General features: G+C 61.5%; 48 protein-coding genes and 4 pseudogenes. 20 read left to right on the top strand and 32 right to left on the bottom strand.

Going from position 1 to position 51,123, the window contains the following annotated elements; translation table 11 throughout:
- Positions 1-76: 76 nt before the first annotated feature.
- Both EET67_RS07005 and EET67_RS07000 read right to left on the bottom strand, forming a co-directional pair.
- Positions 77-508, bottom strand: coding sequence for a hypothetical protein (locus EET67_RS07005; RefSeq protein ID WP_128625501.1), 432 nt, complete (start codon positions 506-508; stop codon positions 77-79).
- A 2-nt stretch (positions 509-510) separates the two neighbouring features.
- Complete coding sequence (locus EET67_RS07000; protein ID WP_342634653.1) at positions 511-1,374, bottom strand: YaiO family outer membrane beta-barrel protein; 864 nt, start codon at positions 1,372-1,374, stop codon at positions 511-513.
- Positions 1,375-1,386: 12 nt separating this feature from the next.
- Between EET67_RS07000 and EET67_RS26490 the strand changes: the two genes are divergently transcribed.
- Positions 1,387-1,545, top strand: coding sequence for a hypothetical protein (locus EET67_RS26490; RefSeq protein WP_342634654.1), 159 nt, complete (start codon positions 1,387-1,389; stop codon positions 1,543-1,545).
- A gap of 89 nt (positions 1,546-1,634) precedes the next feature.
- Here EET67_RS26490 and EET67_RS06995 read toward each other — a convergent pair whose 3' ends face one another.
- From EET67_RS06995 to EET67_RS06970, 6 genes are all read right to left on the bottom strand, one after another.
- Entirely contained in the window at positions 1,635-2,027 is a 393-nt protein-coding gene (locus EET67_RS06995; protein WP_128625499.1) for a response regulator transcription factor, read from the bottom strand.
- A gap of 325 nt (positions 2,028-2,352) precedes the next feature.
- Positions 2,353-2,904 (bottom strand): hypothetical protein, encoded by a 552-nt coding sequence (locus EET67_RS06990; RefSeq protein ID WP_128625498.1) that lies wholly within the window; start codon positions 2,902-2,904, stop codon positions 2,353-2,355.
- Between the two features lie 17 nt (positions 2,905-2,921).
- Positions 2,922-3,314: a response regulator gene (locus EET67_RS06985; protein WP_128625497.1), complete on the bottom strand. Its 393-nt coding sequence runs from the start codon at positions 3,312-3,314 to the stop codon at positions 2,922-2,924.
- Between the two features lie 11 nt (positions 3,315-3,325).
- Positions 3,326-5,767, bottom strand: coding sequence for a hybrid sensor histidine kinase/response regulator (locus EET67_RS06980; RefSeq protein ID WP_128625496.1), 2,442 nt, complete (start codon positions 5,765-5,767; stop codon positions 3,326-3,328).
- 247 nt (positions 5,768-6,014) lie between these two features.
- Positions 6,015-6,458 carry a type II toxin-antitoxin system VapC family toxin gene (locus EET67_RS06975; protein WP_128625495.1) on the bottom strand — a complete coding sequence of 148 codons (444 nt, stop codon included), beginning with the start codon at positions 6,456-6,458 and terminating at the stop codon, positions 6,015-6,017.
- 2 nt (positions 6,459-6,460) lie between these two features.
- Positions 6,461-6,712, bottom strand: coding sequence for a type II toxin-antitoxin system Phd/YefM family antitoxin (locus EET67_RS06970; protein WP_128625494.1), 252 nt, complete (start codon positions 6,710-6,712; stop codon positions 6,461-6,463).
- 92 nt (positions 6,713-6,804) lie between these two features.
- Between EET67_RS06970 and EET67_RS26030 the strand changes: the two are divergent.
- Positions 6,805-7,097: pseudogene (locus tag EET67_RS26030) on the top strand (ankyrin repeat domain-containing protein); the annotation flags it as partial.
- 46 nt (positions 7,098-7,143) lie between these two features.
- Here the strand turns inward: EET67_RS26030 and EET67_RS06960 are convergent.
- The 9 genes from EET67_RS06960 to metC form a co-directional block, all read right to left on the bottom strand.
- Entirely contained in the window at positions 7,144-9,531 is a 2,388-nt protein-coding gene (locus tag EET67_RS06960) for a transketolase-like TK C-terminal-containing protein (RefSeq protein WP_128625493.1), read from the bottom strand.
- Between the two features lie 45 nt (positions 9,532-9,576).
- Positions 9,577-9,972, bottom strand: coding sequence for a carboxymuconolactone decarboxylase family protein (locus EET67_RS06955; protein ID WP_128625492.1), 396 nt, complete (start codon positions 9,970-9,972; stop codon positions 9,577-9,579).
- Complete coding sequence (locus EET67_RS06950) at positions 9,969-11,369, bottom strand: FAD/NAD(P)-dependent oxidoreductase (RefSeq protein ID WP_128625491.1); 1,401 nt, start codon at positions 11,367-11,369, stop codon at positions 9,969-9,971. The genes EET67_RS06955 and EET67_RS06950 overlap by 4 nt, the downstream gene beginning before the upstream one ends.
- Positions 11,366-11,680 (bottom strand): (2Fe-2S)-binding protein, encoded by a 315-nt coding sequence (locus EET67_RS06945; RefSeq protein ID WP_128625490.1) that lies wholly within the window; start codon positions 11,678-11,680, stop codon positions 11,366-11,368. The genes EET67_RS06950 and EET67_RS06945 overlap by 4 nt, the downstream gene beginning before the upstream one ends.
- Entirely contained in the window at positions 11,664-12,785 is a 1,122-nt protein-coding gene (locus EET67_RS06940) for an NAD(P)/FAD-dependent oxidoreductase (protein WP_128625489.1), read from the bottom strand. The genes EET67_RS06945 and EET67_RS06940 overlap by 17 nt, the downstream gene beginning before the upstream one ends.
- 6 nt (positions 12,786-12,791) lie before the next feature.
- Positions 12,792-13,505, bottom strand: coding sequence for an aspartate/glutamate racemase family protein (locus tag EET67_RS06935; RefSeq protein WP_128625488.1), 714 nt, complete (start codon positions 13,503-13,505; stop codon positions 12,792-12,794).
- A 9-nt stretch (positions 13,506-13,514) separates the two neighbouring features.
- A complete protein-coding gene (locus tag EET67_RS06930) occupies positions 13,515-15,434 on the bottom strand; it encodes a TRAP transporter permease (protein WP_128625487.1) in 1,920 nt (639 codons plus the stop codon).
- A 144-nt stretch (positions 15,435-15,578) separates the two neighbouring features.
- Positions 15,579-16,574 (bottom strand): TAXI family TRAP transporter solute-binding subunit, encoded by a 996-nt coding sequence (locus EET67_RS06925; protein ID WP_128625486.1) that lies wholly within the window; start codon positions 16,572-16,574, stop codon positions 15,579-15,581.
- A 32-nt stretch (positions 16,575-16,606) separates the two neighbouring features.
- Positions 16,607-17,824 (bottom strand): cystathionine beta-lyase, encoded by a 1,218-nt coding sequence (metC, locus tag EET67_RS06920; protein ID WP_128625485.1) that lies wholly within the window; start codon positions 17,822-17,824, stop codon positions 16,607-16,609.
- On the opposite strand from metC, the gene EET67_RS06915 reads away from it, so the two are divergent.
- From EET67_RS06915 to EET67_RS06895, 5 genes are read left to right on the top strand one after another with little or no spacing between them, the layout of a single operon-like run.
- Positions 17,814-18,695: a GntR family transcriptional regulator gene (locus EET67_RS06915; RefSeq protein WP_128625484.1), complete on the top strand. Its 882-nt coding sequence runs from the start codon at positions 17,814-17,816 to the stop codon at positions 18,693-18,695. The genes metC and EET67_RS06915 overlap by 11 nt on opposite strands.
- Positions 18,696-18,746: 51 nt before the next feature.
- Positions 18,747-19,721, top strand: coding sequence for a quinone oxidoreductase family protein (locus EET67_RS06910; RefSeq protein WP_128625483.1), 975 nt, complete (start codon positions 18,747-18,749; stop codon positions 19,719-19,721).
- Positions 19,722-19,774: 53 nt separating this feature from the next.
- Positions 19,775-22,108: a molybdopterin-dependent oxidoreductase gene (locus EET67_RS06905; RefSeq protein WP_128625482.1), complete on the top strand. Its 2,334-nt coding sequence runs from the start codon at positions 19,775-19,777 to the stop codon at positions 22,106-22,108.
- 17 nt (positions 22,109-22,125) lie between these two features.
- Positions 22,126-22,467 carry a RidA family protein gene (locus tag EET67_RS06900; RefSeq protein ID WP_425359512.1) on the top strand — a complete coding sequence of 114 codons (342 nt, stop codon included), beginning with the start codon at positions 22,126-22,128 and terminating at the stop codon, positions 22,465-22,467.
- Positions 22,468-22,477: 10 nt separating this feature from the next.
- On the top strand, positions 22,478-23,398 hold the full coding sequence (locus tag EET67_RS06895; protein ID WP_165899817.1) for a 2-hydroxyacid dehydrogenase: 921 nt from the start codon (positions 22,478-22,480) through the stop codon (positions 23,396-23,398).
- A 318-nt stretch (positions 23,399-23,716) separates the two neighbouring features.
- On the opposite strand, the gene EET67_RS06890 is transcribed toward EET67_RS06895, so the two are convergent.
- The 7 genes from EET67_RS06890 to EET67_RS06860 form a co-directional block, all read right to left on the bottom strand.
- The gene (locus tag EET67_RS06890; protein ID WP_210211100.1) at positions 23,717-24,088 is read right to left on the bottom strand and encodes a cupin domain-containing protein; all 372 of its coding nucleotides are present in this window, start codon (positions 24,086-24,088) and stop codon (positions 23,717-23,719) included.
- A gap of 136 nt (positions 24,089-24,224) precedes the next feature.
- Positions 24,225-25,661 (bottom strand): aldehyde dehydrogenase, encoded by a 1,437-nt coding sequence (aldA, locus tag EET67_RS06885; protein WP_128625479.1) that lies wholly within the window; start codon positions 25,659-25,661, stop codon positions 24,225-24,227.
- 115 nt (positions 25,662-25,776) lie between these two features.
- Positions 25,777-26,817 carry an extracellular solute-binding protein gene (locus EET67_RS06880; RefSeq protein ID WP_128625478.1) on the bottom strand — a complete coding sequence of 347 codons (1,041 nt, stop codon included), beginning with the start codon at positions 26,815-26,817 and terminating at the stop codon, positions 25,777-25,779.
- Positions 26,818-26,863: 46 nt separating this feature from the next.
- On the bottom strand, positions 26,864-27,745 hold the full coding sequence (locus tag EET67_RS06875; protein ID WP_245450767.1) for an ABC transporter permease: 882 nt from the start codon (positions 27,743-27,745) through the stop codon (positions 26,864-26,866).
- A 7-nt stretch (positions 27,746-27,752) separates the two neighbouring features.
- Positions 27,753-28,649: an ABC transporter permease gene (locus EET67_RS06870; RefSeq protein WP_128625477.1), complete on the bottom strand. Its 897-nt coding sequence runs from the start codon at positions 28,647-28,649 to the stop codon at positions 27,753-27,755.
- Positions 28,646-29,791, bottom strand: a complete 1,146-nt coding sequence (locus tag EET67_RS06865; RefSeq protein WP_128625476.1) for an ABC transporter ATP-binding protein — start codon at positions 29,789-29,791, stop codon at positions 28,646-28,648. The genes EET67_RS06870 and EET67_RS06865 overlap by 4 nt, the downstream gene beginning before the upstream one ends.
- Positions 29,791-31,122 carry an NAD(P)/FAD-dependent oxidoreductase gene (locus EET67_RS06860; RefSeq protein WP_128625475.1) on the bottom strand — a complete coding sequence of 444 codons (1,332 nt, stop codon included), beginning with the start codon at positions 31,120-31,122 and terminating at the stop codon, positions 29,791-29,793. The genes EET67_RS06865 and EET67_RS06860 overlap by 1 nt, the downstream gene beginning before the upstream one ends.
- 376 nt (positions 31,123-31,498) lie before the next feature.
- On the opposite strand from EET67_RS06860, the gene EET67_RS06855 reads away from it, so the two are divergent.
- On the top strand, positions 31,499-32,365 hold the full coding sequence (locus tag EET67_RS06855) for a helix-turn-helix domain-containing protein (protein WP_128625474.1): 867 nt from the start codon (positions 31,499-31,501) through the stop codon (positions 32,363-32,365).
- 98 nt (positions 32,366-32,463) lie between these two features.
- Here EET67_RS06855 and EET67_RS06850 read toward each other — a convergent pair whose 3' ends face one another.
- The 7 genes and pseudogenes from EET67_RS06850 to EET67_RS06825 all read right to left on the bottom strand — a co-directional run bounded on the left by EET67_RS06850 (position 32,464) and on the right by EET67_RS06825 (position 36,776).
- Positions 32,464-33,123: a 2-dehydro-3-deoxy-6-phosphogalactonate aldolase gene (locus tag EET67_RS06850; RefSeq protein ID WP_128625473.1), complete on the bottom strand. Its 660-nt coding sequence runs from the start codon at positions 33,121-33,123 to the stop codon at positions 32,464-32,466.
- Positions 33,120-33,404, bottom strand: a complete 285-nt coding sequence (locus EET67_RS26390; RefSeq protein WP_281011012.1) for a 2-dehydro-3-deoxygalactonokinase — start codon at positions 33,402-33,404, stop codon at positions 33,120-33,122. Before EET67_RS26390 ends, EET67_RS06850 begins: the two co-directional genes overlap by 4 nt.
- 70 nt (positions 33,405-33,474) lie before the next feature.
- Positions 33,475-34,170, bottom strand: a pseudogene (locus EET67_RS06845) (2-dehydro-3-deoxygalactonokinase); the annotation flags it as partial.
- Complete coding sequence (locus tag EET67_RS06840; RefSeq protein ID WP_128625472.1) at positions 34,088-34,549, bottom strand: RidA family protein; 462 nt, start codon at positions 34,547-34,549, stop codon at positions 34,088-34,090. The gene EET67_RS06840 and the pseudogene EET67_RS06845, both read right to left, overlap by 83 nt.
- Positions 34,550-34,561: 12 nt before the next feature.
- Positions 34,562-35,056 (bottom strand): annotated as a pseudogene (locus EET67_RS06835) (oligopeptide/dipeptide ABC transporter ATP-binding protein); the annotation flags it as partial.
- A 56-nt stretch (positions 35,057-35,112) separates the two neighbouring features.
- A complete protein-coding gene (locus EET67_RS06830) occupies positions 35,113-35,553 on the bottom strand; it encodes a GNAT family N-acetyltransferase (RefSeq protein WP_128625471.1) in 441 nt (146 codons plus the stop codon).
- Positions 35,554-35,630: 77 nt separating this feature from the next.
- Complete coding sequence (locus tag EET67_RS06825) at positions 35,631-36,776, bottom strand: M20/M25/M40 family metallo-hydrolase (RefSeq protein WP_128625470.1); 1,146 nt, start codon at positions 36,774-36,776, stop codon at positions 35,631-35,633.
- 116 nt (positions 36,777-36,892) lie between these two features.
- Between EET67_RS06825 and EET67_RS06820 the strand changes: the two genes are divergently transcribed.
- From EET67_RS06820 to EET67_RS06765, 12 genes are all read left to right on the top strand, one after another.
- A complete protein-coding gene (locus EET67_RS06820) occupies positions 36,893-37,708 on the top strand; it encodes an IclR family transcriptional regulator (protein WP_128625469.1) in 816 nt (271 codons plus the stop codon).
- A gap of 185 nt (positions 37,709-37,893) precedes the next feature.
- A complete protein-coding gene (locus tag EET67_RS06815) occupies positions 37,894-38,649 on the top strand; it encodes an ABC transporter ATP-binding protein (RefSeq protein WP_128625468.1) in 756 nt (251 codons plus the stop codon).
- A gap of 33 nt (positions 38,650-38,682) precedes the next feature.
- Complete coding sequence (locus tag EET67_RS06810) at positions 38,683-39,906, top strand: amino acid ABC transporter substrate-binding protein (RefSeq protein ID WP_128625467.1); 1,224 nt, start codon at positions 38,683-38,685, stop codon at positions 39,904-39,906.
- A gap of 93 nt (positions 39,907-39,999) precedes the next feature.
- Positions 40,000-41,145, top strand: coding sequence for a C45 family autoproteolytic acyltransferase/hydrolase (locus EET67_RS06805; RefSeq protein ID WP_128625466.1), 1,146 nt, complete (start codon positions 40,000-40,002; stop codon positions 41,143-41,145).
- Positions 41,146-41,157: 12 nt separating this feature from the next.
- Positions 41,158-41,991, top strand: coding sequence for a polysaccharide deacetylase family protein (locus EET67_RS06800; RefSeq protein WP_128625465.1), 834 nt, complete (start codon positions 41,158-41,160; stop codon positions 41,989-41,991).
- Between the two features lie 13 nt (positions 41,992-42,004).
- Entirely contained in the window at positions 42,005-42,880 is an 876-nt protein-coding gene (locus tag EET67_RS06795) for a branched-chain amino acid ABC transporter permease (RefSeq protein WP_165899816.1), read from the top strand.
- A complete protein-coding gene (locus tag EET67_RS06790; protein WP_128625463.1) occupies positions 42,877-43,848 on the top strand; it encodes a branched-chain amino acid ABC transporter permease in 972 nt (323 codons plus the stop codon). Before EET67_RS06795 ends, EET67_RS06790 begins: the two co-directional genes overlap by 4 nt.
- Before the next feature lie 3 nt (positions 43,849-43,851).
- Positions 43,852-44,589 (top strand): ABC transporter ATP-binding protein, encoded by a 738-nt coding sequence (locus tag EET67_RS06785; protein WP_128625502.1) that lies wholly within the window; start codon positions 43,852-43,854, stop codon positions 44,587-44,589.
- A gap of 49 nt (positions 44,590-44,638) precedes the next feature.
- Complete coding sequence (locus EET67_RS06780) at positions 44,639-46,660, top strand: hydantoinase/oxoprolinase family protein (RefSeq protein WP_128625462.1); 2,022 nt, start codon at positions 44,639-44,641, stop codon at positions 46,658-46,660.
- The gene (locus EET67_RS06775) at positions 46,657-48,339 is read left to right on the top strand and encodes a hydantoinase B/oxoprolinase family protein (RefSeq protein ID WP_128625461.1); all 1,683 of its coding nucleotides are present in this window, start codon (positions 46,657-46,659) and stop codon (positions 48,337-48,339) included. The genes EET67_RS06780 and EET67_RS06775 overlap by 4 nt, the downstream gene beginning before the upstream one ends.
- Before the next feature lie 45 nt (positions 48,340-48,384).
- Positions 48,385-49,566, top strand: coding sequence for a M20 family metallopeptidase (locus EET67_RS06770; protein ID WP_128625460.1), 1,182 nt, complete (start codon positions 48,385-48,387; stop codon positions 49,564-49,566).
- A 117-nt stretch (positions 49,567-49,683) separates the two neighbouring features.
- Positions 49,684-49,986: a cupin domain-containing protein gene (locus EET67_RS06765; RefSeq protein WP_128625459.1), complete on the top strand. Its 303-nt coding sequence runs from the start codon at positions 49,684-49,686 to the stop codon at positions 49,984-49,986.
- 858 nt (positions 49,987-50,844) lie between these two features.
- On the opposite strand, the pseudogene EET67_RS26025 reads toward EET67_RS06765, so the two are convergent.
- Positions 50,845-51,123, bottom strand: a pseudogene (locus EET67_RS26025) (transposase); the annotation flags it as partial.

The following is a 51,123-nucleotide window of genomic DNA, read 5'->3' as shown; positions in this document are numbered from 1 at the left end:
TGTGCAACCCCGACCAGCTTCGCCTGATCGGGCGCTCACCGCCGTGCCCTTCATCAACCCAAGCAGGGGGTCCCTTTTACGCGAAAATACGGGGTCCCGATTCCATGGTCATTGACACCATGGCCGATCCGAAGGCTGCAAGCATTTCAGCGGCGTGGATGCGTTCAGCTTCGTTGCCTCTTTCGAGCTGGGCGCCTGCGTGATTGTGAAGGCCGCATTCCAGGAGCGTGGCTACAACTTCTTTGAATTCCTCGCCGCGCAACAGCGAGAGGAACTCAAAGCTGGCCTCGAGTGCAACGTGGACAGGCACCGACAACAATATCGGCCGCAAATCCTCCCGGTTCCGGTGCTGGGAGAAAGCGATAAGCGCCTTCAAAACGGACCGGCGTGCTTCGGTGTCGACGCGCGAACGCCGCTGTCGCAAGACGCGGCGCAAGATCAGAAACAACATGACCGCAAGCGAGACGGCGCTGAGGAGGAGGGACATGGACCAGATCAGCCACAGCATGGTCAGAACCGCGCAGTCAGGCTGAAACCGAACGTATCCCGATCGAACGTAGGACGCTGCTCATGGGCAAAGCTGCCGTGCAGGGTCAGAGTGTCGGAAATATCATAGGAAGCTCCTGCAAAAACCGAGCGGGTCGGCACCAGTGTGCCATCCGAGATTTCCGGAGCGTCTGCGTAACCGCCAAAGACATTCAATCGAGGCGTCACCACGAAATCGGCGCGCAGGACGTAGCCATCCGCACGGGTTCCCTCATCGTCCTGCGCATGAACCCACCGGGCAGAGATGCCCAGTCTTTCCTCAAACATGTAGGCTTGCACCCAAGGCATGATCGTAGCAACGTCGGGGCCTGCAAACCGATCGTATCGGGCATCAAGGTTGAGGAAGACGGGACCGTAGGCGTCCGCACGAGGAAGCGCCCGCCAGGACGCGCCCGCGCCGATCGAAAACCGTGCGAGGAAAGCAGCTTGCGGGGTTGCGGCAACGAGTCCGTAGCCGGAAAGCAAAGGCGAAAAGGCCTGATCAATACGGCCTTCGATCTGAAGGTCGGTTTGACCATAACGGCTTGCTACACGCGAGCGAACCCCCACGGTCGTATCCGGCGTGACCCGATAGGAAAGGCTGGCTGAACTGTCGGTCCATGCGCTGCGACCGCCCGAGAGATCGCTTATCTCGCTTCCCAGATCGAGCCGCCACCTGCGCTGCCCCTTGCGGATGCTGGCAAGGAGGCCGCCAAAGTCGCTGTTACCTGGATGTTCACGCACCAGCGGTTCGGCCAGCGCCTGCGCGGCATCCAGCTTCCCGGACCGAAATTCGATCATCGCCATTCCGAATTTCGCATCCGCATAATTCGGCGCAAGAGCCAGCACCTTGGAAAAGGCATGGCGCGCGGCAGCGAGATCGTTACGCCCAAGTTCGGAAAAGCCAATCTGCACCAGCGTATCCGCATTGTCCGGCCGGAGCGCGAGTGCGCGTTTCAGCAGCGTGACAGCCTCGTCGAAACGCTGCTCCTGTCGCGCCTTGACGCCGGAGCTGTATAACTCGTCCGCAGTCTGCGCACCGGCATCGAAAGTCGATGCGAGGGTGAAAACCAAACAGACGATGATTGCGGCGCATCTGCCTGGTCGCATCACCGCTTTCCGTTTTTGCGTGCGATCAAGCGGCCAAGCCTGGCCAAAAGCTCCTCAGGGATAAATGGCTTCACAAGATAGTCGTCCGCGCCCTTCTCAAGAGCCGAAACAATATCCCTCTCGGATTTTCGGGCCGTCAGCATGATGACAGGGGTTTCTGCCAAGACCGGGTCGTTCTTGATGTGGGTGAGTACCTCGAAGCCATCCGACTTCGGCATCATCGCATCGAGCACGACAATATCCGGCGTCTCCGTTTCTGCCTTGGAAAGCGCCTCCGCCCCATCTATCGCTCTGACCACTTCGTAGCCTTTGGCCCGCAGCCTGAATTCCATCAGTTCCAGCAGCAGGTCATCGTCATCGCAAATCAGAACTTTAGCTTTAACTCCGTCCACCAGTTCCGCTCCGGTTCACACCCTTCGATGTAATTGGCCCCCCCGGAGTGATCAGTTCATGGACCAACACCCCACCAAAAGCGGCCCATGCGCCCAAATTTCTTTCAAGTCTCACTTGTGCCGCCTCAATCGCCTCGCGGTTTCCTAAAAAGCTGATTCGTGAGGGATCCACTTCGACTTCACTAGCCGAGTATGTCGGCTTGGTACAGGTGTCCGCAACCGGGTTTACCGTTACGAGCGGCCGCGTATGCAACGGGCCGTTTTCCAAGGCAACGGCAACCGGAAGGCCCTGCTTCGCACCCCACTCCAGCCAATGTCGCGCGATCTACTCCACCTGGTCCATGTCGGTGCGGTAAGCCATCACGACGATGTCGGAGATCGAACCCGCTGCTTTGAGCAGTGCCCCCTCGCCGAAGAGGTCGTCCAGCATCCGGAACGGCACCGCCACCGAAACCTTGGCGCCGAGGCACGCCGCCAATTGCCCGATCGTCTTTGTCCATTCCCGCCAGGCAGCAGCCGGATCATGCTTGTGGCCCGCCATCAAATACGGCTCGATATCATATTGGACGGAATGCAATCCGGCGCCCGCTTGCCGGAAACGGCGAATTATGCGAGCGCGCTCCAGCGCATTGGCTCGGCCTTCTGCGCTGGCCATCTCGGGGTCACCCTCCACGGCGCGTACCACAATGCCGGCGGCGGCGAGGACGTCGATAAGGCGTTGCACTTTCGCCAGGTCGGCAATTTCGCCACCTTCGATGGGCAATTGAAGAAGAAGGGAGCCGACGCCGTGCTGTCGTGCGCGGGTTATAAGCTGCTCGGGCTGGCCCAGCCATGGCCGCAGGTCCCAGATCCAGCTCCCCACGCCTTGCGCCTGCATCGGCTGCGCCCGCACTATCAGCCTGGCCGTTCTCGCTGATGCGCTTCGAGCAACTTTCTTACGTCTCCGGCAAGCGTCATTGGATCGAAGGGCTTGGCGATGATACCGACCGCCCCCATCGCAAGGTAGCGCTCCACCTCGTGTGTCTGCGTGCGCGCTGTGATGAACACGACTGGAATGGATGATGTATGGGACGCTTCGGCCAACCGCCGCAACGTTTCCGGTCCGTCCATCTCCGGCATCATCACATCAAGAAGGATGAGGTCGGGCTGCCACTCGGCCGCCTCCTCCAAGGCCGTTGCACCTGACGAGCAGGTGCGTATGCTAAACCTCGATTCCAGTTCAAGCGACATCTTCGCGATTTCCCGGATGTCGTCCTCATCATCCACATAGAGGATCTTCGCCGCCATCATCTTCACCCTTAGTCCGAGTGGCTCGTATGCGCCCTGTTGCAGACGCGCGGCAGAAAGCTTGCGACCAACCTGGCCACGTCCAGTTCCGATACTTTGGTTTTCGTCATAACACTCATGACGCGATCGCTTAGCGTCTGGTCGAATTCGGCAGCCGAGAAGACGATCACTCCCGTTTCAAGCGGCAACTCCGACAGCAGATCGAGGCCGGATCCGTCCGGGAGCGTGATATCGAGGATCAGGAGATCGAAATGCTGGCTGGAAATCTCCTGCTTCGCTTCCTTTAGCGTCCGCGCGTAAGTGATCGCTACATCCGATCCCAGCCCCTCCGACATCACCGCCAGGATGCCCTCGTCGTCTTCGACGTGAAGTATCCTGGGTTTCCGGTCAACTTTGCGCGCAACGATCTTGCCAAGCGCCGTGTGGAGCCGCTCCGGATCGACGGGCTTTTCCAGCCAGTCGATGATGCCAACAGCCGACCCGTTGAGCACACGCCTTGCCTCGTCGGCAACAGCGGAAATCACGATGATTGAAATGTCCCGGTTAGCTGGTGAATCACGAATGTCGCGGAAGAGCTTGATGCCGGATTCCCCCGCCAGCTTTATGTCTAGGGTCAGCGCCTCGTAGTCGCGTGATTGCAGCAAGGCCTTTGCCGAAGTGACATCAGGTGCCACGTCGCTCGAAAAGCCCTCCGCATCGAGAAGTGCCGCTATCACCGTAGAAACATCGGGCTCATCCTCGACGATCAGGACGCGCATGCGCCGATCAGCCGTTACCTCTTGCTCCTCAATCCCAACCTGCTGTGGCGGCTCCTTCCTAAGAGCTTCGGGCAGGTCCATGTGAAACGACGTGCCGGTGCCTTCCTTGCTTTCGAATGAAATCGTGCCGCCGAGCCTCTCGACAATGCTTTTGGCGATGCTAAGCCCAAGACCGGTGCCGCCTTTCTCGCGTGTATTCGACGCATCCGCCTGTTCGAACTTCCCGAAGATACGGTTGCGGAAGGCTTCGGGTATGCCGCTGCCGCGATCGACCACCGATATCCGTAGCATCCCGCCGGCCTGACGCTGGACCTTCAAGGTGACGGTTTCGCCCGCCGGCGAGTATTTGATGGCGTTGGAAAGAAGATTTGCCAGGACCTGGTGCAGGCGGTCCGGATCGATTGCGGACTCGGCGCGCGGTGCATCGTCCACCAGGACAATCCTCACCTGCCGCTCGGTCATGTAATTCGCGCTGCCGGCGATGGCCTGCTCCAAAACGGGCCGGATCGGCATGCGCGCGATCTCGAAGGTCATCTTGCCCGACTCGATGCTTTCCATGTCGAGGATGTCGTTTATGAGATGAACGAGCCTCTCACTATTGGCATGGGCGATCTTCACCAGGTTCGCTGCCTTGGGCGGCAGGTCGCCGGCCACGCCGGCCGCAATCAGCCCCAGCGAGCCCCGGATGGAGGTCAGAGGTGTGCGCAACTCGTGGCTGACCGTGGAAATAAACTCGTTCTTGAGTTGCGCGTTCCGCTTCTGCTCGGTCACATCCCGATTGTGCGTTATCACGCCGACGATCTGATTGCTTTCGTCCCTGAAAGGCGCCTTCAGTGAGGAAAGCCAACCTTGCCGGCCGTCGGCAAGCAGCGTCGGCTGGTCGATCCGCAAGGTCTCCCCGCTGCGAATCATTGCCAACTCGTCTTCCCTGAACCGTTCCGCCACGTCTCGGGGGTAGAAGTCGAAATCGGTCTTGCCAATGAGGTTCTCGACCGATCCCGCGCGCATCAATGCAGCCGTTGCCGGGTTCGCGGCAATGAATCTACCTTCAAGATCCTTGACGTTCAGGCAGTCGGGTAGCTCCAGTACCATCGCGCTGTAGATCATATTGGCTTCCGACAGTTCACGCCGGCGCAATTGCCGATCCAGAAGCACTCCAACGACGATTGAACTGAGGAAACCAAATAATGTTAGCGGTAATGCGGCTTGTTGTAGGAAACCGGCCCTTGCCAAGGAAGGAAACGCCAGCAGGCTGCCGATAGTCCCCAATGCAACGGCAACCCCGAAGCCGAAAATATCCAGCATCGTCCTCTGGCGCGCCCGCACGATACCGTGACAGACAAGTCCGACGATGGCGGCCACAAGAATGCCCGCGGAACCGGGGACCGCGCCCTCCCCGCCGATGTAAAGCCGATATACTATGGCTCCCGTCGTAGCCACCACCATTGCCGGAACTCCCCCGAAGAAGGCAGCGGCCGCTATGAAGGCAGAACGCAGATCTAGGATGAAGCCGGAAACGATTGGGCGCGCGATTGCCATCGACGTGACTGCGCCGATACCCATCACCAGGCCCAGCAGCAGCGACTGCATTCGCTTCGACAAGCGTCCGGTGGCATCCGAGAGTAGATCCCAGGCAACCAGGAGAATCGAAACAAGGGCAAGATTCGCCAGAAGTGACTGCCAGACCGACATCATGCCGCTTTTGACCTCCGTTTGCGCCATGGATACGGGGTAAATCTATCCTTTCCCTAAAGACTTCGTAGCGTTGTCACGGAAATGCGGCGATTGCGTCCGGGTGCCGGATGCTTTCACGACGATATAGGGCCAACCCATGGGCGGTCTTTTTGAAAGCGATCGAGTTGGACTTAATTCAACCGAGTAGCGCAGCGGCGGCGGCGGCAAATCGAACCCGCCGCTGCCGGACGGCGCTCCATTCGTCAGCCTACCCGGGCAAACCAGCAAAAGGATTTTGGTACGTTATGCCCAACGGTTGGAAATCTTTTTCATTTTCTGTGAGCACGATCAAATCATGCTGACGGCCCGTGGCCGCAATAGCGATATCTTCGAAACCTGGTGAGATGCCTGCCGCCCGCGCGGTCGTCATCAATTGCCCGGTGATGGTCGCCGTTTCGAGATCGAGCGACAAGATGCGGCTCCCGTAGTAATGACGGATTTCTCCCCACCACTCCGAGAGTGCGGCCGCTTTCCTGGTCGCACCCATCCGCTTGGCGTTCGCAATCCCATCCTCGATTTCAGCCGCGGTGATTACCGACAGCCATAGATCGGATGACCTCTCTATGATCCACGCTGCCAATTCCTCATCAGCCGGTGTCCGACGTTTTGAAGGCGCAAGCATGCTCACGACATTCGTATCAAGAAGATACAATGTTAAAATGCCGGATCACGAAGGGCACGCGCAGGCTTTCGGCTTCGCGCAGGCAGATCGCCGTCTTCCAGTGGTGAATTCGTCAATAGCCAACCGAGTGATGGCACTCGAGATAGACGTTCATAGTCTGCATATCCGATGACGACGGCTTCTCTTTTTCCATGACGAGTTACGACCGTCGGCTCTCCCGCGACGGCTTTGTCGATGACATGGGAGAAAGTCGCTTTTACATCTTTGAGCTGAGCTTCTTTCATCGCTGGAAACTCCCAATGACTAAAGTGGTCATATATAGAATGAAGCCCGTTCTGACAAGGGCCAGGATGACGGCATTGGGCGAACTTGCGGCAGTGGAGCGACTGCGATTCTAGTTGCTACCCATGGCAACAGGATCCAGGCCGGAGCCGACGTCAATGCCAAGGATAATATCGGGAATAGCCCTATCTTTGCAGGCGCACGCGGGCACCTTGAAATCCTGAAGATGACACTGAGGGGTGGTGCCGATCTCAAAAAGTATGAACCGTTACGGGGGGCACTGCCCTCATACCTGCCTCCGAACGCGGCCATGTTGAGACTGTACGCGCGCTGATCGAAGCGGGCGTCTATGTCGGCCATCCCGACAAGCTCGGCTGGCCTGCCATGAAGCGCTGGATCGGATGGATCCGCTCATCACCCAGATGCTGAAGCGCTATTGCGACATAGCCAAAGTACTGACCGGCCTGCCTGAAGTGAGACCTGAGACCGTCCGCACAATGCTGGCTGCGTCGATCCCGTAATGCCGGTAAAGGTCAGCGATAGATCCGGTCTGGCCGAAATGTTCCACGCCTAGCGGTATTGTCCGGTGACCGGCGACGCCTCCCAGCCACGCAAGGGTCGCTGGATGGCCATCGGTGACGGTAACGATAGCGCAGTGGCGCGGCAAATCAGCCAGCAGGGTCTCGATATGTCCGGCAGCCTTCTTGTGGCCCCGCTTGCGTGCGCGCTGCGCGGCGGTCCAGCCTGCATTCAGCCGATCCGCCGATGTTATGGCAAGGACGCCGATGTCGCGGCGATCCTCGCCCAGGCGCCCGGCAGCATCGATGACCTCCGGGGCAACGGTACCCTGATAGGCCAGAATGACATCCGCATTGGGACCCGGGCGTCGCAGCCAGTAGGCGCCGTCGATGACACCGCGGCGGAAATGGTCGTCGCTGCGGCGCATCGGCTGCTCCAGCGGCCGCGTCGACAGTCGCAGATAGACCGAACCACCCGTTTCATCGCGCAGCCAGGTGCGCTCATCAGGGTCGCCTTCGCCATCACGCTGCATGTAGTCGAAAGCCCAATCCATGATGACGGAAAGCTCGTCGAGGAACGCCGGCTCGAAGCTCGCCAATCCGTCCTGGCTGATGCCGATGAGTTGCGAGCCGATCGACTGGTGCGCCCCGCCCTCTGGCGCAAGCGTGACGCCCGAAGGCGTACCGACAATCATGAAGCGTGCATCCTGATAGCAGGCATAATTGAGCGCATCGAGACCGCGCGCGATGAACGGATCATAGACGGTGCCGATCGGCAGCACGCGTTGCCCGAACAGCGAGTGCGACAAGCCGGCCGCACCCAGCAGCAGAAACAGGTTCATCTCGGCAATGCCGAGTTCGATATGCTGGCCTTCCGGCGAAAACCGCCATTTCTGGGCCGAGGGTACGCGCTCGTCGCGAAACGTGTCGGCCTGGATATCGCGGGCAAACAGACCGCGCCGGTTGACCCACGGCCCCAGATTGGTGGATACGGTCACGTCCGGCGCGGTGGTCACGATGCGGTCGGCGATCTCACGGTCGCTTTTTGCCAGACTATCGAGGATCTTGCCGAAGCCTGTCTGGGTGGACAACACCTTATCATCGAGGAAAACAGGGCCCGGCGTCGGGACCTTTGCTGCCGCGAACCGGCGACGTCCCTTTTCGAAAAAGGGAACGGCGGCGAGGAAGTCGCGCAACTCGAGGACATCCCCGGCACAGGTCGAGAACGGCTCCCATTCGCCACCTTCGGCAACGCCCATGGCTGCCTGGAACTGTGCCATCTGCTGCACGGTCATCAGACCGGCATGGTTGTCCTTGTGGCCGGCCAGCGGCGTACCCCATCCCTTGATCGTATAGGCCAGGAAAACCGTCGGCCGGTCATGGTCCACCGCGTCAAAAGCCTCGGCCAGGCTCTCCACGCAGTGGCCGCCGAGATTGTTCATCAGGGCTGAAAGCTCCTCATCGGTGCGGTGCGTCAGCAGCGCGCTGACATCACCCTGATCGCCGATCTCGTCCATGAGCCGCTTGCGCCATGCCTCCCCGCCCTGGAAGGTCAGTGCCGAATAGAGCTGGTTGGGGCACCGGTCGATCCATTCGCGCAGCTTTTCACCACCGGGCTCCTCGAAGGCTGCTCTTTGCAATGCGCCATATTTGAGAACCACGACATCCCAGCCGAAGGCGCGAAACACCGCCTCGATGCGCTGCCACAGGCCTTCGCGCACCACGCCGTCGAGGCTCTGGCGATTATAGTCGATGACCCACCAGGTGTTGCGCAGGTCATGCTTCCAGCCCTCCTGAAGGCATTCATAGATATTGCCCTCGTCAAGCTCGGCATCGCCGACAAGCGCCACCATGCGACCCATAGGGATATCGTCGCCCCATTTCTTCGCCGCCAGATAGTCCTGCATGATGGAAGCGAACGCGGTTATCGCCACGCCAAGACCCACCGAGCCGGTGGAGAAATCCACATCGTCGACATCCTTCGTGCGGCTTGGATAGGATTGCGCACCGCCATATCCACGAAAATTCTCCAGCTTCTCGCGCGTCTGGTTTTCCATCAGATATTGTATGGCGTGGAAAACGGGCGAAGCATGCGGCTTCACCGCTACCCGGTCCTCGGCTCGCAGCGCATGAAAATAAAGTGCCGTCATGATCGACACCATCGAAGCCGACGAGGCCTGATGCCCACCCACCTTCACTTCGCCTTTTTCCCGCAGCGCATTGGCGTTGTGGATCATCCAGCAGGCAAGCCAGAGGACCTGCTTTTCGATAGCCTTGAGCTGCTTGCTGCGATCAGCGTCCATGCTGCCAATCTCCTTGTTGCGGAATACCGATATACGTGACCAGACCTATTTTTCGAAGGCAGGGTCGATCGGAACCCGGTAGCCATTGACCAGACGATTGGTTTCGTTGGCCATGCCGACAACCGCCATCAATTCACCGAATTGCTCTTGCGTCATGCCAGCCTTCGCCGCCGCCGCGCTGTGGCTGGCAATGCAGTAGCCGCAATTGTTGGTGACGCTCACCGCCAGATAGACCATTTCCTTGACGACAGGATCGAGCGCACCGGGGGCCATCACTTCCTTGACGCTCTCCCACGTCCGCTTCAACGTCTTCGGATCGTTCGCCAGATATTTCCAGAAATTGTTGACGTCCTGCAAGTTGCGCGATGTCTTGATGTCGTCGAACACAGCCTTCACTTCGGCTGGGGCATCGGCGTATTCGATGGGTTTCGGCTTGCTCATGATGGTTCTCCTTGACTGGCCGTCAATCCGGCAATCTCACCGACAGTGACAGGCTTGATAGGCATGCGAATCCGGTAGTATCCGACGTCTTGTGGCGACCGGCCCGAAAGCTGGGCGATCGTCTCGACAACGGTATGGCCGCACATGCGACCCTGGCAGGGCCCCATGCCAGCGCGCGTGAAGCTCTTGAGCTGGTTCGGGCCCGGGCACCCTTCCTGGACCGCCTTGGCGAGTTGTTCACGGCGCACCTCCTCGCATCGGCAAACGACAACCTCGTCATCGACCGGTGCCCGGAACCGTGGTGCCGGACGGTAAAGACGATCAAGAAAAGGACGTACCGCCAGGTCGCGCCGCCGCTTCGAGAGAAGCCGGCCTGAGGCGCGATCAAACGCGGAGCGGTCTATCCGGCCGAGATCATACGCGATGCCGAGCGCGGCGATCTCGCCTGAAAGTGCGGCGGACTTGGCACCGCCAATACCGCCCCCGTCGCCAGCGACAGTGAGCCAATCAAGGCTGGTACGGCCGAAGGCATCTGTCTCGGGCCGCCAGCATGTCTGCGCCTCGTCCCAGCGATGCGTGCATCGCGTCGCCATGGTTACGTTGACATTGGGAATGACACCATGATGGACGAATGCATGGTCGCATTCAATGGAATGCTCGCCCACTCGATCGCGCCAGCGGACCGCCTGCAACCTATCGGTTCCGCTAAAATCCACTTCCGTCACGCCACGGTGGATCGGGGTTTCCGACCGACGGATGGCGCTAAGCATTTTCATCCCCTTGCGCAGGTAGGACGGCTTCAGCAGCGCGGCTGGCAGGCTAGGTAGGGCGGCAATATGGCTGCTCTTGTCGGTCGTGTCGATCAGCGCCCTGATCCTCACACCCGCCTGCAGATATTGATAGGCAAGCAGGTAGAGAAGCGGCCCGCAGCCGACGAAGACGGCGTCGTCCACCACCGTCTGATCCGTTTTTAGAAGGATCTGGGCAGCACCGGCGGTCATCACCCCCGGCAGTGTCCAACCCTTCACCGGAAACGGCCGTTCCATCGCCCCGGTGGCAACCAGCACATGCAGCGCCGCGGTTTCGCCGCTGTCAGCGGCCGATATCCATGAGACGCCGCCTTCACCGATCCGCCAGACGGTCGTGCCAGCGCGGTAAATGGCACCGCTGTCGGCAAAGGCATCGGCGAGCGGGCGCCCCGCCAGATAGTCCTCGCCGAGGATCGATGCCAGCCGATCCGACCCGAGCCCGGTTATATTGCGGTAGATTTGCCCGCCGGGAGAATTCTGCTCATCGAAGATCGCAACCGAGAGTCCGTGCTTTCGCGCAGTGATCGCTGCCGACATTCCAGCCGGCCCGACTCCGATCACGGCGAGATCGACGCTTCCGCCGTTCATGGTGCGCCCTCCCCGGCCGGTTTGATCGGGCTTGCACCCAGTTGGCGCTCGATCACCATCCCTTCCCGCACAGTTTCAAGGCAGGTCTGGCAATTGGTGATACCGTCGATCGTGGCCAGACATTCGAAGCAGACACCCATCATGCAATAGGGCATGCGCGGCTCTCCGCTCACCGGCGTGGTGCGAAACGGCTGGAAACCAGCTCGCAGAAGCACGGAAGCCAGATTGGCGCCGATCTCGGCCTGCACGGTGCGGCCGTCCACCTTGATTGCGGTCATCGGCCTGCCTGTGGCCTCAAGCAGCCTGAACATGGAACCGCTCCGGTGAAAAAGGCTCGAATGTTCCGGCATCGAGGACACCGGCGCGAAGCGCTTCAACAATGGCGCCGCAGTGAAACGGAGCCAATGTCACGCCACTGTGGACGCTGAGGACAAAAGCTCCGGGGCAGGAACGCGATTGCTGGTAAACCGGCACGCCATCCCTGGTCATGATACGAAGCGCACCCCAGGCGCGAACGACGCGGGCATTGCGCAACAGCGGAAACGCGGTAATCGCGCGCCGCGCCGTCTCCTTTAGGACGGGCAAAGTCGTCGCGTCATCCATGCCGGCGTCCTCGGAGGATTCGCCGAACAGGCATCCGCCCTCGAGCGTCTGCCGTATGAAATTGGTGCCGAAATGCAGGAACGGCCTGATCTTCTCCGTCACCATGATCTGGCCACGCACCGGCCGAACCGGGGCACTCATTCCCAGTTGCGGTGCGAGTTTTTCGTTTCCAAGGCCGGCGGCCAGCACAACCTTTCCGGCATTGACGATGCCTGCCTGCGTATCGATGGCAACGCCTTGGCCGTCTGCGCGCAAGCCAAGCGCAGCCTGGCGTGGCAAATATCTTCCACCAAGCAGAATGGTCCCGGAAATCAGGGCGCGCAGCAAATGGAGGGGATTTGCGGTGCCATCGCTTGGGCAGAAAGTGGCCCCGGCCACATCCTGCCCGATTTCAGGCAGCCGTTTTGCAAGTTCGGGCCGATCGAGAACCTCGAACGGGCTTGCCACCGTGGCGCTTTTATCGATCCGGGCCATGGTCTCAGCCCGCCGCTGGAGTTCTTCCGAGGAGAAACAGATATAGAAAGCGCCCGGACGGCGAAAATGAAGGTCCTGACCGGTGCGTTCCTCCAATTCCCGTGCGAAGTCTGCCCAGTCATTCGCGGCTCGGCGGGTGAGGTCGGCATAGGCCGGTGATGTGCCACCCTTGCCCTGGACCCAGACATTGCCGAAATTGCCCCGCGCGGCGCGAAAGGCAATATCGCCCTCATCCAGCAGCAGCACTTTCTCGCCGGCCCTGGCCAGCCCATAGGAAACGGCAGCGCCGACAATGCCGCCGCCAATAACCACATAGTCGGATGAAGCAACTGCCGGCACGGCAGATCAATCGTTCTGATAGCGGCGCGGCCGCAGGCTGGCGTGGAAAAGATTGACCATCGCCACAGTATCATAAACGGGAATCCCCAGGCGCTTGGAGATGTCATAGGTGAAGGGGGCAAGATTGGTGCACTCGGAAACGATAGCGCCGACGTCGGGATGCCGCTCGATCATAGTTTCGGCAGCGGCAACGACTTCGCGCCTGAGCGTGTCGAAGGTGACGCTATTGTCACCTTCCTTGATCCAGCGCACGAAGTTGGAATCCTGCGGCACGCCGATAACCGGCGTGTCCTGGGAAATGCCGACTGCCTCAAGATAAGGCCCGTTCAACACGTCGCCATTGTAGGTCAGGATGCCAACGCGCTTGCCGGTGGGCAGCATGCGTTCGACCATCGGCACCTGGAGCAGGCTGCTCGTGGCAACCGGGACGCTGCAATGGTCCGCGAGCTCCTTCTGGTAGATGGAGAGAAAGCCACAAGTGGTGGTTATGCCGTCGACGCCGGCTGCGATCAGTTCGTCGGCAGCACGCTTGAACGGTTCCAGCAGGCTTGCATTGTGCAGATCGGTCATTCTGGTCGGCACGGCATCATGGACGATCTTGTACTGCACCGGGAAGGACCAGGTCTCGGCATTGCCGATATCGCCGAGATACCGCCTGAAGGTGCTGTTCACCATCAGGATTCCGATCGAGACACCGTAATATGTTTTCTGCGCCGGCATTGGCTTCTCCTAGAGTCCGTTATTCGCTTGAGTTTGGGGGGCCGTGTTGCGGGCGGAAGAAACCCTATAGTACCAGCGGCCAGCAAGGATGACGGCCGCAATCGCACCGAATCCTATCGCTGCGCGATAGGCGTCGGGCACTGCCTGCAGCAAAGCGCATGAGATACCGAGCAGAACCAGCGCGAAACGCAGCCAGAACGACAGGCGCCCGTCAGTATATCCGACATAACCGATGGTGATGAGGATGATGCCCGAGGCAATGGCCAGCGTGGCGCTGACGATCTCGAATAGCGTTCCGTCGAGCGTGATCGCCGGTTCGTAGATAAAAGAGATGCCGACGATGAAACCGCCGACCGCCATTCGGAATGCCTGGAAGCCGGTGGCGATCGGATTGGCCCTCGCGATGGCCGCTGCGGCGTAGGATGCGGCTGCGACAGGCGGCGTCGCATCCGCCATGACCGCGAAGTAGAGGATAAACAGGTGGATGCTGAGCAGCGAGGTCATCCCATGCTCGGCAATCAACGGCGCACCAATTGCAGCGGTGATGATATAGGCCGGCGTCGTCGGTACGCCCATGCCAAGGAAAAGGCAACTGGCGGCGACCAGAACCACCAGCAGGATCAGCGAGTCACCGGCAAGCGACTTGATGATGCCGGTAAAGGCCAGAAGCAGTCCGGTATTGGTGAGTGCTGCCGTGATGATGCCGGCTGCGGTGATGGCCACGGCAATGACGCAGATGGTCTGGCCGGCATCGACGAAGGCATCGAAGACCTTGCGCCATCCCATGCGCGAATGCGTACGCAGCCACGCCGACACGACCACAGTGACTGTCGCCCAGAACGCCGAGAAATAAGGCGAATAGCGCATCGACATTAGCGTCAGCAGCACGACCAGCGGTATGGCGAAATGGATATCGGTGAGGATATCCCTGAGCGACGCAATCTCGTTCTTGGGCAGGGACGAGATGCCGAGACGCTTTGCCTGGAAGTGCACGGCGACAAAGATACCCAGATAATAGAGCACGGCGCCGATGGCAGCTGCGGCGATGATATGGACATAGGGAACCGAGATCATCTCGGCCATGACGAAGGCTGCGGCGCCCATCACCGGAGGCATGATCAGACCGCCGACGCTCGCGGCTGTCTCGATGCCGCCGGCCATCGAGGCCGGAAATCCCATGCGCTTCATCTCGGGTATGGTGACCGATCCGGTGACGACCACATTTGCCACCGACGATCCGCTGGTCATCCCGAACAGCCCGGACTCCACCACGACGACCTTTGCCGGGCCGCCGGTGTATCTTCCCGCAAAAAAGGTGCCGACATTCATGAACAGGCGGCCCATGCCGCTGCCCTGCAGGAACGCGCCGAAAATCAGGAAAGCCGCCACGATGGTCGCCGATATCACCGTAAGCTGGCCATAGAGGCCACTGCCATTCATCAGGTAAAGGATATCGACCACCTGATTGTAGGGCAGATTCCGGTAGTACCAAACCCCCGGCAGCAGGTGACAAATGAACATGTAGAAGATCACCAGCCCTGCCAGGATCGACAAGACGATCGACAAGGCGCGCCGCACGGCTTCGAGCACAAGGATCACCAGCGCCGTGCCGAGCACCAGTTCGAGTAGCGTCGGCGGGTCGATGAACGGACTTCTGTCATAGACCCGGGACGTATTCAGATAGATATAGAGGCTGGGGAGCAAGGACGCGGCCGCAAGCACCCAATCGAGTGCTGTAGGGCGTGTCAGGGGCGAGGTCTGCCGTGCCGGATAGAGCAGGAAAACCGGCGGCACGGCCAGGATCAGGTGCAGGCTGGCAAGCTTCAACGGCTCGGGAAATCCGAATCCGTTGAAGTAGAAATGCAACGCGGCGGTTGCGGCCAGCCAAAGCGAGACACCAATCGAAACCGGCCCTTCAAGTTTTCTCATTTTTGTTCCCCAGAAACTGTCGAAGGATACCCATTCAGCGCATAAACCCGAATCCCACTGCTTCGGAAAAACGCCATGCGCCGGTTCTGGTAAGCGGCTTTGCGCGTTCGGCCAGAGCCGAAACGCGCTAACGCCACCCGGAAATCACTTCATGAAGCCTAGTTCCTTGTAGGCCTTTTCGGCTCCCGGATGCAGCGGCACCGGCTGGTTCTGCCAGGCGATGTTCGGATCGTATTTGGCCAGCACCTTGTAGATGTTGGGAAAACGCTCGCGGTTCTCGATCAGGGTTTTGGTAATGCGGTAGGCGGCATCTTCGGAGACATCCGACGAGATAAGGATGAGCGCTTCCAAAGTGGTGACCGGCACCGCGGCGCCGTCCGGCTGCAATGTTGCATAGGAACTCGCCGGAATCTCGCCCTTGCCATAGCCGAAGCCCTCAGACAGGCTCTGCATCAACGGCTCCGGGAAGGCGATCAGCTTTGCCGCTCGCCGACCGGTTTCGGTTTCGAGCGCAATACCGGTAGGCACGCTCCCGGCTCCCCAGAGGATGTCGATCTGGTCGTCCTGGAATGCCGAAATAAGCTGGGTGTAGCTGCCATTGATCAAGGTGCCGCCGCCGGCAGAGATCTTTTCGCCTGAATTGCCGTAAAATTCGAGGGCGCGCTGCAGCGTCAATTCCTCCGACGTGGCGCGCGGCGATGTGCCGATGCGGAGCTTCGGATCCGCAAGGATTTGATCAAGTGTCCTTGTCTCGTCCTGCGGAACGATGACATGGAATTCGGCCGGCGCCCAGGTCCCGCCCAGCGAGCGCAGCGTCTCATGCTTCTTCTTGTAGGGATCTTCACCCTTGCTGGCTGCCGCGGCCAGGAAATCGATGCCCATGGCGATCTGGCTGATGCCGCCATCGATCAGCGTGGGATTGTCCCGCCCGCCGCCCGGCACGATACGGATCTTGATGTCGGTATTCTTCTCCATGACGATGTTGGCCAGACCCGTCACGATCGTATACCAGCTGCCGCCCGGCGAACCGGAAGCCCATTCAAGATTCTCGTCGGCATGGCTCGGCACTGCCATCATGAGGCTGCTGCCGATAATTGCAGCCGCTATGGTTCTTCCAAGGTGTTTTATCAGTCCATCCATTGATAGTTCCCCTCTCCTTTGAAAAAACGGGATCAAACCGCTGCGGGTTTCCGATCGGCCTGGGCGAGCCTGTTGATCGCCCGTGCTAGATCGGCCTGCAAGTCATCGACATGCTCAAGTCCGGCATGAAGGCGGATCAATATTCCTTCCTCCCGCCAGTCCGTGGCGGTGCGGGCATGAGCAGGATCGCCGATCAGCACGAGGCTTTCGAAGCCACCCCATGAAAAGCCCATTCCAAACAGACGCAGGCGCTCGACAAAGGCGATTGCTTCCGCCTTCGAGGTTGCCCGAAGGATGATCGCAAACAGGCCCGATGCTCCGGAAAAATCCCGCTTCCAGATTGCGTGGTCCGGATGTGAAGGCAGTGCCGGGTGAATGACACGGCGTATCTCGGGCAATGTTTCCAGCCATTGCGCAAGCGACACGCCGGTTTCATGGTGCTGGCGCAGCCGCGCCGCCAGGCTGCGCAGGCCACGTGCTGCCAGAAACACATCATCGGGGGATACCCGGTAGCCGAGCCAGTTGGCTGCCTGCCGCAGTTCGCGATAGTGCTCTGGTCCGGCCGTGACCAGCCCCAGCATCGCATCGGAATGGCCGACGATGTATTTTGTCGCCGCCTGCACGACAATGTCGACCCCCAGCGAGATCGGGCGATGGAAAAGAGCCGTCGCCCAGGTATTATCGCAGACCGTAACGGCGCTGTGTTTCCTGGCGACAGCGGCAATGGCGGGGATATCCTGCACCTCGAATGTGAGCGAGCCCGGCGATTCCAGATAGACCATCCGGGTATTCGGCTTGAACAGGGCTTCGATGCCTTGCCCGATCCGAGGGTCGTAAAACGTAACCTCGACGCCATTGCGTTCGATGAAGGCCGACAGGCTGGTGCGTGCCGGCTCGTAGATGGAATCGGTCACCAGCACATGGTCGCCAGGCCTCAGGAAGGCTACGAGCGGCAGGACGCATGCTGCGAGACCCGACGGCACCGCGATGGTCCCATAGCCACCTTCCAGCGCAGAGATTGCTTCCTCGAAGGCAAATATGTCGGGCGTCCCGAAGCGGCCGTAAAATACCGCCCCCTTTTCGAACCGCGCGGCTTTCGCCTCCTCCAGTTCGCGAACGCTGTCGAAGAGAATCGTCGATGCGCGATGGACCGGCGCATTGACGGGCGCACCACGTCTGCCCGGCCGGCCCAAATGGCTGGCAAGCGTTTCGGGCCGCAAGGCCGCCGATTGCGCATCGATGCTGTTCATGCCTGCACCTTCCCATTCCTCCATGAAGGTTGACAGAAAGAGTTTGGCGTATTGCATGCCATCCGTCAATATTGTATGCCAAATCTATTCGCGATTTTGGAATGACCGGGGCTTGAGCTTGATAACCGACCGAAAACAAAGCGATATTCCGGTGGTTCGATCAGGGGAATCCGGCATGGGGGAGACAGTGGCACCGCTTCCGCAGCAGGTTGCGGATTATATTCGCGACCTCATCATTCATGACAGGCTGAAGCCCGGAGAGCGGATTCGCGAACGCGCGATCGCCGATACGCTGAATGTGTCGCGCACCCCGCTGCGCGACGCGCTGAAGATTCTCGCAATGGAACGCCTGGTGGATCTGACCCCGAACAAGGGGGCAGTCGTGACCAAGTCCAGTGATGCCGAAATCGCGGACATGCTGACCGTCTATACCGAGCTGGAATCGCTCGGCGGGCGCCTCGCCTGCCGGCTGGCGACCGAGGCGGACATTCTGAGGGTGGAACACTGGTGCGGCGTGATGGCCAAGGCCTTCACCGATGAGGATCGTGCTGCTTATTTCGCGGCCAACCAGGCATTCCATCTTTCGATCATCGCCGCCTCACACAATTCGACCCTGATCGAGATGCATGGCCACCTGAACATCAGGCTTTATCGCATTCGCTATCTTGCGGTCATGGCCATGCAGGAGTGGACCGCCGCCGCCGGCGAACACGGGGACCTGTTGCGAGCCCTCAAGGAGCGTGACGGCGAGCAACTTGCCCATCTCCAGAAGGAACATCTTGGCTTTGCCTGGCGCCTGATCGGCGCCTGGACACCGCCCTCCTCCACGCAGGGAATCATTCATAAATTTCAACAGCCTCAGCAGGTCTGAAAGTCGGCTGCACGTTCGGTCGCAGGCATCGAGAACACGGGAGTACAAGCCATGTCACACGCAATTATCCAGACCATCCAGGGCGGACCCGAAGTTCTGGAATGGCAGGAGCGCCCGGACACCGCACCGGGTGAAGGGGAAGTTGCCGTGCGCCATACCGCGATCGGCGTGAACTTTATCGACATCTATGTCCGCAAGGGCGCCTACCCGATGATGACCCTGCCCGGCACGCCGGGAATGGAGGCCGCAGGCATTGTCGAGGAAGTTGGGCCGGGGGTCACAGGCCTCGCCGTCGGCCAGCGTGTCGCCTATGTGATGACCGCACCTGGCGCTTATAGCGAAAGGCGCAACGTGCCGGCCGAGCGCATGGTGCCACTACCCGACGATATCGGCGACAGGGCAGCGGCGGCCCTGATGCTCAAGGGCATGACGGCAGAGCGCCTGCTGCACAAGACCACGCAGGCGTCTGCCGGCGATACCGTCCTGATCCACGCCGCCGCCGGTGGCATAGGGCTTCTGCTGACTGCCTGGGCCAAGTCGATCGGCTGCACGGTCATCGGCACTGTAGGCTCCGATGCCAAGGAGGCAGGGGTGCGCCAGGCCGGTGCCGATCACGTCATCGTCAGCACCACCGAGAATGTTGCAGATCGTGTCGCCGAAATTACCTCGGGGCGTGGCTGCCGCTATATCTATGACGGCGTCGGCAAGGACAGTTTCGAGGCCTCGCTGCAGGCTGTCGCCAAATTCGGCCATCTGGTCAGCTTCGGCAATGCGTCCGGCGCTGTGCCGCCAGTCAACATCGCAGTACTGGCGCCCAAATGCGTTGCGCTGTCGCGCCCCCAAGTCTTTCCTTACATAGCCGACCGCAACGACTTGCTGGAGACGGCACAGAACCTGTTTGCAGCGATGCGAAAAGGCATCGTGCGCGCCGACATCAACCAGACCTATCCGCTGGCCGAGGCGGCGCAAGCCCATCGAGATCTGGAATCACGCCGCACCACCGGCCAGATTGTCCTCCTGCCATGAGCGCGGACCGGCTGCCGGCGTCGCAAGGTGTCCTGCCATGAGGAGATATCGTCATGCTTCCAGAGCCTGATCACCACACGGTCGTCACGCATTGGGGGAGCTATCGTGCGCGCTTTGCCGATGGCCGTGTCGCCGGCCTTGTGCCGATCGAGGAGGACCCTGACCCGTCTCCGCTGGCCAATGCCATGATCGATGCGCTAGACAATCCAAGTCGCATCCTGCGCCCGGCTGTGCGCAAGTCCTTTCTGGAGAAGGGCCATGCCGCTGGCGGCAAAGATCGTGGCGCCGAGCCCTTCGTGGAGGTTTCATGGGACGAGGCACTGAAGCTGGCCGCTGCCGAGCTTGATCGTGTCCGCACACAGCATGGCAATGGCGCCATCTATGGCGGCTCATATGGCTGGGGAAGTGCCGGGCGCTTCCACCACGCGCAAAGCCAGATCCACCGCTTCCTCAATTGCATCGGCGGCTATGTCAGGTCGGTGCAGAACTATAGCTACGCTGCAGCCGACACGATCGTGCCCCATGTAATCGGCGACAAGCGCGGGCTGGTGTCGCAGCATACTTCCTGGAATGTCGTAGCGAAGCATTCCGAATTGATCGTCATGTTCGGCGGGCTGCCGCGCAAGAATGCCCAAGTGAGTTCCGGCGGGATTTCGCGCCATATCCTCCAGGAGTCCCTTGCCCGGGCGCAGCGCAATGGCGCCGAACTGGTCTCAATCAGCCCGATCCGCGACGATACCGTGTCCGACCCGCAGCCGTACTGGCTGGCAATCCGTCCGAATACGGATGTCGCGATGATGCTCGGCATTGCCTACACGCTGATGGCCGAAGGCCTGCATGACCGCACATTCCTGGAGCGTTACACCACCGGTTTCGAGCGGTTCCTGGCCTATCTTCTGGGCGAGACGGATGGTGTGGCCAAGGACGCCGATTGGGCGGCTGCGATTGCCGGGATTCCTGCAGCCGAGATTCGCAATCTTGCCCGCCGCATGGCAGCCAAACGCACAATCCTCATGATGGCCTGGTCGCTGCAGCGCGCCGACCACGGCGAACAACCATACTGGATGGCAATCACGCTTGCGGCGATGCTGGGTCAGATCGGCTTGCCGGGCGGGGGCTTTGGCTTCGGCTATGCCTCCGTCAACGGTGTCGGACATGCCACGCCGGAAATTTCCTGGCCCTCCCTGCCACAAGGCGACAATGCGGTCAGCGACTTCATCCCGGTCGCGCGCATCGCCGACATGCTGCTCGAGCCAGGCGGGGCATACGATTTCAACGGGGAGCGGCGGACCTATCCCGATATCAGACTGGTCTACTGGGCCGGCGGGAATCCCTTCCACCACCATCAGGACCTCAACCGGCTGCGCCGCGCCTGGCAGAGGCCGCAGACCGTCATCGTCCATGACTCATGGTGGAACGCGCTTGCCCGCCATGCCGATATCGTTTTCCCGGTAACGACGGCGCTTGAGCGCAACGACATCGCTGCATCGAGCAGGGATCGCTTCATTGCCGCCTCGCATCGTCTGGCCGATCCTGCAGGTGAGGCGCGCGACGACTTTTCAGTCTTCAGCGGCATCACGGAACATTTGGGGCTGGCCCATCGCTTCACCGATGGGCGCGACGAGGAATCCTGGTTGCGTTACCTGTTCACATTGGCACGGCAGCGTGCGGCAGCGGCAGGTCATGCTCTCCCCGATTTCGACACGTTCTGGAAGAGCGGTTTTTGCCTCCTGCCCGAACCCGACCACCAGCCCCCCCTGCTCGATACATTCCGGCAGGACCCCGAGGCCAACAGGCTGGGCACACCCTCCGGCCGGATCGAGATCTTCTCCTCGACGATCAATCGCTTCGGCTACGATGACTGTCCCGGTCATCCAGCATGGCTGGAGCCCTTTGAGTGGCTCGGAAGCGCGCAGGTACAGGATTTTCCACTGCATCTCATGTCCAACCAGCCGGTTTCGCGGCTTCACAGTCAGTATGATTCGGCAAGCCATTCCCGGAGCATGAAGATCAAGGGCCGGGAAGTGATCCGACTCAACCCGCAGGATGCGAAGGCACGCGGCATTTCCGACCGGGATATAGTACGCGTCTTCAACGATAGAGGCAGTTGCCTGGCGGCAGCCATACTTTCGGATCAGATCCGCCCCGGCGTCGTCCAGCTTTCCACCGGTGCCTGGTACGACCCCACCGATCCGGCTGCAGAAATGCCGCTGGAAAAGCACGGCAACCCGAATGTGCTCACGTGCGACAAGGGCACGTCGCGCCTCGCGCAGGGACCGAGCGCCCAGACCTGCCTTGTCGAAATCGAGCCCTATCGTGGTGAGTTGCCCCCAGTCACCGCCTTCCAGCCGCCGCTTTTCGAGGCGCGGCAGCACAATTCCCAATAGAAATCGGAATGCAGAAAATGAAGCGAATCGATGCCAATAGCCGCCGCAGTCGCGCTGTCGTGGTGGGCAACATGGTCTATCTCGGTGGGCAAGTCGGTGACAGCAAGCAGGCTGACATCAAGGTCCAGACAAGGGAGACACTGGCCAAGATCGACCAATTGCTGGAAGAGGCCGGCAGTTCCCGGTCCAAGGTGGTCTCGGCGACCATCTGGCTGAAGAGCATGGATGACTATGACGGCATGAACGAGATTTGGGACGCCTGGATCGATGCGGACAATCCGCCTGCCCGCGCCTGCGGCGAGGTGCGCCTGGCCGACGAGCGCTATCTTGTCGAGATCATCGCAACCGCCATGGTCTGAGATCGGCGCTATGCGGGTTGTCTTCCATAGTGAGTCCGCCGACCCGGTGCAGTGGCAGAAAGCTCTCGCCGAGCAGATCCCGGGGCTGGAACTACGCGTGTGGCCGGATGTCGGCGACCCTGCGGAAATCGATGCCATGCTCGTCTGGAAGATCCCGCCCGGATCGCTTGACCTCTATCCCAATCTGAAGGGAATCCACCTCCTGAGCGCCGGCACCGACCAGATTGCCGGCGATCTCTCCATCCCCGTAGGGTTGCCTGTCGCCAGACTGGTCGAGCCAGCCCAGGTCTCGGGCATGGTGGAATACGCCTTGCACGCGGTCCTCGACTACCACCGCCATTTCGATCGCTACCGCAACCAGCAGGCCGCGCGCATCTGGCATGAGCATCCCAGGATCTTCGCGCGCGATCGCAAGGTCGGCATCCTGGGCCTGGGCGCACTTGGCGCACCTGTTGCGCAGGCGCTTGCGGAACTCGATTTCGACGTTGCCGGCTGGTCGAGGCAGCCAAGGGAATTGGAAGGCGTCAAAATCTTCAGCGGCTGGGATCGGCTTGAGGCCTTTCTGCGGCGCAGCTTGATCCTGATTGCGCTGCTGCCGCTCACAGCTGAGACACGAAACCTGTTCGATACGCGCTTCTTCGCGAAGATGCCTCCCGGTTCCTACTTCATCAATATCGGCCGCGGTGCTCAATGTGTCGAGACTGACCTGTGCGCTGCCTTGGAGACGGGCCACCTTGCCGGCGCAACGCTTGACGTGCTCCAGTCCGAACCGCCAGAACCCGGCAATCCGCTCTGGTCAGCGCCCAATCTCATTCTTACTCCCCATGTTGCAACCTCGCCCGACCCGAAGTCCGGCGCCGTGATCGTTGCAGAAAACCTGCGGCGTATGCGCGACGGCCTGCTGCCTTCCGGGATGGTCAAGCGACCGTAGACCTCCAAGGTCGGTGTGCCTTTCAGAGGCGTACGACAGCGGCCAACTGTTACGCCCGACGAATCCTGGCCCTCCAGCAGGCACGACGTCCATTCATATCGGCGTTCCCGAGGATATCGTTAGCACCACGATAGCCAAGGAGTTGGTGAACTTTTATCGCGAGCCATGTTCAAGCGCATCAAGCGCGAACGCCGCCGGTGGAATGTCGCCTTCGCGGGCAGCAGCCTGCACAACGCTCCTGTCGGGATAGAAGCCGGAGGTCTGCCGCTCCTACCAAGAACGGCAGCGACCGGGTATCGTGTCCGGCAATAAGCTAACTCAAGTGTTCGCGATGACGAAATATTTCTTCACGAACTGCGCCACTTCCCAGCGGCCGGTGAAGCCGTCGGGCATGACGAAGGCATCGCCGGCCTTGATATGGTTGACGCGGCCATCCTGGTCGGTGACCAGCGCCTCGCCCTCGATGAGGTAGCAGAACTCCGTATAGCCGGAGATTTCGGTGACCCAGGCTCCGGCGCTGCTCTGCCAGATGCCCGAGCGCACCTTCTCATTCACGTTTTTGAACACAGGCCAGGAATCATGAACGGGGTTGCCGTCGGTGCGTGTGGGCAGGTCGTTGGTGGTGACCTTTTCTGCATTGGCCTCGTGGATACGAACCATGGACGGGCCGGCGGATGTTTCGGTGGTCATTGGTTTCCTCTCAAGGGAACGGCAGGCGCTTGCGCCCGCCTGCAAGATGTTCCGGTTAGGATGACGCTTTATCTTGCATCATCCTGACCCATTTCTTTGAAATGGTACGACCCGGTTTTCAGGTCTTTCCAAGCGCTTAGTTCTGCAGATAGACGACGTGCGTCTGCGTGTATTCGTAAAGCCCGTGCTTGCCGTCGGCGCCGCCGATGCCGGACTTGCGCACGCCGGCATGGAAACCCTGCATGGCCTCGAAGTTCTCGCGATTGATATAGGTCTCGCCGAACTTGATCTCGTTGCAGGCGCGCATGGCCGAGCCGATGTCGCGCGTATAGATCGACGAGGTCAGACCATAGGCGGAATCATTGGCCCGCTCGATGGCTTCGTCGAGCGTATCGAAGGAATTGACCGGGATGACCGGGCCGAAGATCTCCTTCTGCATGATCTCGGCGTCCTGCTTGCAGCCGCGCAAAACCGTCGGCTGGAAATAGGCACCGCTACCGAGATCGGCCACAGCGCCGCCGGTGATGCATTCCGCGCCCGCGTCGATCGCGCGCTTTACCAGGCCGTCGACCTTGTCCAGCCCGGCGCGATTGATCAGCGGGCCCATGTCGAGATCGCGCTGCTTGGACGGATCGCCATATTTCGTCGTTTCCATGGCTACCGCAAGCTTAGCGACAAACTCGTCTTCCACGCGGCGGTCGACATAGACGCGTTCGGCACAATTGCAGACCTGACCGCTATTGATGACGCGCGAGGCCTTGATCGCGTTGACCGCGAGATCGATATCGGCATCGGCCATGACGATCGCCGGCGCCTTGCCGCCGAGTTCCAGATTGACCTTGGTGATGTTCCTGGCGGCTGCCGCCATGATGCGCGAGCCAGTCTCGACCGAACCGGTGAAGCTCAGCATGCCTACGTCTTCATTGTCGCTGAGCGCCGAACCGGTCGTGGCGCCCTTGCCAAACACCAGGTTGACGACGCCGGCAGGCATGTCGGTCTGGGCCAGCAATTCGGCAAACATGGCCGCATTGTTGGGCGTTTCCTCGCTCGGCTTGATGACGATGGTGTTGCCGGTGACCAGCGCCGGCGCGAGCTTGCGGGCGATGAGGAAGAAGGGGAAGTTCCAGGGCAGGATGCCGCCGACCACGCCGATGGCCTGCCGGAACAGGAAGATGTTCTCGCCCGGCCTGTCCGAGGTGATGATCTCGCCCTCGATGCGGCGTGCCCATTCGGCCATATAGTCCAGATAGTCGGCGGTGAAGGCGACCTCAACTTCCGCCAGACCCTGGATCTTGCCCTGTTCCTCGACAATGGCGCTTGCCAGTGCCGGAGCGTTTTCGCGGATCTTCGCCGAGATCTGGCGCAGGAAGCCCGCCCGCTCGATCGCCGGGCGCCGTTCCCAAGCCTTCTGCGCGGATTTTGCGGCAGCGACCGCCTCACCGACCAGCGCCGCGGAGGTATCGGGGATTTGCGAGATCACCTGCTCCGTCGCCGGATTGAGAACCGGGATCATGTCCTCATTGGAATTCTCGATGAACCGGCCATTGATGAAATTGCGATGCGTGACGGTCATTCTGTCCTCTTTCGATAGTAAAAGCTGTTCTCTCCGGCGTGCGGGAGCACGCCGGTTGCTAATTGCAGAAGCTGGCAGGAGGGCGCGCCGAACTCTGCGCGCGCCCGTGCCTGGACTACTGCATCAGTTGGGTCATGATTTGGGCTTCAAGCTCGTTGGCGGCCGGCGAGCAGGTTTTCATCGGCTCGGTCTTGATGCCTTCCGGAACATGAAGTTCGGGTGCCTCGATCAGTTCGGGCTTCATGAACTCCTCCGAACCGGCCGAACCATTGGCATAGCCGGCATGGTTGCTGAGTGCGCCGGCATTTTCCGGTGCCAGCAGGAAGTCGGCAAATTTGCGCGCATTCTCCAGGTTCTTTGCGTCGGCCGGAATCGCCAGCGCGTCGACCCAGGCGATCACGCCCTCCTTCGGATAGACATATTGCACCGTCTTCTTCTCGGCGCGGGCGCGCTGGACCTGGCCACTATAGTTGCTGGTCATCGCGATCTCGCCGGAAACCATCTGGTCGCGCAGGGCAGCAGCACCCGCATAGACCTTGACCGACTGCTTCTGGGCCAGAAGAAGGTCGAGCACCTTCTGCATCTCGGCAGGATCTTCCGAACAGAGCGGCACTCCGAGATAGAGTTCCGCCATCGCGATCAGGTCGGAACCGCCCTTGAGCATGCCGACCTTGCCGGCAAGCTCGGCCGGGGGGTTGAACAGCGTCTCGAAACTGTCGATCGGCTTGTCATAGACGGCGGTGTCGACCGCAAATGAGGTCGTGCCCCACTGATAGGGCAGCGAATACTGGCTTTCCGGGTCCCAGGACGGATCGACGAACTTCTTGTCCAGATATTTGTAGTTCGGCAGGTCCTTCGGATTGAACTTCTGGATCAGGCCTTCCTTGGCATTGACCTCGATGAAGGTATGGGCGGTGACGATGATGTCATAGCCGCCACCGCCGGCCTTGAGTTTGGCAAGCAGCGTCTCGTTGGAATCATATGTATCGATGGTGACATCGATCCCGGTTTCCTTCTCGAACTTCTCAACCAGTTCCGGCGGCGTGTAGCCGGCCCAGTTATAGATGTTGAGCTTGCCTTCGGCCTGAGCCGCCATCGTGGTCGCCGTCAGCATGGTGCCCGCGGCAAGCGCCGTCAGGATCTTCGAAATTCGCATGGGTTCTTCCTCCGTTTTCAAGATAGTCGTTGCTTTCCTTTCGCGCTCACTCCGACATCCCCGAAACGCCAAGGATGCGGCCCTTCGTGAGCACGAAGGCAGTCGAGAGAAGGGCGAGCGACAGCAACAGCACGCCCGTCGAAATCGCGTTGAGTTCCGGCGTCATCTGGGTCTTCACGAGACCGTAGATGTAGAGCGGAAGCGTCGTGCCCCCGGCGCCGGAAACCATCAGCGTAATGATGAAATTGTCGAACGAGACGATGAAGGCCAGCATCGCGCCGGTGACGATGCCGGGCGCAAGCAAGGGCAGGACGACCAGCCGGAAACACTGCCAGCGGCTGGCGTAGAGATCATAAGCCGCCTCGCTCAGGCGATGATCCATGCCGCGCAGCCGCGCCAGGATCGGCATCAGCGCAAAGGGCAGGCAGAATACCGTGTGCGCGATCATCACATTACCGATGCCCAGATTGAGGCCGATCGTGGTGAAGAGGATGAGCGTCGCGATCGCGATCATGATCTCCGGCAGCATCAGCGGCAGCGAAAGGATCAGCAGATATTTGCCGCCCGAGCCAGTCTCGGCCCGGCCAGACAAGACGAGGGCCGCCGGTATGGCGAGCAAGACCGAAACCACGGTCGCCACGCCGCCGATCAACAGTGTGTTCAGCGCCGCCTTGTGCAGATCGGTGTTCTGGGCGGCGATCCAGTACCATTTGAAGGTGAAGCCTTCCCACACGCTGATCGTGTTGGATGCGTTGAAGGAAAAGACCACCAGAATGACGATCGGCAGGTAAAGGAAGGCAAAGAGCAGCACCGTGATGGTGCCGAAGCCGGCGAAACGGTTGAGGCTCTGGTCGGCCGTGCGCGCCCTGCGCTTGCTTCCGGACTGCGGGATCGCGGCGTTCATCGCCAGGGATTGAGCATGTGTCATGGCAATTCTACCTCGCCTTGGCCGACGTGCCACGCCGCGCGGCAAGCACCAGGGTGGTGACGACAAGCACGAGCAGGACGATCGAGATGGCGGCGCCGTGTGGCCAATCCCGAGCGGTCGTGAACTGGAGCTGGATCAGGCTTCCGAGCATCAGCTTGCGTCCGCCGCCGAGTAGATCGGGGGTGATGAAGGCGCCGAGGCTGGGGATGAAGACGAGGATCGATCCAGCCACCATGCCGGGCATGGTCAAAGGAAGGATGACCCGCCGCAAAGTCTGCATCCGGCTCGCATAGAGATCGAAGGCAGCCTCGATCAGCCGCTTGTCCAGCCGCTCCACCGAAGTGAATACCGGCAGGATCATGAAGGGGATATAGACATAGACCAGCCCGATGAGCACGGCGCCATCCGTATAGAGCAGGGCAAGCGGCGCATCGGTCAGGCCGAGCCACATCAGCGCCTTGTTCACCAGCCCGTGGTCGCGCAGCAGGATGATCCAGGATGAGGTCCGCACCAGGAGGTTCGACCAGAACGGAAACATGATCAGCAGCAGCAGGACGCCTTTGACGAAGGCCCGCTGCCGCGAAATGAAGAAGGCCGCCGGGAAGGCGATCAGCAGGCAAAGCACCGTCGTCGCAAGGGCCAGCATGACCGAGCGGAAGAGCACGGTGAAGAACGCCCAATTCAGCATCTTCGAGCCGTCGAGCTTCTTGACGAAGAGGATCTTCTCATAGGCGGCGGTACTGAACGACCAGACTACGCCGCCATAGTCGCCCTTGCCGAGGAAGGAATAGACCAGGATCAGAGCCAGCGGAACGAGCAGGAAGAAGCCCACGACGCCGAGCGCCGGGTAGAGGCCGGCCCCGCGCAGCCAGCCGCCATCTGGAGAGATACGGGCCGCCGTCATGATGCGAGTGCCATCAGCTTGTCGGAAGGAAGCTCAAGCACCGCATCCGCATCGACCTCGAAGCGCCCGTAGTCCGGATTGTCGGCGGCAACGCGAACGCGCAGCTCCTCGCCTGAATTCTCCGGGCGGACGATCACGCTGGCGAAGGGTCCGGTGAACACGACATTGGTGATCTTGGCACGGACACCATTCCCGGCCTCCTTGCCGGCGAGCTTAAGCCGGCATCTTTCGGGACGAATGGCGAAGGTGGCGACGGAGGACGTGTCCGCGCTTGCGCGGCAGCCGCTTTGGCGCGCGTGCAACCTGCCGATCGGCGTGTCTGCAACGACAAGGTCGCCTTCCCGGCCGACAACCTGGTTGACGGACACGAAATTCATGTCGCCGATGAAGGCGGCAACGAAGGCATTGGCCGGATTCTCATAGATTTCGGTCGGCGATCCGACCTGCTGCACGCGGCCCTGATCCATCACCGCGATCCGGTCGGACATGGTCAGCGCCTCTTCCTGGTCATGCGTGACGAACAGGAAGGTCGTGTGGGAATCGCGCTGGATGCGCTTCATCTCGATCTGCATTTCCTTGCGCAGCTTCAGGTCGAGCGCCGAAAGCGGCTCGTCGAGAAGCAGCACGCGCGGCGACGGGGCAAGCGCCCGGGCCAATGCCACGCGCTGCTGCTGGCCGCCGGAAAGCTGGGCCGGCTTGCGGCTCGACATGGTGCTGAGCTTCACCAGATCGAGCATTTCCTTCGTCACGCGCTCAATGGTATCGCGCGGTGTGCCGAGCATCCTCAGCCCGAAGCCGATATTCTGCGCGATGGTCATATGCGGGAAGAGCGCATAGCTCTGGAACACCGTGTTGACCGGCCGCCTGTTGGCGGGATCGCCGGTGATGTCCTTGCCGTCCAGAGTGACCGAGCCCGCATCCGGCGTCTCGAAACCGGCAAGCAGGCGCAGCAGGGTCGTCTTGCCGCAGCCCGAGGGACCGAGCAGCGTGAAGAACTCATTGGCATTGACGGACAGGCTGACATTGTTCAGTGCGGTGAACTGGCCGCCTTCGCTGGTCCGGAAGCTTTTGCGTACATTCTGGAAGCCGATAAGAGCCAAGGCGTCGGGATCCTTTGCCGTTTGATTTGCGGTTTTGGTCATCACTTCATCCTGTCCATACGATCAGCCACTGCCAGAAGCGGCGTGGCGACGGGCAGTATCGCGGCCAGAATACGATGGAAAGGGATGGCTTTTATGGGGCTGACCGGGAAAGGCAGATCGCCATCGCGCGCGCCAAGCAGCTTCGCTCCCAATGCGCGCCCCATCACGGAAGTCATGGCCACGCCGCGCCCGTTGAAGCCGAGGCCGATCAGCAGGCCCGGCGCCGGCTCATGCAGGTGCGGCAGGAAATTCGGGGTGATGGCAATGCGCCCACCCCATTTGAACTGCCATTCAACGCCCTTGAGGGTAGGGAATATGCGCTCCGTGCCTGATTTGAGACGGCTGAAGCCACCCAATGCGTCGGGATGGTCGGGATAGCTTCCCATGCAGCCAATCGACAGCCGGCCATCGCGATCATAACGGGCATAGATGATTGCCCGGCGCGTATCCGCAATCGTGGTTTCGCGAGGCAGGACCTGGGCGCGCTGGACCAAGGACAGCGGCTCGGTCGCAGCCTGCAGGCTGACGAGCGGCATGACCGTGCGCTTCAGCTTGGGCCAGAGATCGCCGGTATAGGCATTTGTCGTGATGACCACCTTGTCGGCGATCACGCTGCCGCGCCGGGTGCTGAGCATCCATTTGTTGTTGGCGGCACGGGAGATCGCCGTGACGGCGCTGTGCTCGAATATTTTCGCACCATGCTGGAGCGCGGTCTGCGCAAATCCGCGTACGAGCGAGAGCGGCTGCACGTGACCGGCCGACGGATGGAACAGGCCGCCGACATAATCGGCCGAGCCCGACCATTCCCGGCACTCATTCCGATCAAGCACGGAAATCTCGCCGCCGGCGGCATTCCACGCCTTCTGCAGCCGCTCCAGGCCGCCCATGGCGGTGTCGGTATGCGCCACCTGGAGCCAGCCCTTCTGCACCGGATCGCAACCGATGCCGAACCGCCTGATGTCTTCGAACAAAGCATTGCCCGAGGCCAGCGTTGCAGCCACCAGATTTTCGCCGTTCTGGTGGCCGATTTCGGCGCTCACCTCCTCCGGCCTCATGCGCAATATGGGATTTACCTGGCCGCCGCTGCGTCCAGAAGCGCCGTAGCCGACTTCCATCGCTTCCAGAACGGCGACCCGCACCCCCGAAAGGGCGAGCTCGACAGCCGTTCTCAGCCCGGTGAAGCCTGCACCGACAATGGCGACATCGAACTGATGGCCGCCCTCGAGTTCCGGCTGGGCAGCGAGAGGGTTAGCCGTGGCAGCCCAGAGGGACTTCGGCAGCGTCCTGCCCGATGGCGCGGCTCCTGCCAGTTCGGCGGTCTGGTTCAACATCTGCTCTCGCTCCGCGGACGCGATCGGATGAAGCCGCCGTCGCCCGGCGGACACCCTTGTCCAAAAACTGTGAATGCGCCTTCATGGCCGCAGGACCGTCAGGCCTCGCGCTTCAAATACCGAAACAAGGAGGATGAGCGCTTCCATAGGCGCCGACCGCATCAGTGCGGAATCGAGCCGAGCCTTATTAGGCCAAGCCCATGGAGTACTCCTCCCCCATAAGGAGACGGGCGCTACCTTCACTGCGCGTCGCTACCTCGGGCTGGACTTTACCCGGCTCCGCAGCGGTGACAATTTCGCACATGGCCACCACTTGACGCTCATCAGCGCATTGCAGAGTATAAACTAGCGCAAGGGCAGTGAGTTCACACTTCAAATGATGACAAGACACAAAGCCGGAACTGGTGGCGGAACGCGTGAGTCTCCGCCCGATCTGGCAAGGAACCTCATATATCTATGCGGCTTCTATCCGTCGATCTCGGAGGTCTGCCGGCAGATCGGTATCAATCGCCAGCAATTCAACAAATACACTTCGGGCACCGTGATGCCTTCCCTGTTCATTCTGAAGCGGATTGCCGATTTTTTCGGGCTGGAGGTAGAGGAAATCTGTCTGCCGCATAATAATCTTCGGGCGATATTCCAGATCAGGAAAAGCCCAGCTGCAACCAAAATTGCGGTCAGCAGCCGACTGCTTGACGATATCAGCTTGTTCTCACAGGAATTTTCGGAGCCGTTGGATAAGTATGAGGGATATTATTACCGATATTATTATGCCTACGATCTGTCGGGGCGCGTCGTGCGCAGCCTGTTCCGACTTTCCAAATCCGAGGGTTTTTTCGTCACACGCCACATCGAGCGCATCTTCCATCCTGCGAGTGCGGGAAGGCACAAAACCGCATTCAAATACAGCGGCTTTGCAACCGGGCTTTCCAACTGCATCTTCGTAGTCGAATTTGAGAGCCTGATGAAAAGCTGCATAGCCAACGCTGTCTTTCCGATCATACCAAGACCAGGCCAACGCTATCTGTTCGGCCTGCAGACGTCGCTGAGTACGACGCTGGGGCGCCCGGCGGCGTCGCGCGTCGTGCTTGAACGGATCCGCCCCAACGTCGCCGTTCGCAAAATGCTGGCACGCTGTGGCACGTTTGAACCGGATAGCCCGGAACTTGAAACCGATCTACTGCATCTTATCGGCAACGAAAACCTGCGCGAAGACGCTGTGGTCATGCCCAGAATTATCTGATGTGATCCTCTGGGCGATTGACCGGACCATGCGGCTCAGCGACCAGGCTCACCATCCTATCGGATGGCGAGGCGCCGCCTTGTGCCGTGCCAGAATAGTCAACGAGCCGCGGACACGTCATTGCAGCAAAAAACGGCGTCGACGGCCTCGATCGCCTGACGCGCTTTCATCCGCACGGCTTGGGCGTCATCACCCGGCTTGTAGAGGCTGGAGCCAAGCCCGAAGGCAGTGACACCGACCTTTGCGTATTGCCTGAAATCTTCGTGCGCGACACCGCCAACGGCACCGACGACAGCGTCTTTGGGCAAAACAGTGCCGATCGCAGCGATGCCTGCTGCCCCCAGTGTCGCGGCTGGAAAGAATTTCAGGGCCGAAGCACCACTGCGAAGGGCAAGAAGCGCTTCTGTCGCGGTGAAGACACTTGGCATTGTCACCATGCCATGGCTGCCGGCGCGCTCGAGAACCGCTGCATCGACATTGGGACTGACGACGAGGCGTCCACCTGTTTGCGCCAATCTGTCAACGTCCGAGGGTGACAACACCGTCCCCGCCCCAATGAGGCAACTGCGGCCATGACGCTCCACGGCGATGCGTATAGACACAAAGGGGTCGGGGGAGTTGAGCGGCACCTCGATCGCTTCGAAGCCCTCTTCCACCAGCGCATCGACAATACCGGTGATTTCTTCCGGCCGGATGCCGCGCAAGATCGCGACCAGCGACCGGCGCCACTGAACCGGCGTGGCTGAAGTTTCGCTCATTGATCGTTTCCCTTCTGCCAGATCTGGCGAGCCGCCGCCATCAAGCCTTGTCTAGTCGCCTCCTCAGCGTCGTGCAGACGAACCGTAAACCCACCTTGCTCAAGAGCTGCACGGTAAAGACCGGCGATCGGGCCGGAGGCCACCAGCGTCACATCGCGCCCGGCCGGATAGAGCCGCCGGGCGGCGCCAACCTCGGCGCCGACCAGCAGCCCGGATAACGACGAGGCACCGTCGGCCCTGTCCGATGCGCCAAGCAGTTGGGAAGCTCGCAGCGCAAACATGCCAGGCCAGATCGGGCTCGGCCAGCGCCCGCGACATGGCCGTGAGGAAGGCCGCGTCCACCTTCGCCGGGGAGTTTTCGAGCTCCACCGCATGTTTGAGGATGGAGTGTTGTCCCAGCACGTCGAACAGCTCGCCGGTCATGAAGGTTGAGAACCGCTTCACCGCACCATGGCCGATCTCCACCCATTTGCAGTGGGTGCCCGGCATGCACGCGAGTGCATCGTCTGCCGCTGCGGCAAGGCCGAGCAATTGTGTTTCCTCACCGCGCATGACGCTCGGCGCGATGGGGTCGGAATAAGACATTCCAGGCAGGATGCGTATGTCGCCAAGTCCGCTTGACGGCCGCACAGCCTGCATGGCAAGGCTGTCCAGCCCAGTGGGCACGCAAAGATAGGGGGCTTCCAGCCAGCCCTGCCGGGCGCCGGCCATTCTGCAGATGACAGTGCGAAGGCCAGCGGGAGCCGATGTGCGGCCGAGATGAAACTTCAGCACCGCCTCGAAGCCTGTTTCCGCCGCATGAAGCATTCCTTCGCGTCCACGACTGCTCTCAAGGACGTTGCCTTCGTCGCCGACAAGCCACAGACGAAAGCTCGTTGTCCCCAATCGACCAGTGCGAAAGATGCGTCTGTGACAGCCATCTGCAGCCGTTCCTATCTTATCCGCAGGCTCCGGTGGCCGGAGCTTATGTCCTGATGGCGACGATCGCCTCGATTTCCACTGTGATGTTGCCCGGCAGCGAACCGAAGCCGACCGCGGAGCGGGCATGGCGACCATTGTCGCCGAAGACATCGATCAGCAGGTCGGAACAGCCATTAATGACCTTTGGATGATAGGCAAAGTCAGGCACCGCGTTCACCATGCCGAGCAGTTTGACGATCCGTCGCACACGGTCGAGATCGCTCAGTGCCGACTGGATTACCGCAAGCAGGTTCAAGCCGGTGAGACGGGCATCGTCATAGGCGCGGTCGATCCCGACATCGCGGCCCACCTTGCCGGTGCGCAAACTGCCGTCGGCTTCGCGTTGCCCCTGCCCCGAAAGATAAAGCAGATCGCCATCGATGACATAGGGGACATAGTTCGCTATCGGCGCCGGCGGGGGTGGTAATACCAGACCAAGAGCCTTGAACCGGGAAGAAGGTGTCATTTGTTCTGAACCTTAATTGGCAAGTTCCGCCTGCCGGATGCAGGCGACGCTATGACCCGGTCCAACTTCCTCGCTGGGTGGAACCGTATGGGCGCAGGCCTCTGTTGCATGCGGGCACCGGGTGCGGAAAACACATCCGGAAGGCGGATTGAGCGGGCTCGGTATATCGCCATGCAGGATGACGCGCTCGCGCTTGGCAGTCGGATCGGGAATTGGCGCGGTGGCCAGTAGCGCGCGGGTATAGGGATGGCGAGGAGCAGCGTAAAGGGATTGAGCTGGACCTTTCTCCATCACCTTGCCCAGATAGAGCACGACGATCTGGTCACAGAGATACTCCACGACAGTCAGATCATGCGAAATGAAGACCATCGTCAACCCCAGATCCCGCTGCAGTTGCTGGATCAGGTTAAGCACCTGCGCCTGCACCGAGACGTCGAGAGCCGACACCGGTTCATCGGCTATGATCAGTTCCGGCTCCACCGCGAGCGCCCGAGCAAGGGCCCGGCGCATCGGCGGATACTTTAGGCGATGTGCCTCCTCTGCGGACGCTCGTCGATCCCGGCTCAAAGCGCCTTGCGGTACTGGATGAAGCCCGGCTTGTCGGCAATCCTGTCATAGAGTGCCTGGGCGGCTTCGTTCGTCTCATGGGTAAGCCAGTAGACGCGGGTGGAGCCGGCCGCAGTTGCCTCTGCATAAATTCGCTCGATCAGGGCGCGGCCCACGCCCTTGCCCCGCGCCTCGGGCACGGTGAACAGATCGTTGAGATAGCAGTAGCTGGTCGGGCTCCATGTCGAGCGGTGGAAGATATAGTGAGCGATGCCCAGCAGCCGGCCGTTCTCGTCAAATGCGCCCAGCCCGTGCACAGGTTCCGCCGGATCGTTAAGCCGTTGCCAGGCCGTTTCCGTCACATCCGCCGGAAGCGCGACCTTGTAAAAGTCGAGATAGCCCTGCCACAGCGGCTCCCATGCCGCCCGATCGCCAGTTTCCAGCATCCGGATATTCATCTTCCACGCTCCCATCGATGAATGATTTGTCAGTCGGTCCAGCCTGCCTGCCACGGTAGGCTTCGTCTGCCCATCTTCTAGGCTCCAAGGGTCGCAAGCAGCGCCGCCATCAGGCGGCCGCGTTCGGCAAGGCTCTCCTTGACGATGTATTCGCCCAGCGTGTGCGGTCCGTCTCCGCGCGCGCCCAATCCGTCGAGGGTCGGGACGCCAAGTGCGCCGGTGAAGTTTCCATCCGAGCCACCACCTGAATTCTGGTGCGGAATCTCGAAGCCGAGATCCCGGGCAAGCGCGCTAGCATGACTGTAGAGCGCCCACGTCTCATCACTGGTCGTCCAGACGGGACGAACGACGTCCTGATCGACGCAAATCTCAACGACGGGGTTTTCAGGCTTCAGGGCCATCATTCTTTCGGTGGCGCGGGCAAGAACCTCTTCGGTGGTAGCCGAGACCAGCACCTTTGCCTCGCAGTGGGTTGCGACGCAATTGGCCCACTGCCCGCCATGCACCACGCCGACATTGAAGCCCGCCTCGGCGTCGGTCATGGCCTCGATCGCCAGGATCTGGTGCGCCATCTCACGCACGGCGGAACGGCCTTCGTCGAGCCTCAAGCCGGCATGGCTGGGCAGGCCGCGCGTCGTCACGTTGAAACGGGCGATCGCGTAGCGGCCGGTGACGACACCGCCATTGCGGCGCGCCGGCTCGGGCACCAGCACATAGCGGTTGCGTCGTGCCTCTGCTTCAACGATTGCACGGTTGGCAGGCGTTCCAACCTCCTCGTCGCCGGTGAAAAGCACCGTTACAGGAAGGGGTGTTGTCAGGCCGGTCCTCTGCAATTGAAGGATCGCCTCCACCGACAGGTAGTTGCCGGCCTTCATGTCGAGAACGCCGGGGCCGAAGCAGAATTCTCCCTCCTCTCGCCATGCGAAATGGGCAAGCGTGCCGACCGGATGGACCGTATCCATATGGCCCGCAATCAGGATGCCCGGCTCTCCCTTGCGCGGGTGGGGAAAGGTGGCCTTCACGCAACCGGCAAAGCCGGTGCTTCCGGCGACAGGCTGGATTTCCGCCCCGAGCACGGCCATGTCGCGGGCTGCCAGAGCCAGCATCTTTTCCACCGCTGCCGGGTCGTAGGACGGGCTTTCCTGTTCGACCCACCGGCGCAGTCCCCTGGCCATGTCGTTGCTGTCGAAGGCGAGGGAACCGGCGTCGAAACTGGGCGTCATGACATTTTTCATTATTACCGTATCGCTGTGCAATTTGGTTGCATTTCGTGCACAATATGTCACTTGATGTATCTGGTCAATTTGTTAGGCAAGGCTGGGCGGGTGCGGAGGCGAGCATGCAAGAACAAGCCAGAGCGCGGCGCAAGCGGAGCGGGGCGCAAGCAAAGGATAAGCCGCAAACCGGCGAGGATCGATTGTTCGTGGAGGCGTTGTCGCGTGGCTTCAAAGTGCTGGAAGCGTTCTCGCAAGCCCCCCGGCCAATGTCGCTTGCCGAGATCGCCTCCATCTCCGGCATCGACAAGAGCGGCGTCCAGCGCATCGTGCATACGCTCGTCCAGCTCGGCTATCTCGACAAGCAACAGGAAGGCGCCGCGCTCGGCCGCAAACTGCTCGATCGTTCGTTCGACTATCTGCGTTCGAACCCGATCATCCAGCAGGCCGTTCCGGTTCTGGCCGATCTGCGCCGCACCGTTCAAGAGCGGGTCGATTTGAGCCTTTTCGATGATCTTACAATGCATTACGTCGTCCGCATGCAAAGCAAGCGCGACACGTTCTATGCGCATCTGGTGGGCCGGCGCGTACCCACCTTCTGCTCTTCCGGCGGCCGCTCGGTACTCAGCCATTTGCCGGACGACCAGGTGATGGACATCCTGCTGCGGTCGGATCGGCGCAAGCTGACACCACGCACCACTGTCGAGATCGACCAGATACTGGCCAGAATCGAGGAAGTCCGCACATCGGGTTATTCGCTCGCCATCGAGGAGGTTCTCGTTGGGGAAGTCGCGGTCGCCGCCGCCGTGCTCGACCGCAGCGGCGTGCCGATCGGCGCGATTCACGTCGCCGGGTCTCTGGCCGAGTGGGCGCCGGACGATTTCGTCGCGCGCGCTGGTCCGCTGGTCAGTGCCGCCGCTGCCGGCTTGCGCCAGTTCTAGGTCCGGCGCGCCCGGCAGGTTGCCGGCAGACGGTTTTCAAAAATCCTCTCATCCACAGACGTATTTCGCGCATCAGTTGCGTGAATGGAGCTTGCCCCGCTTGACAAGGGCGATTTCGGCTGCATAGTTCATTAAACGCAGTTCAATCGTATCGCTAAACGATACAGTCATAACAAGGGGCGTTCATGGAGGGGCCGACGAAAAAGGTCGCGGGGAAAGATGGGGCGCCTGCATTGCTAAGCGTCTCCGGCATTTCCTACGATTATTCGGGCATGAATGCCGTAAGCGACTGCTCGCTGGACATTCCCGCCGGAGCGATCACCGCGCTGATCGGCGGCAATGGCGCCGGTAAGACCACCAGCGTCAAGATGATTGCCGGCGCATTGCGGTCGCGATCCGGCTCGATCAGATTCGATGGCGTCGACATCACCGCAAGCCCCGCCCATGAGACGGTGGAGATGGGACTGGCGCTGGTGCCGGAAGGGCGGCTCGTCTTCCAGCACCTGTCCGTTCTCGAAAATCTCCTCGTCAGCGGCCATGTCCGCCGCGCGCGCGCCAGCCTGCAGTCCAATCTCGAGCGAGTATTCGATCTTTTCCCGCGTCTCGGCGAGCGGCGCTCCCAGAATGCCGGCTCCCTTTCCGGCGGCGAGCAGCAGATGCTGGCCATCGGACGCGGGCTGATGACCAATCCGCGTCTCCTCATTCTCGACGAACCGTCGCTGGGCCTCAGCCCGATTCTCGTCTCGTCGATTTTCTCGCTCGTGCGCAAGTTGAACGAGGAAAGCATCAGCGTGCTTCTGGTCGAGCAGAATGTGCACCAGACACTGGCGATCGCCCATTACGGTTATGTTCTTGAAAAGGGGAAGATAGTTCAGCACGGCGAGGGGCGCAGCCTCCTCGTCGATCCAAAGGTGAAGGAAGCATATCTCGGCTTCGCATAGGCGTGGGCCGGATCAGACAACGGGAGATGGATCATGGATAGACGCAGTTTCTTGAAGACGGGCGCGGCGCTTGCCGTTGCCGGCGCAATGCCTTCTGTGGCGCGAGCGCAGGAAAGTACCATCACCTTCGGCGGCTCGATCCCGATGACCGGCACAGCGGCCGAAACCGGTCTCAACGTCCTCTATGGCTATCGCTGCGCGGTGAAGTACATCAACGAGGAGATGGGTGGCGTCGAGATCGGCGGGCAGAAGTATAAGCTCGGTTTGAACCTGTTCGACGACGCTTCCGACCCGGCGCGCGCGACCACACTCATCCAGCGTCAGGTCGATGAGGGTATCGGCTTCTTCCTTGGCTCGTTCGGCTCCAACATCGTGCTGCCGACCTGCGCCATCACCGAGGCAGCAGGCCGCATCATGGTCCAGGCCGGTGGCGGTTCCGACCTGATATTCACGCAGGGGCGCAAGCGCGTATTCGGCATCTTTCCGCGCGCATCGCTACAGTTCGTCTCCTCGGTCAACATGTTCAAGACACTCGATCCGAAGGTCGGCAAGATCTCGATCATGTACACCAACGACGCCTTCTCCGAGTTCCAGGCGACCGGTGCCCGCAAGACCATCGAAGAGGCCGGCATCGAGGTCATCGACTACATCGCCCTGCCGGCGCAGGTCAGCGACGTATCGAACGTTCTGACCACCATTCGCCAGAATGCGCCCGACATCCTCGTCTGCACCACGCATGACGAGACCTCGACACTTATCACCCGGCAGATGGTGGCGACCAACACCAACGTTCCGATGCTCTACCAGACGCTCGGGCCGCAAACCGCCGGCTACCGCGATGCGCTCGGCAACTATGCCAACGGCGTCGTCACCCAAGCCTACTGGTCGGAGCGCGCCACCTTCGAATGTGAGTATTTCGGCTCGGCGGCCAAGTTCGCCGAATACTACGCCGCCAATTTCGACCGCACTCTGACCTACCACATGGCCAGCGGCGCGGTCTGCATCCTGGCCTATGTCCAGGCGGCGAAGATCGCCGGCTCGCTCGATGTGGATGCGGTTCGCGATGCGCTTTCAGCGCTCGACTACAACTGCTTCTACGGCCATCTGCGCTTCACGCCGGAGGGCGATGGCGATCCCGCGCTGCTCGGCCCGCTTCTCGTCCAGCGCCAGGCTGGCGATATCGAGGTCATCGCGCCGGGCGAAGTCGCCTCCGCTAAGCCGATCTATCCCGCTCCCTCCTGGCAAGACCGCGCTTGACTGCGCAAATCCCCTGCCCCGGTCGTCACGACGATGCGCCGAGGCGGGGGAAGGCCTCAATATTATTGACGATCAGCAGCAGAGAGACATTTTATGACATCGCTCCCCATATTGGAACTTGGTCCCGACCCGCGGGAGCGCGGCCGCATTCACGGCGAAACCTTAAGCGCGGCTGTCCATGACAATATCGAAACCTATCTCGCCCGATTCGAGGTCGCCGGCGCATCACGCGCATCGATCCTGGAGCAGAGCGAGGAATGGCTCGACTTCATTCGCGGCGACAACGCCGAATATGCCGAAGAAATGGCGGCGATCGCCGCCTCGGCTGGGGTCTCGGAAACCGAGATCGCGATGCTTAACGCCCGTTTCGAGATCACCTATCTCGCCTTCGGGACCGAGGCGCGCGACGCCAATCGCAAGCTGGAGCAGGAGGGCTGCACCTCCTTCGGCCTGATGCCGGAAGCGACCGCTTCGGGCAAGACCCTGCTGTGCCAGAACTGGGACTGGCTGGAGAAGGTCCACGGCCGCACCTATGTCCAGCGCATTCGCCGGTCCTCGACGCCTGGCGAGGGCAAACCTGACATGATCGGCTTCAGCGAAGCAGGCATCGTCGGTTCCAAGATGGGCGTCAACGCCGCCGGCATCGGCCTATGCGTCAACGGACTGGTGACGCCGATGGACGGCACGACCGGACTGCGCAAGCCGTTCCATGTCCGCTGCCGCGAAATACTGGACGCATGGCGTTTCGATCAGGCGCTGACGCCGGTTGTGCAGACAGACCGCACCGCCTCCAGCAATTTCCTGATCGGCCATGCCGATGGCGAGATCATCGACATCGAGGCGACGCCGGAATTCTGCGCCTACATCTATCCGGTCGACGGGCTCGTCGTGCACGCCAACCATCTGGTCAAGGAGGCGCGCACGACCTCTCAGATGGAGCGCATCTCGGCCAACACGCTCTATCGCGGGCCACGGCTGGACCGTATCCTGCGCAAGGATCTGGGCAAGCTTGACAAGGCGAAGATCGTCGCCGCGCTGCAGGACGACTTCTCGACGCCGGCCGCCATCTGCCGTCTCGCCGACCTGTCGCTGCCGCCCGAAAAGCGGGTGATAACGGTGGCCGGCATCATCGTCGACCTGCACGACCGTGTTCTCCATGTGAGCGACGGTCCGCCCAGCGAAGCCCCCTTTGTCGCATATCCGCTCTATCCCGAACGGCCGGGCTCCGGCGCCGTATAGGAGGAATTCTTCATGGACGATATGACACCCGTCGAGTGGCCGAACGGCGCCCGCTGCGCCGTAATGCTGACCTTTGACTTCGATGCCGAAACGCTCTGGCTTTCGCGCGATCCCGACAATGCTCGCCGGCCCGGCGTGCTGTCGCAGGGCGTCTATGGCGGCAAGACCGGCGTGCCGAAGATCCTCGAACTGCTGCGCGAGGAGCACTTGAAGGCGACATTCTTCGTTCCGGGCTGGACGGCGGAGAAATATGCCGACCGTGTCGAGGCGATTGCCGCCGGCGGCCACGAGATCGGCCACCACGGCTATCTCCACGAATGGATCGACCCCGATTTCCCCGAAAAGGAGCGCGAGGCGCTTGAGAAGGGGCTGGAATCGCTGCGCAAGACCGTCGGCATCAAGCCGGCCGGCTATCGTTCGCCCGCCGGCGAGACCTCGCAGAACATGATCGGGCTGTTGAAGGAATATGGCTTCCTCTATGACAGCTCGCTGATGGATCAGGTCAGCCCCTATCGTCATGTGCTGCCGGATGGCTCCGATGGGCCGGTCGAACTTCCTTGGCACTGGAGCCTCGACGACGCGCCCTACGCCCTGTTCGCGATCAAGTCGCCGCGGCCGATCTTCACCAATGAGCACATCCTGAGCATCTGGAAGCAGGAGTTCATGGAAATCTATCGCTGGGGCGGGCTGGTCAACATCGTCACTCATCCGCAGATCATCGGCCGGCCGTCGCGTCTGGCCATGCTGCGTGAGTTCATCGCCTTTGTGCGCCGCTATCCCGACGTCTGGTTTGCCACCGGGCAGGAAGTGGCAAATGCGTGGGCGGCCAAGGCGAAGACGCCGTAAGGGTCGAGGGGATATGCTGTTTCTGCAAACGACGCTAAACGGCCTTGTACTGGGGGGCATATACTCGCTCGCCGCGGTCGGTTTCTCGCTGGTGTTCGGTGTCCTGGGCATCGTCAACCTGACCCATGGCATTTTTGTCGTCGCCGGCGCTTATGCGGCGATGGTGCTCTACGCCAAATTGGGCATGGACCCGCTTCTGGCCATGCTTCCGATCGGGGCGCTGCTGTTTGCGGTCGGCTACGCCTATCAGCGCACTGTCATCCAGTGGGCGATTTCGCGCGCCTCGCTGGTGGCGTCGCTGGTCGTCACCTTCGGCGTGGCGATGATCGGCCGCAACCTGCTGCAACTCGTCTTCGGGCCTGACACGCATACGATCACGCCCTCCTACAGCTTCTCCAGCCTGACTTTCGGCCCGTTGCAGATCGACGTCGTACGCCTCGTCGCGCTCGGTGCCAGCCTCGTCCTGCTGGTACTGCTTGCGCTCATCCTGTTGAAGACGCATTTCGGCCGCGCGATCCGCGCCACGGCCCAGCAGCCGCTCGCCGCGCAGCTTTCCGGCCTCAACGTGCGCAACCTGCACGGCCTGACCTTCGGCCTCGGCGCGGCCCTCGCCGGCACATCAGGTGCCATCATCGGCATCGTGCAACCCTTCAGCGCCGCAAGCGAAGTCGCCTGGACCCTCAACGCTTTCATCGTCGTGGTTCTGGGTGGCATCGGCAGCCCGGCCGGCGCACTGGTCGGCGGCCTGCTGCTCGGCCTGATCAATGCCTACACCGCCCAATATATCGGCCCCTCGCTCACCCAGGCGGCGATGTTCCTCGTATTGGTCGTCATGCTGATGGTCAGGCCCAACGGCCTGCTGGGCAACGCTTTCGGAGAAAGCCGATGAACCGCTCTCTTGCCTTGCTTCTCGGGCTCGCCGCAATCGTCGTCATCGCCGTCCTGCCTGTCTGGATCGGGCCGTTCTATACCCGCGTCGCCCAGCTTTTCTTCTTCTCGGCAGCGCTTGCCATCGCGTGGAACATCCTTGGTGGCTTTTCGGGCTACTGGAGCTTCGGCCATACCGTCTTCATCGGCATGGGGGCGTTCGCTGCCGCCCATTTCGTCACCCAGATCGGCCCGATCGGCTCCGGCCCGTTCTCGATGGTATTGCCGATCCTGTTCGCCGGGCTTCTGTGTGGGCTGTTTGCACTCGTCATCGCCTATCCGATCCTGCGCCTGCGCGGTATCTATTTCGCCATCGCCATGCTCGGCGTTGGCCAAGTGATCGGCGAACTGGTCAACAACATCCGCTGGTTCCAGGGCGGCGTCGGCGTGTTCCTCGCCGCTCCGGCGCCAGGCGGCATGCCACCCGAAGACTTCTTCTACTACATCTTCGCTGCCCTGCTCGTCGCCTGCCTGATCATCTCGGTCGTCGTGCGCAATTCGCGCTTCGGCTATGCGCTGCTTGCCGTGCGCGAAGACGAGGATACGGCGATGATGCTCGGCGTCGCCACCGAACGCTACAAGATCCTGGCTTTCGTCCTGTCTGCGACGCTGGTCGGTATCCTAGGGGCAGTCTATGGCTACAGCGTAGGCTATTTCACAACCTACACCGTCTTCCGCCTCGATTTCAGTCTCAACATGATCGTGTTCTGCCTGATCGGCGGCATCGGCACCCTGTTCGGACCGGTCATCGGCACCGCCGTGATGCTGTTCCTGACGCAGGTGCTGTTGTCACGCTTCCTCGACATCCACCTGCTAATAACGGGTGCGCTCGTCGTCGCTATCATCCTTCTGGTGCCGGGCGGCATACTTGGAGCGCTGAAGCAGAAGTTCGCCGGACGCGCGGCGGTCCGGAAGAGCGTGGAGGCCTAGGCCATGAACGAAATCATTCTTTCCGGTCGCGGCGTAGTCAAGCATTTCGCCGGCTTGACGGCCACCGACAATGTCGATTTCGATATCCCGGCCGGCTCGATCTACGGCCTGATCGGCCCCAATGGCGCCGGCAAGTCGACGCTGTTCAACCTCATCACGGGCTATTACGACCTGACCGGCGGCGAAATCCGCTTCAAGGGAACTTCGCTTGCCGGTATTCCTACTTATCGCCGCAATCAGATGGGCATCGCCCGCGCCTTCCAGATCTCCAAGCCGTTCCCGGCGCTTACCGTTCGCGAGAACATCCGCGTCGGCGCGATATTCGGTCGGCCGGAAAAGGTGGATCATGAAAAGGTAGTCGACGAAGCGCTGGCAATCACCGGCATCGCCGATATCGCCGACCGCACCGCCGAGGGGCTGACCGTCGGCACGCTGCGCAAGCTGGAGATCGCCCGCGCCATCGCCACGCGGCCAAGCCTTCTGCTCGCCGACGAGCCATGCGCTGGCCTCAACCCGACCGAGACGCAGGAAATGGTCAACTGCCTACGCAACGTCCGCGGCAAGGGCATCACAGTCTGGCTCGTCGAGCACGACATGAAGGCGGTGACCAGCATCTGCGACCGCATTCTCGTCATCGACGCCGGCCGCAAGATCGCCGAAGGCACGCCTGCCGAAGTGGTCTCCAACCCCAACGTGATCACCGCCTATCTCGGCGCGCCCATTGAGGAGCCGGCTGCCTGACGGCTTCGCCTGCTCCCCTTCATCGTCTGTTCGTGAGGAAGTTCGACTGATGGCAGGACGAGAATCCGCCGGCAACCGCATCGGCGTCGAAATCGGCGGCACCTTCACCGATATGGTCTGGGCCGATGCCGAAGGGGTGCTTCACACCGGGAAGACACCTTCGACGCCAAAGGCGATCCATGAAGCAGTGCTGAACATCGTCGACGAGGCCGGGATCGACCTGGCCGGCATCGAGCAGGTCACGCACGGCTCCACCATTGCCACCAACGCGCTCATCATGCGCAAGGGCAGCGCCACCGGCCTGCTGACGACGGCCGGCTTCCGCGACGTCGTCATCCTGGGCCGGGCCGACCGCGACCACGACATTTACAACATGCGCTACGTGCACCCCAAGCCGCCGATCCGGCGCGGTATGATCCGCGAGGTGCGCGAGCGGATGGGGCCGGATGGTTCCGTTATCGAGGCCCTCGATCTGGACCAGGCCTGGCGCGAGGTGGAGACGTTCCTGCGGCAGGGCGTGGACGGCATCGCCATCAGCCTGCTGCATGCCTACGCCAACCCCGCACATGAGAGGGCGTTGGCCGCCATGATCCGCGAGCGTGCGCCGCGGGTCGCGGTCTTTGCCAGCCACGAGGTTTCGCCCGAGTTCCGCGAGTATGAGCGCAGCGTCACCACGGTCGTCAACGCTTTCGTCGGCCCTGCGGTCAAAGCCTATATCGACCGGCTCGACGCCGGCCTGCGCGAGCAGGGTTATGACGGCGTGCTGCGCATCATGCAGTCGAACGGCGGTGTGATGTCAGCCCACGCCGCCGGCGACAACGCCGTGCGTATGTTGCTGTCCGGACCGGCCGCCGGCGTGCGCGCGGCGGTCTGGCTAGCGGCCCGCAACGGCCTCAACGACATCATCACCCTCGACATGGGCGGCACCTCGACCGACGTCGCCATCGCGCCCGGCCTCATCGCCAGCACCGTGACCGAACTCAAGATCGACGGCCTGCCGATCCGGACCGCCGTCATCGACATGGGCACCATAGGCGCTGGCGGCGGCAGCATTGCGGCCATCGACCGTGGCGGCTTCCTGTCGGTCGGCCCCGAAAGCGCCGGCGCGCTGCCCGGTCCCGTCTGTTACGGACGGGGCGGCGAGCGCCCGACCGTCACCGATGCGCAGGTCGTCGCCGGCTTGCTGCAGCCGGACAATTTTTTCGGCGGCCGCATGGCCCTTGCCGCCGATGCTGCGCGCGAGGCTCTTGCCGGCCTTGGCCTGGCCGGCGGTCCGGAAGCCGCAGCCGATTCCATTCTGCGTATCGTCAATAGCAACATGGCGAGCGCGGTGCGGCTGATCTCGACCAGCCGCGGCATCGATCCGCGCGACTTCACAATCGTCGCATTCGGCGGCGGTGGGCCGCTTCACGCTGCTATGGTTGCGCGTGAACTCGGTATCCGCCGCGTTCTGGTCCCGTGGTCACCTGGCATTGCCAGTGCCCTCGGCCTGCTCATAGCCGACACCATGATCGATGCGGCGGTCAGCGATCTGCATGCGCTGGACGAGGGGTCGCTCGACGCTGCCCGCATCGAGGCGCTCTCCGCGCGCGCGGCGTTCGTCGCACAGGAGAACGGCCTTGCGCAGGACACCTACGAACTCTCGGTCGGCATCGACATGCGTTACGCCGGCCAGGCGTTCGAGCTGACGATATGGACCGACACGACGGCGCTCGATCCGGCCGCGCTGCGCGAACTGTTCGAGGCCGAGCATCGCAGCCGCTACGGCTATGCGCGCGCCGCCCTCGGCGTCGAGGTCGTTTCCTACCGAATCCGCATCATCGCCCACTCGGGCATCCAGGTCGAAACGCCGCTTCCCAGCGGAACCGGCAAGGCTGCGCACCCCATCGAGATCGCCATCGACGGCCGGCGCGTTTCCGGCGTCTCGCTTACCCGCGACACGTTGCTGCCGGGCCAGAGACTGGCCGGTCCGGCTGTGCTCGGCGAGCCGACATCGACCACTTTCGTTCCTCCAGGCTGGGAGGTCGAGTGCCTGCCGAGCGGTGACCTGATGATGGTGGATGTAGAATGAGCAACGACCCGACGCTTTTGAACATCATGGCACGGGCCTTGCAGTCCGCTTCGGACGAAATGGCCGCCAACCTGATCCGCTCGGCATTCTCGGCGGTGGTGCGCGAGGCGCGCGACTGCTCAACGGCGCTCCTCGACGCGCAGGGCAACGTCGTTGCCCAGGCCGAAATGATTCCGATGCAGACGGCAGCGCTCGGTGCCTCCTTCGCTGCGGCGGCACGACAGCTCGACCTGTCGCAGGTCGGTCCGGATCACTTCATCATCATGAACGATCCCTACAGCGGCGGCCAGCACTTGAACGACATCATCCTGTTCACGCCGATCTTCCATGAAGGAGAGCTTCTGGGCTGGAGCGGCAGCACCGCGCACCATCTAGACATCGGCGGTGGGGCGGCAGGCGTCAACACCGGCGCGACCGAGCTGATACAGGAAGGGCTCATCATCCCGCCGCTGCTGCTGGAGCGCAGCCGCGACTGGAACGGCGGCATGGCCGAACGGCTGATCTTCGCCAATGTCCGGACGCCCGTCATCGGCATGGGCGACGTCGATGCGCAATTTGCCGCCAACCAGACCGGCGCGACCCGCGTACTTGATCTTGCCCGGCGCTATGGCGCGCCGACCGTGCGCGCGGCCATGGCCGGGGCGCTCGACTATTCCGAGCGGCGCATGCGTGCGGCGATTTCCGACATTCCTGACGGCGTTTGGACGGGCGAATCTTTCCTTGACGGCGACGGTCTGTCGGAGGACGCCAAGCCGATCCGCATCTTCGTCACCGTCACAATCCGCGGCGCCGAGGCCGAGATGGATTTCACCGGCACGGACCCGCAGGTACGCTCGATGTTCAACTCGCCGCTGGCTAGTTCCGTCGCCGGCGCGGTGACGGCGCTGCGCAGCATCCTCAACGATACCGGGATGCCTGCGAATGACGGCTGTAACCGGCCGCTCAGGATCGTCATTCCCGAGGGAACGCTTCTCAACCCGCGCAAGGGCGCGCCGGTGCGTGCCCGCGCCACGGCGGCCTGTCGCGCGCTCGATGCCGTGCACGACGCACTGGGCAAGATCATTCGCGGACGTGTGCCGGGGCAGGGTGCGAACTCGACCACCGGCTTCTTCCTCGCCTATGCGCCGCCGCAGGGAAAGATGGCGATCCATCTCGACGTACTCGGCGGCGGCTGGGGCGGCGCCAAGGATTATGACGGCATTCACGCAACCGACCATGTCCTGTCCTCCTGCCGGCTGACGCCCACCGAATCCATCGAACAGCTCAACCCGCATGTCCGCATCGAGGCTTTCGGGCTGATCCAGGATTCGTGGGGCGAGGGTGCGTTCAACGGCGGCATGGGTATTTTCCGGCGCTACCGCATCCTCACCGACGATGTGACGCTCAGCCTGTATTCCGACCGCTTCAGGCTGCGCCCGCAAGGGCGGGAAGGCGCATGCGACGGAATGCCGGCGCATCTCGAGGTCTTGCGCGACGGCGAGACAATTAAGCTCGGCGCCACCAGCACCTTCCCATTGCGCAAGGGCGATGTCGTCGAGATCAGGTTGCCCGGCGGCGGCGGCTGGGGCGCGCCGCATATGCGCGACCGCGAAGCCGTCGCCCGCGATCTCGAAGACGGCATGACTTCCGTCCGCGCCGCGCGCGAGATCTATGCCTTCGAAGCCGACGCGCCCGCCTGACCGAGCATCGCTTTCCCTTCCAGCCTCCCAAGACGGTATCCAACCATGTTAGCACCATTTGAGAACAACCTGCCGAAGCCCGAGACCTTCGATGCCGAGGCGCTTGCCGCCGGTATCATCCGCTGGGTGGAGTTCGAGACGCCGTCCGACCGGCCCGATTTGATCGAGCTCCTACTCGACCATGTCGTCGAATCCTTCGCCGGCCTTCCGATCACTGTCGAGCGTATTCCCGGCAGGAATGGTTGCGGCGGCCAGCTCGTGCTGCACTATGCGCCAGCCGGTGCTGTGGGCGCGCCGGCGCTATTGATGGGCCACATCGACACGGTGTGGGACGCCGGCACGCTGGAAAAACGCCCGGTGCGCTACGAGGGCGACCGCATCTATGGTCCGGGCATCTTCGATATGAAGGCAGGCTCGTTCCTCGCCACCGAGGCGCTGCGCCGCATCGCCGCCGCCGGCATCGTGCCGCCGCGACCGATCACGGTCTATCTCAACGGCGACGAGGAAATCGGCAGCATCACCTCGCGCGCCAAGATCGAGGAGCTTGCCGCAGCCGCAGCCTTTGTTCTGGTGCCGGAGCCCTCCTTCGAAGCACCCGGCACCCTCATCACCGCTCGCAAGGGCTGGGGCAGGTTCCGCCTGACGGCGCGCGGCGTCTCGGCTCACGCCGGCGGTAACCTGTTCGACGGCCGCAGCGCCATCCTCGAGATCGCCCGCCACATCGTCGAGATCGAGGCCCTGAACGAGACCGAAACGGCTGCGACCTTCAATGTCGGCACGGTCAATGGCGGCACACGCGCCAATGTCGTGCCGGACTTTGCCGCCATCGACGTCGATATGCGCGCCAACGACATGGAAACGGCAGAGCGCCATATCGCGGCAATGCTAGCGCGTACTGCCAAAGGCAAGGACATCACGCTGGAGGTTGAGGGCGGCCTCAACCGTCCGCCGTTCCAGCGTTCGGGTGCGGTCGTGAAGCTTTACGAGGCGACGTGCGAGCTGGGGCGGGAACTCGGACTGGAACTCGGCGAGACCACGCGCGGCGGCGTCTCGGACGGCAACTTTGCCGCCGCTCTCGGCAAGCCCGTCCTCGATGGGCTGGGCTGCAATGGCGCCGGCGCGCATGCGCTGCACGAGCATATCCTGTTCTCAACCATCGCGCCGCGCGCAGCACTTTTCCACGCCATGCTGACTTCGGCCGCGTTCAATGAACGGGCGCTGGGCTGAACAGGCGCGGGCGCTCGCGCAAAAGGTCAGACTTAACGCCTCTGCTTTCACAGCTGGCGATCGGCGAAGTGGACAGCTTGCCCTCCCAGGATTGGTGGACAAACAATGGAGAAAACCATGACTGAACCGGCTATCGCCGAACTCCAGCATGAGGACGACGCCGTGCGCGTCACGCTATGGCGATTTCCTCCTTCCACGGAAACCGGCTGGCATATTCATGAGTTCGACTATGTAGTGGTGCCGGTTCAGGGCGGCACGCTGACGGTCGAAACCCATGGCGGCGGCCGCGCTGCCTACCCGATCGCCGCGGCCGTCAGCTATGCCCGGCCGAAATGCACCGAGCACAACATCATCAATGACACCAACGCCGAGATTGCCTTCGTCGAGATCGAACTGAAGGCCTCGGCCGCGCCGAAATGAATTGAGGATGTCGGGCCTTCGTTCATCGCGAAGGCTGGTGGAAATCACCTTGGCGGTTTCGCATCGAAGGTGACGGTGCTGTCCTGTGCCGTTACTCGCAGCAGGATGTGTTGCAGCTTTTTGATCCGGAATCGGCTGTGCCTCGACCACCGTCCGACGGTCATAATCGTAACGAAGACCGAAGCCTACCATGCGGCGGTTCGCAAGATGGCCGTGAAAGTCGAACGGTTTGAACGGCAGATGCTGAAGCTGGCGGACGAGTTCCGTTCCTCCGCCGCCGTGATCAGGTTCGCGAGGTAGGAATCCTTGCGGTAGATCGTCCTGCCGGCCGATAAGATCGTTCTTGCCGGCCGACGCGGCGGCGCTGCCGCTTCGCAATGATGAGCGGGACATCGCCTCTAAATAAAAAGAAAGGGATCAGCGACAAGGCCGCACGACTATGGAGCTAAGGTGTCGGCAGGCGCATGCCAGGCGGACACGGCACGCACCTAGCAACGATATAAGCGGTCTATTTGATAATAGGGGCGCATGAGGCTCGATCGAATCCGCCGCCGCAACCTGTGAGCTTTAACTGCGTTCGGGTATGACAACGGCTGCTTGGTGCGACTTATGAAAAACCTTCTTGGCTTTGTACTTGGGGTCATAGCCCTCTTCTTGATGGCAGGTTGTGCGGCCCTCTTGCGATCTCAGGAGCAGGCAACCGTCGCGATCGAAGACGGTTATGGGCCAAATCCGAAGTTGCCGCCACCCAATCCAACTTGGCTGCCAACAGTCAATATTGCTAAAGCCGATCCATGGCCCGAGGGGACTAAACCGACCGCTGCCGCCGGCTTGGCGGTCAACGAATTTGCGGGCGANCTAGGTGACCGACTCATAAGTTCGCAGCCATATGCGGATTGACGCGAGCTGGACGGATGCGAGGAAATTGTCGTCACGCTTGTCGTATCTTGTGGCCACCGCCCTGAAGTGTTTGAGTTTGTTGAAGAAGCGCTCGACAGCGTTGCGCTGGCGATAGACTCACGAGTTGAACGAGAAGGTTTTGACCCGGTTGGGCATGGCGCGGATGTTGGCCCAAGCGCCGCGTTCGGTCATCATTGTGCGCAAGGCATCGCTGTCATAAGCGCGGTCGGCGAGCAG

The organism is Borborobacter arsenicus (genome assembly GCF_003934165.1).
Classification (GTDB): domain Bacteria; phylum Pseudomonadota; class Alphaproteobacteria; order Rhizobiales; family Rhizobiaceae; genus Pseudaminobacter; species Pseudaminobacter arsenicus.
This window is presented reverse-complemented; position numbering and strand designations above follow the sequence as displayed.

Bases quoted from the DNA above. Each gene is read 5' to 3' on its own strand.
- EET67_RS07005 (WP_128625501.1), bottom strand. From the start codon at position 508: ATGCTGTGGCTGATCTGGTCCATGTCCCTCCTCCTCAGCGCCGTCTCG.
- EET67_RS26490 (WP_342634654.1), top strand. From the start codon at position 1,387: ATGGCGCGCGGCAGCGAGATCGTTACGCCCAAGTTCGGAAAAGCCAAT.
- EET67_RS06990 (WP_128625498.1), bottom strand. From the start codon at position 2,904: ATGCAGGCGCAAGGCGTGGGGAGCTGGATCTGGGACCTGCGGCCATGG.
- EET67_RS06985 (WP_128625497.1), bottom strand. From the start codon at position 3,314: ATGGCGGCGAAGATCCTCTATGTGGATGATGAGGACGACATCCGGGAA.
- EET67_RS06980 (WP_128625496.1), bottom strand. From the start codon at position 5,767: ATGATGTCGGTCTGGCAGTCACTTCTGGCGAATCTTGCCCTTGTTTCG.
- EET67_RS06970 (WP_128625494.1), bottom strand. From the start codon at position 6,712: ATGAAAGAAGCTCAGCTCAAAGATGTAAAAGCGACTTTCTCCCATGTC.
- EET67_RS06960 (WP_128625493.1), bottom strand. From the start codon at position 9,531: ATGGACGCTGATCGCAGCAAGCAGCTCAAGGCTATCGAAAAGCAGGTC.
- EET67_RS06955 (WP_128625492.1), bottom strand. From the start codon at position 9,972: ATGAGCAAGCCGAAACCCATCGAATACGCCGATGCCCCAGCCGAAGTG.
- EET67_RS06950 (WP_128625491.1), bottom strand. From the start codon at position 11,369: ATGAACGGCGGAAGCGTCGATCTCGCCGTGATCGGAGTCGGGCCGGCT.
- EET67_RS06945 (WP_128625490.1), bottom strand. From the start codon at position 11,680: ATGTTCAGGCTGCTTGAGGCCACAGGCAGGCCGATGACCGCAATCAAG.
- EET67_RS06935 (WP_128625488.1), bottom strand. From the start codon at position 13,505: ATGCCGGCGCAGAAAACATATTACGGTGTCTCGATCGGAATCCTGATG.
- EET67_RS06930 (WP_128625487.1), bottom strand. From the start codon at position 15,434: ATGAGAAAACTTGAAGGGCCGGTTTCGATTGGTGTCTCGCTTTGGCTG.
- EET67_RS06925 (WP_128625486.1), bottom strand. From the start codon at position 16,574: ATGGATGGACTGATAAAACACCTTGGAAGAACCATAGCGGCTGCAATT.
- EET67_RS06915 (WP_128625484.1), top strand. From the start codon at position 17,814: ATGCTGTTCATGCCTGCACCTTCCCATTCCTCCATGAAGGTTGACAGA.
- metC (WP_128625485.1), bottom strand. From the start codon at position 17,824: ATGAACAGCATCGATGCGCAATCGGCGGCCTTGCGGCCCGAAACGCTT.
- EET67_RS06910 (WP_128625483.1), top strand. From the start codon at position 18,747: ATGTCACACGCAATTATCCAGACCATCCAGGGCGGACCCGAAGTTCTG.
- EET67_RS06905 (WP_128625482.1), top strand. From the start codon at position 19,775: ATGCTTCCAGAGCCTGATCACCACACGGTCGTCACGCATTGGGGGAGC.
- EET67_RS06900 (WP_425359512.1), top strand. From the start codon at position 22,126: ATGAAGCGAATCGATGCCAATAGCCGCCGCAGTCGCGCTGTCGTGGTG.
- EET67_RS06895 (WP_165899817.1), top strand. From the start codon at position 22,478: ATGCGGGTTGTCTTCCATAGTGAGTCCGCCGACCCGGTGCAGTGGCAG.
- EET67_RS06890 (WP_210211100.1), bottom strand. From the start codon at position 24,088: ATGACCACCGAAACATCCGCCGGCCCGTCCATGGTTCGTATCCACGAG.
- aldA (WP_128625479.1), bottom strand. From the start codon at position 25,661: ATGACCGTCACGCATCGCAATTTCATCAATGGCCGGTTCATCGAGAAT.
- EET67_RS06880 (WP_128625478.1), bottom strand. From the start codon at position 26,817: ATGCGAATTTCGAAGATCCTGACGGCGCTTGCCGCGGGCACCATGCTG.
- EET67_RS06875 (WP_245450767.1), bottom strand. From the start codon at position 27,745: ATGACACATGCTCAATCCCTGGCGATGAACGCCGCGATCCCGCAGTCC.
- EET67_RS06870 (WP_128625477.1), bottom strand. From the start codon at position 28,649: ATGACGGCGGCCCGTATCTCTCCAGATGGCGGCTGGCTGCGCGGGGCC.
- EET67_RS06865 (WP_128625476.1), bottom strand. From the start codon at position 29,791: ATGACCAAAACCGCAAATCAAACGGCAAAGGATCCCGACGCCTTGGCT.
- EET67_RS06860 (WP_128625475.1), bottom strand. From the start codon at position 31,122: ATGTTGAACCAGACCGCCGAACTGGCAGGAGCCGCGCCATCGGGCAGG.
- EET67_RS06855 (WP_128625474.1), top strand. From the start codon at position 31,499: ATGATGACAAGACACAAAGCCGGAACTGGTGGCGGAACGCGTGAGTCT.
- EET67_RS06850 (WP_128625473.1), bottom strand. From the start codon at position 33,123: ATGAGCGAAACTTCAGCCACGCCGGTTCAGTGGCGCCGGTCGCTGGTC.
- EET67_RS26390 (WP_281011012.1), bottom strand. From the start codon at position 33,404: ATGTTTGCGCTGCGAGCTTCCCAACTGCTTGGCGCATCGGACAGGGCC.
- EET67_RS06840 (WP_128625472.1), bottom strand. From the start codon at position 34,549: ATGACACCTTCTTCCCGGTTCAAGGCTCTTGGTCTGGTATTACCACCC.
- EET67_RS06830 (WP_128625471.1), bottom strand. From the start codon at position 35,553: ATGAATATCCGGATGCTGGAAACTGGCGATCGGGCGGCATGGGAGCCG.
- EET67_RS06825 (WP_128625470.1), bottom strand. From the start codon at position 36,776: ATGACGCCCAGTTTCGACGCCGGTTCCCTCGCCTTCGACAGCAACGAC.
- EET67_RS06820 (WP_128625469.1), top strand. From the start codon at position 36,893: ATGCAAGAACAAGCCAGAGCGCGGCGCAAGCGGAGCGGGGCGCAAGCA.
- EET67_RS06815 (WP_128625468.1), top strand. From the start codon at position 37,894: ATGGAGGGGCCGACGAAAAAGGTCGCGGGGAAAGATGGGGCGCCTGCA.
- EET67_RS06810 (WP_128625467.1), top strand. From the start codon at position 38,683: ATGGATAGACGCAGTTTCTTGAAGACGGGCGCGGCGCTTGCCGTTGCC.
- EET67_RS06805 (WP_128625466.1), top strand. From the start codon at position 40,000: ATGACATCGCTCCCCATATTGGAACTTGGTCCCGACCCGCGGGAGCGC.
- EET67_RS06800 (WP_128625465.1), top strand. From the start codon at position 41,158: ATGGACGATATGACACCCGTCGAGTGGCCGAACGGCGCCCGCTGCGCC.
- EET67_RS06795 (WP_165899816.1), top strand. From the start codon at position 42,005: ATGCTGTTTCTGCAAACGACGCTAAACGGCCTTGTACTGGGGGGCATA.
- EET67_RS06790 (WP_128625463.1), top strand. From the start codon at position 42,877: ATGAACCGCTCTCTTGCCTTGCTTCTCGGGCTCGCCGCAATCGTCGTC.
- EET67_RS06785 (WP_128625502.1), top strand. From the start codon at position 43,852: ATGAACGAAATCATTCTTTCCGGTCGCGGCGTAGTCAAGCATTTCGCC.
- EET67_RS06780 (WP_128625462.1), top strand. From the start codon at position 44,639: ATGGCAGGACGAGAATCCGCCGGCAACCGCATCGGCGTCGAAATCGGC.
- EET67_RS06775 (WP_128625461.1), top strand. From the start codon at position 46,657: ATGAGCAACGACCCGACGCTTTTGAACATCATGGCACGGGCCTTGCAG.
- EET67_RS06770 (WP_128625460.1), top strand. From the start codon at position 48,385: ATGTTAGCACCATTTGAGAACAACCTGCCGAAGCCCGAGACCTTCGAT.
- EET67_RS06765 (WP_128625459.1), top strand. From the start codon at position 49,684: ATGACTGAACCGGCTATCGCCGAACTCCAGCATGAGGACGACGCCGTG.